Consider the following 57303-nt stretch of genomic DNA (forward strand, 5'->3'; position numbering starts at 1 on the left):
CAGACCCAGGAAGCTCAGGTCGGTGTCGTTGAGACCGGCCCAGGACAGCGCGCCTTCCTTCAGCAGATAGCTGTAGATCAGGTTGTTGGCCGGGACCGTCAGGGTCTGCACGATCATTACGGCGATGCCCAGCCCCAAGGCCGTGCCTATCTTCTTGGACACGGCGATGAAAGTGCACATCCCCAGGAAGAAGGAGAGCGCCAAGTTTTCGATGAAGATGGACTTGACGGCAAGACTGATCAAACCTTCCATTAGTGTGCCTCCCCGTGGGCTGCGTGGCTGATGGTGAAGTCGGCCTTCTCGATCTGCACCGGCTTCCAGGCGCGCACCGCCCAGATCAACAGGCCGATCAGGAAGAACGCGCTGGGCGGCAGAAGCAGCAGGCCGTTTGGCACATACCAGCCGCCATCCTTGACCAGGGGCATGATGTCGATCCCCAGCAGCTTGCCGGAACCGAACAGCTCACGCACGATGGCCACCGTGATCAGCACCAGGCTGTAGCCCAGTCCGTTGCCGACACCGTCCCAGAAGCTCTCCAGGGGCGGGTTCTTCATGGCGTAAGCTTCGGCGCGGCCCATCACGATGCAGTTGGTGATGATCAGGCCCACGAACACCGACAGCTTCTTACTGATGTCATAGGCGAAAGCCTTGAGCACCTGGTCCACCACAATCACCAGCGAGGCGATGATGACCATCTGCGCGATGATGCGGATGCTGCTCGGCACATGGTTGCGGATGAAGGCGATGCCCGCGCTGGAGCAGGCCGTCACCGCCGTCAAAGCCAGGCTCATGATCAGCGCCGTGGACAACTGGGAGGTCACCGCCAGTGCTGAGCAAATGCCCAGCACCTGCAAGGTGATCGGATTATTGTCGACCAGGGGGTCGAGCAGGACTTTCTTGGTTTCCGCTTGCATGGTGTTAACCTCTCTGCGACCTGAGTTTTGCCAGATAGGGCGCGAATCCCTCGCTACCCAGCCAGTACTTCACCAGATTGTTCACGCCGTTGCTGGTCAGGGTGGCGCCGGCCAGGCCGTCCACCTGATGCTGCGCACCGGGCTTGGAAGGATCCACGGAACCTTTAACCAAGGTCAGGACCGGCTCACCCACCTCGGTGTGGTGCTTCTTGGAGAATTCCTGGCCCGCCTCGCTGGCTTCCTTGTAGACCTTCTTGCCCTTCCAAATCGCCTTCCACTTGGGGTTCACCACCTCACCGCCCAGGCCGGGGGTTTCCGCCTGGTCGAACAGGTTCAGACCGATCACGGTCTGCCCGTCGCCTTCCAGGGCCATGAAGCCGTACATGGTGGACCACAGGCCGTAACCATTCACCGGCAGGATGACCGCCTTGACCTTGCCGTCCTCTTTCACCAGATAGACCTTGGCATACTTGGACTTGCGGCCGATCTTGGCGAGATCCTTGTCGGAAGGGATTTCCACGCCCAGGGCCGGATCCTTGGCCGCCTTGCGCTGGTCGAAAGTGGCCGGATCGAAGCCGGTGGCGTACTCGCCGGTCTCCAGGTCGACGATCTTGGCTTCGAATTTCTTGAAGGCCTCTTCCACATTGGTCTTCTCGTCCAGCATGCCGACCACTTCGAGGATGTTGGTCTTCTCGTCCGCCGCCTTGTTGCTCACCTGCAATGGTTTGAGAATGACCGCGGAACCGGACACCAGCACCGCGCCCACCAGACACAGGGCGAAGGCTACGGCCAGGGTCTTCTCGAAGCTGTCGTTGGGCAGCGCCAGGACGCGCTGCGCATAGGCATTCGCCTTCTCCATCAAGCCGGCGAATTTGTCGGACAGTGCCTGTCCGCTGCTATTGCTGTTAGGCATGTCGTTTCACCCTTCTCTTGATGTTGGCCTGCACCACGAAGTAGTCGATCAAAGGTGCGAAGATGTTGCTGAACAGGATCGCCAGCATGATGCCCTCGGGGAACGCCGGGTTGACCACGCGGATCAGCACCGTCATTAAGCCGATGAGGAAGCCGAAGATCCAGCGCCCGGTCTGCGTCTGCGCCGCGCTGACCGGATCGGTGGCCATGTAGGTCATGCCGAAGGCAAAGCCGCCCAGGGTCAGGTGCCAGTACCAGGGCATGGCGAACATCAGGTTGTCCTTGCTGCCGATAATGTTGAACAGGGTGGAGGTGACCACCATCCCTAGGAACACGCCGGCGATGATGCGCCAGGAAGCGATGCGGGTGTACACCAGGAAGGCGGCGCCCAAGAGGCATGCCAGGGTCGAGGTTTCACCCATGGAGCCCTGCTCGATGCCGAAGAAGGTGCTGAACCAGCCGATGCCGGCATTGTTGATGGCGTCGACGCCGCCCAGGGCCGCGAGCCCCAGGGAGGTGGCTCCGCTGAAGCCGTCCACCGCGGTCCACACGGAATCGCCGGACATGCTGGCCGGATAGGCGAAATACAGGAAGGCACGGCCGGTCAAAGCGGGGTTCATGAAGTTCTTGCCGGTCCCGCCGAACACTTCCTTGCCGATCACCACGCCGAAGGAAATGCCCAGGGCCACCTGCCACAAGGGCACGTTGGGCGGCATGGTCAGGGCGAACAGGATGGACGAGACGAAGAAGCCTTCGTTGACGTCATGCTTGCGCACCGTGGCGAACAGGACTTCCCAGATGCCGCCCGCCACCAGGGTAACGATGTAAACTGGGAAAAAGTAGAGCGCGCCGTGGATGAAATCCGAAATGGGGTTGGCCGGATTGAAGCCGAACACGCTCATGATGGCGCCGCGCCAGCCCGGAGCCTCGGTCAGCCCCATGGCTTCCATGGCGTGATTGGCCTGGTAGCCGGTGTTGAACAGGGCCATCAACATGCACGGCAGCGCGGCGATCCAGACATAGGTCATGACCCGCTTCAGGTCCACCGCATCACGCACATGGGTATTGCCGGCGGTGACATCCGGCGGCGCGTAGAGGAACGTATCGACCATTTCATAGACCGGATACAGCCTCTCGAAACGCCCGCCCTTCTCGAAGAGCGGGTGAATCTTGTCAAGGAATTCTCTGGTTTTGGACATTAGCCTTCCTTCTCGATTTGGGTAAGATTCTGCCGAAGCGCGATGCCGAAATCGTGCTTGCCCGGATCGACGAAGGTGCACAAGGCCAGATCTTCCTCGTCCAACTCCAGCGCCCCCAAGGACTGGGCCTGGTCGGTATCGCCGATGACCAGGGACTTGAGCAGCTGCGTGGGCAGGATGTCCAAGGGCATCACGTCTTCATAGGCCCCCACCGGCACGATGGCGCGCGGGCTGCCGTACTTGTTGGTGTGCATGGGGAACTTGCGGCCCCGCTCCTTGGGCAGGCTGGACAGCAGCACGTTGAGGAAAGAGAACTTCTCGCGGCTCGGCACGATCCAACCGAAGAAATCGCGCTCGCGGCCTTCTTCCAGCACCGAAACCTGGTTGTGATAGCAACCCAGGTAAGCCGCCCAACCCTCCGCCTTGCGACCGTTGAGCACGGAGCCGGAAATCACCCGGGCTTCCTTGCCGGATACCAGTTGACCTTCCACCAGATCACACAAGTTGGCGCCGACGCGGGTGCGCACCAGGCGCGGCTTTTCCACCAGGGGTCCGGCCAGGGAGACGACGCGCTCCACGCTCAGGCGGCCGCTGGTAAACAGGGCGCCGATGGCGATCACCGACTGGTAATCCAGATGCCACACGGTGCGGGCGGCGCCGACCGGATCGATCATGTGGATGTGGGTGCCCGGCAGGCCCGCGGGGTGCGGCCCATCGAAATCGGCGGCCTGGAGCTTGGCATCACTCAGATTCAGGCTGAATGCAGGCGACTTGCAGACATAGACCTTGCCCTCGGTCAGCCGTCCCAGGACGGTCAGGCCGTTGCTGAAATCCTGGGCGCGCTGCTCGATGACCTTCTCCGGATTGGCGGCCAGCGGGTTGGTGTCGATGGCGGTGACGAAGATGGAGCGCGGCGACGTTTCGGGATTGGGCACCTTGCTGTAAGGCCGGGTGCGCAGGGTGGTCCAAAGCCCGGATGCCAGGAGGTTCTCCTTGACCTGCTCGGCGCTCAAGCTGGCCAGTTCGCCCTCGGCATAGGACTTGAAGCTCACCTCATCGCTGCCGTCCAGTTCGATGACCACAGACTGCAACACGCGCTTGTGGCCGCGGTTGATCTGTTTGACCACACCGCAACCGGGGGAGGTGAAGACCACACTGGGGTGCTGCTTGTCGGCGAACAGCACGTCGCCCAACTTCACGCGGTCACCTTCGGCCACGCTCATGCTGGGCTTGAGACCCACGTAGTCCATCCCGATGAGGGCCACGGACTTGGCGACTCCCGCGTCACTGTGCACTACCTGCTCGGGTTCCCCCGTGATGGGCAGGTCTAAGCCTTTCTTTATAGTAAATTGCATAATCCAGCCTGTTGCTCAGACAAATTATTAATCCGGTCCGAAACACCCTCCCGGCATCTCGGGCGTGTGCCTTGCGCAGATCGCCCCGCTCACGAACTTCGCGGCCTGCGGGCCGCGCCTGCGTCTCCCTGTGCCGGAAAATCCGGCTTCTGCGGCCTGACCACGACCCAACGGCCACTCCCGAACCAGCGTGGTCGATGACGCAGTAGGCCTGGTAAATCGCCGCCAGATTGTAACGCCCTCACCGGAACCAGGCAGCGGCTACCGATGGGCGGGCCACTTCCGGCCACGATTTAAGCTCCGGAAAACAATGATAAACCGGTCGGGCATTACACCATAAATGGGCGGTCGTCACAACGAAGCGCCACCCCGCGCCGCCGCCCAGGCCAGCCGTTTGAGCCATTCGGAACGGGTAAATTTGGGAGCTGTCCGGGCTAAAGCCGGAAGAAAACAGTGCCTTTGCGTCGACCGCCCGGCAATAGGGCACCGGGAGTGAATGCAGTATCCACCAGATGCGGCCAAGCGTGCGCCCTGCCCACGTTGCCGGGTCCTTGCGTCAACCGGCCGGTTCGAAGCGGGCGGACACCTTGCGGGCCTTCGACAGCTTCACCCGGCACACGCCCTTGCCGCTGCAGGCGCCGCGCCAGCCGAGGAAGCGGGAGCCGGGCTCCGGCACCGCGCTGAGTCTGACCGTGCTCCCGAGGAGGAAGCGCGCATTGCACTGCGCGCCGCAGTCAATGCCGGTCGGGTTGGAAGACACGGTGCCGGTTCCGGTGCCGGTCTTGCTCACCACCAGTTCGCGGAATTTCTGGATCTGGAACACCGCGCGAACCGTGCGCGCCTGACCCATCTTCAGCGTGCAGGCCCGATTTCCCCTACAGGCACCCCGCCACCCGGCAAACTTCGACCCCAGATCCGGGCTGGCGGTCAGCCTGAGCCGCGCTCCCTTGGGATACAGCCCCACGCAACTGTTTCCGCAATCGATGCCGCTGGGCTGGCTGAGCACACGACCCGCCCCGCCCCCCGAGGTCTTGACCGTCAACTTGAAGCGCGCGGAGCGTCGGTACACCGCGCCGAAATCCGCATTGGCGAGCCACAGCTCGGCGGCCCCCGCCGGCGTGACGCGGTTGCTGCCCAGCGCCTGGCGATACAAGGAACGCAGCCCATCGGCGCTCGCCCCTGCCGAATACACGATGGCGCTGTCGTCGCCACTGAAAACGGGGCTGGCGGTTCCAATGGTTTCGGCGATGGTGCCGGTTTCTCCAGTACTCAGCCGGGTGGCCAGCACCGTGGTCGTGCCGGTCTCCGCATCCCGGGCTTCGAAGGTGAGCAGATCATCGTTGAGACTGCCGACCGCCGGGTTGCCAATATCCCGGCCGAGCACCGGGGGAACCAGGATGAGAGTCTGGCCCGTGGCCAGGTCGATGGCGTACACGCTCCAGGCCCGCACTTCCGTGCCGTCGTCCTGTGCGATGGCGTTGAGCGCATCGTAGATCAGGAACCGGTCGTTGCTGGTGAAGGCCATGACGTCCGCCTGCACCACGGAACTGATGTTCACCCCTTCCGTACCGGGCGCCACCAGCTTGTAGCTGACGCGGGTATTCTTGCGCGTGTCGATGGTCAGGATCTCGTTGCTGGGACTGCCATCCGGATTCAGCATGACGAAAGCGAAATTCTCACCGTCAGGCGCCATCGCCACGGAATGCACATTGAACAGACCCAGGCACTCCTCGCCGTTGATGGGCACCTTGGTGTCGATCAGGCAGGCATCCTGCAGACCGTCCACGTAGATCCCCAGCTTGCCATTGGCCGATACCGAAGGCCGCGCCGGTTGCACCGAGCCGGGACTCATGACGGTTCCGGAGGCATCGTCGCCCTGGGCCAGCTCACGCCGGCCCAACATGTAACCGCCGCGCGAGCTGTCGAAGTAGACGAACAGCACGGCATCGTTGCCACTCACCGTCGGCGCGGTGCCGGAATCACCGGAGGGCGTCGTGGGGTTGGGAATTTCCACCACATCGAACGCCTCGGCCACCCGCTGCGCCTGCACCGATCCCGCGCCGAACAGTTCCTCCGCGGATTGGATGCAGGCCAGGCGCGCATCGGCGAACTGGGCATTCTGCGTGAGATGAAACGCCAGGGCGCGGTAGAAGATGCGCTCGGCGTCGGCCCGGCCGATGGCCTGATCCAGGCCTTCGGCCAGCAGGTAGTAGGCCCGGTTGATGATGCCCGAGTTGATGTGAACGCCGCCGTTGTCCTGGGTGGTCCTGATGTAATCGCTCATTTTCGAGGGGTATGGCACTCCGGACGACAGCAGCAGCGCCGACGGGTCCTTCATGTTGCGCACGGGTTCACTCAGGCGCGAGCCCATCAGCCAGTCATTGCTGCCCTCAGCGTAATACTCCACCATTTCCCCGAAGATATCGGAAAACGCCTCGTTCAGCGCCCCCGACTGCCCCTGATAAACCAGGTTCGCCGTATACGAGGTGACGCCGTGGGTGAGTTCGTGGGCAACCACGTCCAGGGCGCCAGCGAAAGGCTGAGCGTCGCCGAAGAACATGGTGCCCAGATCAGAGGCCCAGAAGGCGTTGTCGAATCCGCGGCCCAGGCGCACTACCCCCAGAATGTTGCCCCCGGCGCCGTCGATGGAGTTGCGTCCGTGCCGGGTCTGATAGTAGTCGTAGGTCTGCGAGAAGCCGGACGCCGCGCTGACCCCGTCAGCCAGCCAGACGCGGTTGGCATTGCCGCTGGACACCACGACGGTGCTGGGCAGGGTCTGCGGGTTGGACGTGGGCGGCTGGTTGCGGGCGTCCTGCACGATGATGGCGCCGCGGGTGGTGCGAGCCTGGGGTGGATTGGAGCGGGCGGCATCGAACATGGCCTTGCTGGTGTCGGTCAGGTAATAGGTTCCACCCTCCAGCCACAGGTTCAAGGCCCTGGACGCACCGAACAGGTCCACGCCGGAACCTGCCGCGGCCACCTCCTCGACCTCGTTGAAGCGGCTCAGGACGGTGCCGTCCTGAGCGTCCACCACTACCGTCCAGCGCTCCCGCAGCGAGCGCACCAGCTTGAGCTTCCAGGCCAGGCGCGGCACCCCATCCACCGCCCCGTAGACAATCAGGTCAGGCCCGTCCAGGCGGCCGAACCCATCAGGCCAAAGCCCACGCGTGATCGCCTTGGCCCGCTCCGGGGCCAACCTGGGCTTAGGGTCGAGGGTACGCGGCGTCGGAACGAACGCGCCGGACACCGAGGCGATCTGGCCGTCGCCCTCCATGTGAACCGTCAGTCCCGCGGGCCAGACCGGCAGATTTCGGTACTTCTGCCGGAAGCGCAGGTGCCGGTAACCCAATTCGTCGGAGATTTCGCGGGCGAACTCCAGTTCCTGGTCGGGGTCGTCGAGTCGCAGGTAGTCGCGGAACGCCGCAAGAAACCGGCGGGCCGTGGCGGCGTCATCCTGGGACGAAGCGGCTCGCAGGGCACTGATCGCCGCCTGCAGCGGCAGCCGCCGGCCATCCGGCTGCAATGCACCCTGGATCAGCCGCGGTGTGCCGATGCCGCGCATGTGCACCTCCAGTCGGCGGCCAGGCCCTTGCGAGGCAACCGGCGCCGGCCGCGTGGCGGGCGCTGTGGCGGCGCCGAGCAGGACTCGCAGCGTGCCCGCCGTTGACGCGGCGGAACCCGGTGGCACCGGCGCCAGCCGTCGGGCTCGCAATGTATTGAGCGTCTGCTGCAAGTGCTCCGCCACCACCCCACTGGCAGCGTTCTCGGGCGCCAAAGGTGCAACATTCGTGGCGACCGGCGCGGCCTCTCCAGCAGTCAAAGGGATCACGCGGATTTCCTCGGGCGCCGCCACGGCCGCCAGTCCCGTTGCCAGCAGAATGGCCGCCAGGAAGGCGGCTCGAAATCCCTTGCCGCTTCCCGCCCGGCGATCGAAGCCGTCACCGACGCAAGCCGCAAGGTAAACAAAGCCGCATCGCATGACCGTACTCCAGGTTATGGCGCCTTCAGCGGGGCGCCGAAAGTTGTTCCAGGACATCACCGTTGCCCGCGTCCATGACGAGGGTAATGGCCTTGTCGATGCCCTGCACCACGCGCAGTCGGTAGGCCAGCTTCGGGCCGGCGCTGGTTCCACGCCAAATGCCCAGTTCCGGACGGCAGCCCGCGCACGACTGGCCGAGGATACGTCCGGCCTGCTTGAGGGCAGCCGGCTCATCCAGCCTGGGCCGCGCATTCAGTGCAGTGGGCGTGGGAATGTAGTCGCCTTCCACCAGGTACACGGCATGCTGCGCATTCCAATGTACGTTCAGGCTGCTGCCCCAAACCGGCAATCCGCGGTATTGCTGCCCCAGGCGCGCGTGCCTGAAACCCAGTTCATCGCCCGCCACCGATTGTACGACCAATTCCTGCCGGGGATCCTTAAGGCACGTTCGCGGCCCCAGGGCCGCCATGAAATAGAGGGATGCGGGCCCCCAATCGCCGGCCTTGAGCATAGCCTGAAAGGCTGCGTCCTGGGCCAGGAAATCCGACAAGCCGGCGCCCTTCAGCCGTTTCAAAGTACCCGTCGCCTCATTCAACAGAACCTCTGACGCCACCGGCCAGCCCGCTCCCTGCTGGCGCGCCGCCCCGCTGGCAAGCGCGACCAGGGACAGACAGGCCGGCAGCAACCACAACCACCTCATGGCCCGGACACCTCAGCCTTCCCCGGCGGTCACCGGCACCCTGCCTCCGGGAAAAACCCAAAAGCGCAGCAACAGGGTGGCCGCAAGGGCGCAGCCGGCGGAAAACGCGAAGGCGGGCAGTGCGCCCACGGCTTGATAAAGCGTGCCGAACAGCAGCGAAGCAGGCAGAAGCAGAAGACCCAGCACCAGATTGAACCAGCCGAAGGCGGTGCCGCGCAACGCGGCGGGCGCAAGATCGGCCACCAGTGCCCTTTCCACGCCCTCGGTGGCCGCCAGCACCACGCCGTACGACGCGAACAGCGTGAGCAGCGCAATACCGTCCGACGCCAAAAGCCCCAAGCCCAGATATAAGGCGGCATAAGCGGACCAGCCGATAAGCATGAAGCGGACCCGCCCGAGGCGGTCGGACCAGCCGGACAGATGGGTCGACAGCAGCGCCGCCGTCAGCGAGACGAGCGCCCACAAGAGCGGAATTTGCGCCTGCGCCACCCCCAATTCGGAGGCCCGCAGCAGCAGGAACATATTGGAGGAGTTGCCCAGGGTGAACAAGGCCACGGCGCACAGATAGCGCTTGAACGCGGGCGGCAGGCCTTCCAGGCTCCAGCTGAATTCGGGCGGCTTTGCGGGCCGCGTGCCTGGAGGCTCGCGGATCGCCAGTGCCAGCACCAGGGTCAACAGCCCTGGAGCCAGCGACCAGAGAAAGATGTCGCGCAGTGGAACGTCCTGAGCCAGCAGCAGCGCCGCTGCGACAGGGCCTATCACGGCTCCGGCGTTATCCATGGCGCGGTGCAGTCCAAAGGCCACACCCCGGCGCCCGGCGGGTACGCTGTTGGCAAGCAGGGCATCCCGCGGCGAGGTGCGCAGGCCCTTGCCGATGCGGTCGACGAAACGGATCACCAGTACCCACAGCCAGCTTCCCGCCACTGCGATCAATGGCCGGCCCAAACCCGCCAGGGCATAGCCGACCACGATCCAGGGCTTGGCGGAGCGGGTGCGGTCCATCATGACGCCGGAGAACAATTTCAGCAGGCTCGCCGTGGCCTCGGCGATACCCTCGATCAAGCCCAGGGCTCGCGGCCCCGCCATCAGCACCGAGGACAGGTAAAGGGGCATCAGCGGGTAGAGCAGGTCGCTGGCGGCATCGTTGCACAGGCTAACCAGACCGATCAGCCAGACATTGGCGGGCAGCCCCCTCAGCACGCCGGCCTCGCCCGGCACGTCCGATTGTCAACCCAGCGAAGTTGCAGCATCGTCACAGAGATTTCTCCTATCAGGAAAACTCACTCGTATAATGGCTGGAACACCCACGTCCCCAAGACCAGGCAGCGGCTGATCGCGGTCTCTGGGCATTAGCGTATCACCATGTATCGGTAGCGAGTGAACATGATCGATCAGGACAGCTTTCGACGCTTCATCTTCGAGGACATCGGCGTGCGCGGTGAACTGGTGCACCTTGACGCCAGCTGGCACAACGTGCTCGCCCGGCACGCCTACCCCGCGTCGGTAAGCACCCATCTGGGGCAGGCGCTAGCGGCGGTGCTTCTGCTTTCGGGGACCATCAAGTTCCAGGGTTCCCTGATCCTGCAGGCGCAGAGCGAAGGCCCGCTGCACACCCTGGTCGCCCACGCGACCCACACCCGCACCATCCGTGGCCTGGCGCAGTGGCACGAGCCCGTTCCCGCTGGAACTTTACCGGCGGTGTTCGGCCAGGGCCGCCTGGTCATGACCATCCAGAACCAGGGCTCGGAGCCTTACCAGGGCATCGTCGCCCTCGAAGGCAGCAACCTGGCCGGAGCCATACAGAACTATTTCGCCATCTCCGAGCAATTGCCCACGCGCCTGTGGCTGGCCGCCGATGGTGAGCGCGCCGCCGGACTGTTCATCCAGGAAATGCCGACCCATCACGGCACCCGCGATGACTGGGAGCGGGTGACCCTGCTGGCGGATACCCTCACCGAGCGGGAACTGCTGCACTTGCCCGATGAGGAACTCCTGTTCCGGCTATTCAACGAGGAGAAGGTGCGGATGTTCGAACCCGAGCCGGTCTCCTTCCGCTGCAGTTGCTCGCGCGAACGTATCGAACAGGTGCTGCTTGGACTGGGGCTGGAGGAGGCGGAAAAGCTGCTGGAGGAGCAAGGCCAGGTCGAGGCGACCTGCGAGTTCTGCAACCGCCGCTATACGCTTGACACAGTGGACGTGCATGCCCTGTTCGCCCATTCGACCGCAGTCAAGCCCAGCACGCGGCATTGATTCAGCGGCCCCGAGCCAGCACGGCGAGGGACGACAACCCCCTACTCTCCCATCCAACCCAGCCAGCCCCCGTAAACCGCCAGATTCACCAAGCTCAGGGGAATGCCAGCGGCGGCAAAGGTCCCGAAATTCAGACTGGCGTGATGCCGCTCTGCATGCTGGATGATGATCACATTGCTGGCCGCCCCCAGAATCAGGAAATTCCCCGCCAGGGTGCTGCCCGCGGCCAGCGCCATCAAAGCCACCGTGTCCGCGCCGCCCGACTGCAACACAGGAAGATACAGCGCCACCAGCGGGACGTTGGACACAAGTTGGCTCAGCCCGGCGCTCACAGCCAGGATCGCCGGCACCTGAGTCAGATCGACAGCTGCGCCTAGGATCAGATGCTGAAAAATCCCGGTTTTCCAGACGCTGGCCATGAGCACGAACATGGAGGCGAAGAAAATCAGGGTCGGCCAGTCCAACTGACGCAACAACTGCCAGCGCCGTCGCGCGAGCAGCAGCACCGGCGCCGCAGCGACGAGCGCGATCACACTGAGACTGAAATCCGCCGCCTGCCCCACCAGCACCAAGGCAATCTTGGCCACTACCAACAGTAACACCAGCAGCAACGAAATCAGGGCCAGTCGCGCCAGATGGGGATCGAGCAGGCTCACTGGCGCGTGCACCAACTGCCCCGCATGGATGCCACGACGGAATCGCCAGCGCAGCCAGCCATAGGCCAGCGCGAGATTCACCAGCGTCGGCGGGCCCAGATAGGCCAGGAACGTCAGGAACGGCGAAGGGAGATCACTGCCGGTGGCGATGAGCAGATTCTGCGGACTGCCGATGGGGCTGAGCACGCTGCCCAGGGTCACGCCGAAAGCCAGGGCCAACAGCAGCAAGGTTTCGTCCAGTTCATGCTCCCTTGCGAGACGCAGCACCAGCGGCGTACCCACGATCGCCAGGGTGTCGTTCATCAGCAGAGCCGAAGCCAGCGCCGCCCCGAAAAGAACAGCGAGCAACAACCCGCGGCCCGAGCGGATACCGCGCACGCCGCGGTACGCCAGGGAGTAGAGATACCCGCTGGCGACCAGGGCATGCCCCACCACGAACATGCCGAACAGGAACAGCATGACCTCCGGGTCAATGGCGCGCAACGCCTCTTCTGGCGCGATGGCGCCCGCCGCCAGTACAACCAGGGCGCCGGCTCCCATGATCTGCCAGATAGGCAGGCGCAGGCGACCGATGCGGCGCACCGCGATCAGCAGGAAGACAAGGGCAAGGACCAGCAGTGGAATGTTCATGGGCGAGGAGGCGCGGGCAAGGCGCCATCATAGAGCCTGGGCATGCGCTTTCCCAGTCAGCCGATATTAACCCGGCCCTTAAACCGGCCGGGTTAATGCGGGGCACGGATGCCCCGGCGCGACCACAGGCCGCGTCAGCCAAGGTCGGGCGCGTACCGACCTTGGCGTCGGCCCGAAATACCAGGCGGGTATTTTGGGGCCTGGTCAATAGTTTCGGATCAAAATCGAAAAGTCATGGTCCAACGAAGGAAGCCGGATGCACGGCATCAACCAAGGCACCGCCGAACGACGCGGCGATGCCCCAAGACAACCAAGGAGAATCATCATGAAAGCCATCAAAGCGTTTACAGCCCTGACCCTTGCCGCACTGATCGGCGCATGCGCCACCAGCAAGGAAATAAAACCTCACGACTGGGCGCTGGATGTCCAGAATGCGGATACCCGCAAGGCACATTTACTGCTGGCGGACCACTATGAAGACGTGGCCAAGACCATGGACGCCGATGCTGCGGAGGAGCGGCGCATGCTGTCCAAATATCAGGCCAACCCGCACAAATATGGAAAGCAGATTCTGGACCTCAAGGCCCGCGCCGAGGCGATGATCAGGGACTTCGAGAATGCAGCCCTGGAAAGTCGCAAAATGGCCAATTATCACCGGCAGTTCGCGAGCGAAAGCCGGTGAGTATGCAAAGTCTTACCACGTTGAACGCCTCGCCGTGGGCAGTCGCCGGCAAGGCCCTCAGCGATGACCGCACACGGCGGGTTCAACGCCACAAGCGCAGCTGGGTGCCACACACCTCAAGCAACGCGCCGGTCAGCTTGCGAATTTCAACCGCACAAGCTCGCGCGGCACCCGGCGAACTGAAAAATGCGCTGAGCACGCCCGCGGTTTCGTGAGCATAGCCACGGAATTCGCGGATCTTGGAATGAATCGACGGGTGCATGACAGGAATCCTCTTGTTTTGATTGAGTGCGTGGCGCGGTACGGACGCCGCCTTGTCTGCTTGGAATCAAACTACGTGCCAGCCCCAAAAACTCAACACATGTCCTTGGCTGTCAATCAGTTAAAATCAGGCCCTGTTCCCACCCGAAGTTGGCGCCGGGAAAGTGGAAAATTTTTTGACGCTCTCCCGTGCTCCCCATGACAGGCTGAGGCCTGTTGCAAGGCGGTGGGCCGCACCGACGCGCCGGCGCGCCTGACACGGCATCAGCCAAACAGATCGTGGTTTTGCCCTGCCGCCTTACGCTCGCGCCCGGGTTTGGCGGGCCGAGGATCGGGCCGCGCGCTGAATTCGGAAACCGGTAGGAGCACCAGAAAGTACTGTGCTTCGGAAGGCCCCGCCCTCAGCCAGGCCTCCCGGTGCTCCGGCGGCACTACCACAAGGGAGCGCTTTTCATCGCCCGGTGCGTGAAATCGGCCCATCACCGGGTGACCGTCGGCGTTGATGGTGAGCAGGGAAAAGCTGGTCACTGGCTCACCTTGCGGGTCATGCCAGCGGTCCCAGATGGCGGCGACGGTGAATGCCCGCTGGTCTGCCCGCTCGATGCGCCAGCGCAGCGCCTTTCCGGTTGCGTAATCAGGTTCGAAAAAGCCTCGCATGGGCACCAGGGCATAGCGCCCCCGCTTCCAGGGCTCCCGGTAGCTGGGCTTGCTGGCGACGGTCTCGCTGCGGGCGTTATAGGTGTGGCGCGCTATCTTCGTGTCCTTGGCCCAAAACGGCAGCAAGCCGAACTGAGCCTCCCGCCATTCGTCATCACCGGCATCAGACGCCGCGATGCGGATGGGCGCGCGGTAACCCACATAGGCTTCCGTCGGGTAATCGAAGGTCGGCACGGGCCAGCCGAGATCGGTTTCGCAATCGGGCCGCGATGCCGGAATGAAGTTGGTGCACATGAATCGGTTCTCGAATTATGGATCGGCAAGCTTCCGAACCTTTGACCAACTTACCCAGTTCGAACCGTTGGAATCAAGCCCGGTGAAGGTGACCGAACGGGAAAAACCCCCATCGCAGCGTTTACAGGAATCTGGGATATTCACGGGCTCGACACAGGACATGCCCCCCTTCACTGGGTTCCATGCCCCACCAACCGGAGACCAATCCATGAAAGCCGCATCACACTTTTTATACGTCGCCATTGCCGCAACCCTGTGCAGTCCAGCCATGGCTGGCTCGGAAATACCGAAGAACAAGGCCGGCATGGAGACCTGCCTGACGGCGGCCCTCGCAAAGCACGCGGGCGAGGTCATCAAGCTGGAGTACAAGGATGAGAAGGGCGTGCCCACCTACGAGTTCGAGATCCTCGACCAGGCCGGCAAGACCTGGGAACTGGAGTGCGACGCCAACAAGGGCAAGATCACCGAGGAAGAGCAGGAAGTCGAGAATGGCGACGACCCGCGGTTCAAGACCAAGGCCAAGATCAGCCTGGAACAGGCGAAGGAAATCGCCCTGAAAGCCCATCCAGGCGAGGTGGTGGAGACCGAGTTCGAAATCGAGTCCAACGGCGACGCCTCCTACGAGTTCGACATCAAGACCGACAAGGGCGAAGTGAAGCTGGAGGTGGACGCCGCAACGGGCAAGATCATCGAGGACAAGCAGAAGGAGTACTACCAGATCGGCAAGGAATGAGCGGCTGGCTGAAGCACCGTCACAGCGGGCCCGCGTGGGCCCGTTGCGACTCAAGCCCGTACAGGCCGCTCAACCGGGCTGCTCAAGTTGCTTCTTCAACCGGTCGAGGCCGCTGCGGAAAAAGCCCTGCATGGCCTTGACCGCCGCTTCATCGTTGAGTTCGTCCGGCGGCATGTTGCCGGTATCGCCCCGGTAAAGGCGGCTTTTCCATTCGAGCTTGCTGCCGGCGCCCGCGGAGGTCAGCTTGAGCACCGCGGAATAGGAACTGGCGGGAATCGCCTTGACGTTCTCCTTGCTTAGACGGTAGCTGTATTCATGGGCGGCGGCATCGTAGGCATCCAGTTCCTCCACCAGTTGTTCGCCATTGGGAAAGCTTAGGGTGCGCTTCTCGCCGGGCTGATTGACCCCGGTGCCCTCGCTCTTGGCAAGGGCCGGATTCCAGTGCGCAATGCCGCCGAAATCCTTGATGGCCTCCCAGACCTTGTCCACCGGCGCGTTGATCTCCACAGACTCCACCACTTTCTGCGGCGTGGGGCCGTGGGCCAAAACGAGGGGCGAAAGCAGCAGGCTTGCAGTCAGTAGCAACAGTCTCATGGGTTCTCCTTGGGTTGAAAACGGCGGATCAGGACATGGAACCGGTGAAGAACCGGCCCACCGCCCGCCAGGGGTATGACGAGGTACACGACCGCCAGCGCGATCAGGGCAAGCAGGGCCGGTATCCAGCGCAAGTCCGTCTGCACCGCCTGGGACCTGGACCAGCGCGGGTCGGCCAGGGCCTGCCCCAGGTCCTGCACGTGCTCCAGGCGCAGGTAGTCCAATCCGCTAGCCGCTGCGAGTCCCTTCAAATAGTCTTCCTTGAGGGAAGACAAGTGCTCGCTGCCGCTCGTCGGGGCATTGCCGAATGGCGCATTGCGCGCGTGGTAACCCTCGATCTGTTCGGGCGCCATTTCCGACAGGCCGAAGGTCGACCGTTGCGGCACCTCGTCCATGCTGTACACCCCCTGGCGCCGCCCCCCCTCGTCGAACTTGGGTATGGGCGACAGAGCCAGCCCGCCCAGGCCGAGGATCATGCCGCTGGCGGCGTGCTGGAGGTCGTCGTAGGTGGTGCGGTAGCGCGGATTGACGGGAGGCGCCTCCTGTCCATCGGTGAAGAACAGCAGCGTCTGTCCCGCCGCATGTTCCAGGGCGTCATGCAGCCCGGCGGCAACCCGGCTGTCGGCGGCCCAGGCCATGCGCCAGTCGAGTTGCTCGATGGCAGCGGCGATGGGCTCGAAACCGGAACACACCTCGATGGGCTCAAAAAGCAGGCTGGCGCGGCGCTCGGTGAACACCCCCAGGCCGAGCCGCGAGCCGCAGGGCAATTCCGCCAGGGCCCGTCGCAAAGCCGCCTTGAAGAATTCCAGCCGACTGGCCGGCCGGCCGTTGAGGCGCATGTCTTCCACGTTCATGCTGCGGGTGATATCGACCACGGCGATGTAGGTAAACACCGGGCGCACGGATTCACGCGAAAGCGGCAGACAGGCCAGCAGGCAAAACAGAAAAGCCAGGGCCAACGCGCTGAAATCCGGGTCGCGTAAACGCTGCGGCAGGTTCACGGCAGGCCCCTGGGAAAGCCCGGAACCCCGGCCCATATCTTCTTCTGCGCTTCCGGCGGCAGTTCGTCCTCGCCGTTGGAGACCCGGTCAATCTCCGGCAGCAGGCGCATGGCCAGCTCTAGATTGTATTTGGCATCCCAGTAGTCGGGATTCAGGACCAGGGCCTCGCGGTAGGACGACTTGGCCATGTCCACCAGGGGCGTGGCCTGATCCGGCGCGCCGGCCTCCAGCTTGGCCAGGGCCTGGCGCAGACGCAGGTTGCCGAGGTTGAAAGTCGCGAGGTGACGGACCTCGTTTTCGCCGTGGGTGGCCAGGTAGTCCAGCAAATCCTCGGCGTCCTTTTCCTGTCCGGACCGCGCCAGGTAGAGCGCGCGGCCCAGGCGCACTTCAGGCGGCGCGTCGCCGCGCTCGACCGTCGCCAGGTCGCGGCCCGCCGCCAGTTGCGCCAATTCGTCCGCGGCGCGATCCATGGCCCGCCACTGCAGCGCCGCCCATCCGGCCCAGACCAGGCCCAAGGTCACTGCCAGGGCCAGCAGGCGCTCGATCCAGAGGGCGCGCATCACCCCGTCACCTCCACACCCTTGGCGCCCAGGAGCACGGCCACGGCGAACGCGGCGATGGCATAGCAATAGGCTTGCAGGTCGTGGCGCGGCACCCGCTCCAGGTACAGCATGGGGCCTTGCTCCTCGTGTCCGATGGCATCCAGAATCTGCTGCAGCGCATTGGCGTCCGCCGCCTCGAAGGCTTGATAGGGGACGCCCAGACCGGTGAAGAACAGGTGCAAGTAGCGCTCGGGGCGGGACTGGGGATTGTCCTCGTCGGGATTTTCCGGCACTTCGAACAGGCCATGACTGCCTGCGGTCCGCAGATAGATCCAGTACAGCTTCACACCCTGCTCGCGAAACCAGCGGCGCAGCAGCGCCTCGCTATCGGCATCCACCGCCGCGGCGCCATCGGATACCAACAGGACGCTGCGCGCCCCCTGCAGTTCCTGGCCCTGAAAATGCGTCAGCGCCATGGCCAGGCCCTTGGCCACATGGGTCTGGGCCAGGGCCGGCCAACGCATGGCGCCCACCGCGGCCAGCACCGCTTCGCGGTTCTCGGTGAGGGGAAGGACGAACAGGGCGGAGGTGCTGAAAGCCGCCACGCCCACCAGACCCTGCCGGCGACCGGCGACGAACCCGGACAAAATGCGCTGCGCGGCCTGCGACTTGGATTCCTCGTCCCCTGTAGGCGTGCGTCCGGCAAAGCTGTCATCCATGCTTCGGCTGCGGTCCAGCAGCAGGACGGTATGGGCGCCCTGTCCGCTTCGCTCCACCGCGTATTCGCCACGATGCAGACCGGCCAGGCCCAGGGTCAGCGCCGCCACGGCGAGCGCGCCGGCAAGGCGCAAACCCGCATCGATCCAGCGCGACCAGGCATCCGCCGGCAGCAGAGGACCCCAAGGTGTCGCCGACAGGCGCAGGGGCAGGCGGAACAAGGGCGGCAGCGCCAGCAGCAGCCCGAGCAGCACGCCGGGCGTGTCGACCGCGAGATTCATCGACTCATCCTTTCCAAATGCAGGCAGGCGCGGCAGAGAGTTTTAAGCCGGCTCACCGTGAGCATCTCGCCCTCGCCATCCGCGAAGAACAGCCGGTAGGAACTGTCGAAAAAGGCCTCGATCTCCGAGCGCAGGTCACCATACCGGGGACGCATTTCGATGAATCGGTCGAGGTCTTGCTGGAACAGGGTTTCCCCCAAGGTCCGGTTGAAAGCCTCGTGCACCGCGCTGTAGGCCTGCCGCAGGGTAGCCTGGTCGGCGCTCCCATCGGGAAGTGGACGCAAGGCCTTGAGCGCCGATGCAAAGAAGCGCCCGCGCGAACCCAGCCCGAGCCAGCCGCGGAGGTAGCCAATGCCGCCCATGCCCAGCAACGCCAGCAACGTCGCGGCAAGAAAGTGCCAGCGGTAATCCCCCGCCTCCGGTGCTCTGGGCCAGGCATCCGGGCGCATGGGCTCCAGCCCCTCCGAACGCTGGACCGATAGTTCCCGAATCGGCGCCATGGTGAACGGCCAGGCTGGGGTCCTGGCGGATACAGGCCCCCCAGGCCCCTTGAACTGCAGGGCCAGGCCAGGAACCGTAAGGTTCTTGACCTCCAGTGGGGCGTAGAAGGTCTGGTATTGCAGATGCAACCGATAATGCGGGGCCTCGCCCTGCACAGCCATCTGACGCAGATTGAGCCAGCGATTCACGGGGCCTGCTTCCGGCAGTTCGGTGGGGTCCAGGGTCACGCCGGAGGCCACTTCGACATCCAGATTCAGCTCGATGAGATCGCCGATGACATAGCCATAAGGACGCGTGGCTTCCAGGTCCATGCGCAGTATTCCGGGTGGCACTTCAACGGCCAGCGCCGGGCACAGCCATAGCAGACAGGCCGCCCAGGCCCAGCGGCTCAGGAAATCGCAGCTCATGCCGTGCCAGCGAAATAGCGCGACACCTGCTCCGGATCGAAGCGGCCGTCGAGAAACAAGGGCTCGCGCCCGAAGCGGCGCAGCAGGGTGGTCAAACGCGACCGCCGCTCGCGGTAGGCCAGGGTCAGGCGCTCGCGCAATTCCGGCCTCAGCCACAGCATCCGTTCGGCGCCATTCTCCAGATCGGTCAGGCGGGCCAGTCCCGCACCCGGAGGGCTTTGTTCGTCTGGGTCCCACAACACCACCGGCACCGTGTCGTGGCGCACCAGCGAACTCATGATGGACTTGAGCAGGCTCAGGGGAAAATGAAAGTCGGACAGGAGAAACACCAACCCCCGGCGCGCCGGCAGGTAGCGAGCCGCCTGCAGCAGACCGCGCGCGTTGGTGCCGTGCAGTCGCAGATCCCGCAGCCGCTCGTTGAGTTCCTTGCACGCTCCCAGTTGGCGCGTGGGAGGCAGCAGAAATTCCGGCTGACCGGACTCGGAGAAGGCCGCCACGCCCAGCAGATCACCGGTGCGGTGACAGGAAAGCGCAAGACTGTCCATGAAATCGGCCAGGACGTTGAGTTTGCGGCTGGCGCCTTCATAACCCATGGAGGCCGACAAATCGATCACCGCGTGCACTTCGATACGGCTGCGCTGCTCGTAGAGACGCACGTTGAAATGCTCGAACGGGTCGCACAGGCTGGAACGCAGGTCCAGGCGGCGCGGGTCGGGCTGGGCCATGAAGGGAGCAAGGCGCAGGAACCACTGCCCTGCCCCGGCCTGGCTGCCGTGATGGGCGCCGGGATGCACGCCACTGGCGCGCCACCTGATGCGGTAATCGAATTCCCGGGAGCTCATGGCGCGGCGACATGGCGCAGCAGCTTGCTCACCAGTTCGGCCACCAGTTCGCTGCGGCGGTATTCGTATACCGGTTTGAGGAAGACCCGATGACCCACAGCGGCAGAAAAAACGCCCTGAATGTCCACCGGCTGCACATGGTCGCGGCCCTGCAGCCAGGCATGCACCCTGGCCGCGCGGATCAAGTGGCTCATGCCACGGGGGCTGGCGCCGGCCTCGATCACTTCGCCCACATCGGCATCGTCCAGATGCACGCCGAATGCCTCCGGCTTGTGCGTGGCTCGCCACAAGTCGAGCACATAACGCCGCAGGCGTTCGCTCACCTGGATCTGGGACTGAATCAGCTCGGCGGCCTCATTGAGTTGCTCGTGGGGCAGCACGCCCTGCGGCGCCGATTCCAACAGCCGGTCCGGGTCATGGAATCGCGGTTCGAACAGGATGCGGTCCAGGTCGACGGCATCCTGCGGCGGCTCGACCGAGATCTCCAACATGAAGCGGTCGCGGGCCGCAGCGGGCAGTTCGAAGGTTTCTTCCTTTTCCACCCGGTTGCGGTCGGCAAACACTTGCAGGTGGGGGAAGCTGAATTCGCGGTTGAAGGCCGACAGCGTCCGCTCGGCCATGGCGCGCAGCAGCAGGGAATGCACCTGCGGGCGGGCGCGGTTGATCTCGTTGAAGAAGAAGATGGACAGGCGTTCGCCATGCTTCAGCAAGGGCCCCGGAGACACGCCCGGTTTTCCTTTGTCGTTCAGATAGGTGTAATAGATCAGGTCGTTGGGCATCAAATCAATGGTGCCCTCGATACGCTCGTATTCACCTCCGATGCCGCGCGCCGTGGCCCGCAACAGGGTGGTCTTGCCGACACCGACGCCGCCTTCCAGCAACACGTGTCCGCGGGCGAACACGGCCACCGTCAGCAGCCTGACTGGACGCGCCTGTCCGAGCACGATCTGGTTCAGGCCCCGTTCCAACTGCAAGGCCTGGTTACGGAATTCCTCGAGACTGTGTTCTGAATTCATGGGAAACGCGATTGCGTTCAAGCAAAATGCGAGGACCGGGACGGGCTCTGGCCCGTCCCGCTCACGCTCGAGCGGCCGTCAGAGCAGAGGCTCAGGGCTATTTGATATCTTCAACCTTGTAGACAAATACGCCGGTCTTGGCGTAGTTCTCCACGCGCTTCTTGTTACGGGCTTCCATCGCCTTGATGGATTCCTGCTGCTTGTTCAACTCGACCGGGTCGTGCTTCGGGTCATACTTGCTGCCGGCAACCTTGTCCGGGTAGCCCGGTTTCGCTTCCCAGCAGTTGCCGGGCGCCTTGCAGTTGGTGCCGTCATACGCGTGGGCGCTCAGGGCGAACAGAGCGGTGGCGGCGAAGCAGAGTGTCTTTTTCATAGAAGCGTCCTCGTGGTTGTGTGGTCTCATTTCAGCCATTCGGCCTTGGCCGGATCGCCTTTGTAGGCGGAGCGAATCCAGGCCATGATCTGCAGCATCTCGTCGGTATTCAGATTCACGTACTGCGGCCCCATGGAGCCGTTGGCGCCGCCGTACAGGATTTCAAACAGACCGACGTCCATGGTGCCGCGCGGATAGGTCCAGTAATCGTCCGCCAGCCCCGGCCCGATCTTGCCCTCCGCCTCGTGGCCATGACAGCCGGAGCAGGCAGAGAGATAAAGGCTATGCCCCTTCTCGATGACGGCCTTGTCACCGTTGTAAGGATTCTTTCCAGTCTCCTTGAATTTCTTGAAGGCCTCCGTATCGCCGCCCGCCTTGGCATACTCGAAGTCCAGGGTTTCGCCGGTCACGGCGTGACGGAAGGTGATTTCGGCCTGGGCCAGCAAAGGCAGCCCGGCAGCCAGGGCCAGTACCAGAACTGACCGTCGTTTTGATTTCATGAGGTCTCCTTAATGGGCTAGTGAAGCGGTCTTGCTGGGCTCGTCCAGCGGCAGCAGGGGAATCCCCTCTGCGCTCAACAACGCCTGGACATCGGCCTGGCGTTTCGCCAAGGCCTGGTTGATAGCCTTGAGCAACTTGCCTTCATCCTTGCGCACACCGATGGAGGTGGAATAGTGGTGCGGCAGGGGCTGGCCGTCGCTGCGGGTGTTGTTGTCGGGGATCACCGCCATGGCCAAAGGCTTGCTGGCGCTCTTGACGTAGCGGGCAGCGGCGGGGCCCCAGACGGCGGCCACGTCGGCCTTGCCCGATGACACTTCGCCCACAAGACGCGCGGGATCGAAACGCACGTATTGGTTGCGCTTGGATTTGTAATCCACCAGCGAGTGCATGTAGTTGAACATGTCGTTGAACCGTCCGATCTTTTTCAGCATGAGATCGGGCGGGGTATCCGGGATGAAGGCAATGCGCTGCGCCGACTTCAAGGCCGGGCTGTCCCAGTTCTGGAATTCGCCGGCCTTGTCCGCCGGATAGACGAAGACATAACCAGAGCGGTAATAGGGCGCGCTGGTCAACATGCGCGGATCGCCCGTGTCGACGCCCATGACCAGGTCGCAGAGCTCCTTGTCCAACAGGTCGCGCACGAAGTAACGGGCATCGGTCCACCAGACATTCTCGATGGGACGGCCCAGTTCCTGGCCGATCAGTTCGGCCAGCTTGTTTTCAAAGCCTTTTCCTTCCTTGTCGGAATAAGGCAGTTCGTTCTCGGCGGCACAGACCTTGAGCGGCTCGGCCTTTTTCGGGGCCGGGGCGCCGAAGGCCGGGGCAGCGCCCACCAGCGCGGCAAGCGCGGCAAGCGCGAGAGGGATCAATCGCATGACAATTCCTCAACTATTCAATGTAGGCTGGGTGAGGTGCACGGGGTGCGAACCGTTCCGTCCGCGCCCCGCGACCCACCACCCTCTGCTCGCATCCGGGACGCGGCGCGTCGCCGGTATTCGTTCCCGCGCGGAGCACGGGAACCGTGGCATCAAAGGGAGAACACGAACACCGAGCCGCCCATCTGGGTGTAATGAGCCAGTTCCTTGAACGCGCCCACCGCGCCCAGACCCGCTGTGGGGTCCTTCAGGTCGAACACCAGACCCACACCCGGCCAGCCGCCCACGCCGCTGTAGATGGCGAGGTACTGCTTGCCGTTGTGCTCGTAGGTCATGGGGTGGCCGATGACGCCGGAAGGCAGTTGGAACTGCCACTTCAACTCGCCGGTGCGAGAGTCGCGGGCCTTGATGTAGCCATCCAGGGTGCCGTAGAAGACCAGGTTGCCCGCCGTGGCCAGGGTGCCGCCCCAGACCGCGAACTTCTCAGGCACTTCCCAGGCCATCTTGCCGGTAACCGAGTTCATGGCCTTCACCTGACCCAGGGTTCCTTTGGGTCCCGGATACATGTTCAGGGTCGCGCCCACGAAGAACTGGCCGGCCCGGTAGGGCAGCATGAAGGGTTCCCAGTCCATGCAGATGTGGTTCACCCCCATGAAGAAAAGCTTTTTGTCGGCGTCGTAGGACTCGATGCCCTGGTTGTGATAACCCATGGCCGAGGGGCAGATGCCCTTGGCTTCGTGATCCATGCGCGTGCTGAATTCCGGATCGCGAATGGGCAGACCGGTCTTCAGATCCACCTTCTTGACCCAGTTGACGGTGTCATCGATCTTGAAGGCGTTGACCATGGCGCCGGTCTCGCGGTTCAGGGTGTAGACCAGGCCGTTGCGGTCAGGGTGGGTCAACAGCGGCGTCATCTTGCCATCGACTTCCTGCTCGGACAGGCCCATGTAGTTGATGCCCGCGTAATCCCACTCGTCGTGCGGCGTCTTCTGGTAGCCGAACTTGGCCTTGCCGGTGTCGACGTCGCGGCCCCAGATGGTCATGGTCCACTTGTTGTCGCCGGGACGCATGGTCTCATTCCACGGCGCCGGGTTCCCGGAGCCGTAATAGATCATGTCCAGCTTGGGATCATAGGCATACCAGCCCCAGTTGGTGCCGCCGCCGATCTTCCAGGCGTCGCCTTCCCAGGTCTGCAGACCCAGACCGAACTGGCCGTAGTGGGGGTTGTTGCTGTTGAAGTTCTTGTCCAGCAGCAGATCCTCGTCGGGACCCGTGGCATAGGCGCGCCATTCCTGCTTGCCGTCCTTGATGTTGTAGGCCGTCACATAGCCGCGCACGCCCAGCTCGGCGCCGGCGGAACCCACCAGCACCTTGTCCTTCACCACGAAGGGTGCGCCGGTGAGGGTGGACCCCATGGCGATGTCGGAGTTCTCCATCTTCCAGATCTCTTCGCCGGTCTTGGCGTTGAGAGCGACGATGTTGCCGTCCAACTGGGCCAGGAAAATCTTGGCGGGACCGTGGTCACCAGCGGGCACATAAGCGACGCCGCGATTCACCACATCGCAGCAGGCCACGGCGCGTGCAGCCGGATTCTGCTTGGGCTTATACTGCCAAAGGATCTTGCGGGTATCGTTAAGGTCCACCGCGTAGACGTTGTTCGGAAACGGCGTGTGGATGTACATGATGCCGTCCACCACCAGGGGTGCACCTTCGTGGCCGTGCAGGGTGCCGGTGGACATGGTCCAGGCCACCTTCAGGTTCTTCACCGTATCCACGTTGATCTGGGTCATCTTGCTGAAGTGGGTGGCGCTGTAGTCCTTGGTCTGCATGACCCAGTTCTTGTCGTCCTTGGAGAGCCGGTCCAGATCGGCATTTGCAGAAACGCCGTCCGCAGCCAGCATGGCGCCTGCCGCCAGTACCGAGCCGCCGACGCCGACGGCCAGTTTGGAAATACGCATGGATTCCTCCTTTGGGATTGTGCTCGCGCCCTGCCGGGCTTGTTGTCTTGCGAAAGCGGCGGAATTTTGCGCGTTGGCACGCCAAGCTAGCTACGGAATTCCGCCTTATAAGCGCTTGAATTGTTCAGGAGAAACGGGAGGAAATTATCCCGAGCGCAGCGCAGGGAAAGAGCATCGGCCCGGCTAGCAGCATCACAGGATGAACGCCGGGAATTTATCCTCTATGACCCCGGCTTGCGGCATCGCATAATTGCGCGTTTTATAAAAGAGTTTTAGCTTGAGCCTGCGTTTCCGCCTAAACCTCATGATCAGCCTCTCGGTGCTGGCAATTTTCGGCATCGGGACCTTGTTCATGGTCCACGACGCTCGCCGTTCCGTCCGCGCGGAAGTCCAGTCCTCGGCCAAGATGGCCCTGCAGTTGATCGACGCCGGACTGGTGCAGGTGCAAAGCGGCGAGCCTTCCCTGCCGCAATGGCTGAAACAGCTGGCGCTGCTGGAAAAGACCCGCCACTTGAAGATTCAGGTGCGGCAGCTTCCGGAGAAGATCATCCGGATGGAGGGCCAGGCGCCGCCCACCACCGCCGAGCAGACGCCTTCCTGGTTCGCCTGGGCCGTGATGCCGGACCGCCTGGTGGGGGAACGCCGCCTGCAAGGACCGGACGGTACCGAGCTGAGCGTGCTGATCGAGGCCAACCCGGAGGACGAGATCCGCGAGGCCTGGAACGAGGCGCGCAGCTTTTTGTTCATGATGGCCGTCCTGGTCATCACCATCTACGCGCTGGTGCATGTGACCCTGGGCCGGGCCTTCAAGTCCGTATCCATCGTCCTGCAAGGCCTGGAAGATATCGAGCAGGGCAACTACGGCAAGCCCATGCCGCGCTTCTCCTTGCCCGAGTTCGATCGTATTTCCGGCGCGTTCAATCACACCTTCGCCTCCCTGTCCAAAGCCCGCAGCGAGAACCGCGCCCTGACCCAGAGATCCCTGGCGATCCAGGAAGAAGAGCGGCGCCACATCGCGCAGGAACTGCATGACGAACTCGGTCAATCGCTGAGCGCGGTCAAGGTCATGGCCGCATCGCTTAGGGATTCATCCGCCGGCCCGCAAAACAACGAGGCAGTGGATGCCATCATGGGCATCTGCGACCATCTGTTCGACGTGGTGAAGGGCATGATGCGCAGCCTCCGCCCCATGATGCTGGAGGACCTGGGATTGCTGGCGTCCCTGGAGGACATGCTGAAGAATTGGCGCTGCCGCAACCCTGGAATACGCGTGGAGTGCGACTTCGATGAGCGGGTGGAGGAACTCGCAGGTTCAGCGAAGATCCATCTGTTCCGCATCGTGCAGGAATGTCTGACCAATGTCGTGAAGCATGCCGAAGCCCGCTCCGTGCGGATTCGCATGGGCCTCGAGCCGGCAGGTTCGGAGCCGCACTGTGTCCTGTTGTCGATCGAGGACGATGGACGCGGATTCGATCCGGCTCAGCCCAGCACCGGCTTTGGACTGCTTGGCATGCGCGAGCGAGTCGCCAGCCTGGATGGGGATTTCAGGATCGAGACCGGACCCGGACAAGGCGTTCGCGTCGGCGTCACGGTCCCATGCGGAGGGATTCATCATGGCTGAGAAAATTTCCGTCATGCTGGTGGACGACCATGCGGTGGTACGCACCGGCTATCGCCTGCTGCTGGCGCGTTCGGGAAACATCGAGGTCACCTGCGAGGCGGAACGGGGCGAGGAAGCGTGTCAGTTGTATGCGGAGAAGTCGCCGGACGTCACGGTGATGGACCTGAGCCTGCCCGGCATCGGCGGTCTGGCGACCATCCGGCGTATCTGCAGCCGCGATCCACTAGCGAAGATACTCACCTTCACCATGCATGACGAACCGGTGTATGTGGTAAGGGCCTTGGAAGCCGGCGCCAACGGCTTCATCACCAAGAGTTGCGCGCCGGAAATGCTGGTGGAAGCGGTGGAACGGATAGCCCGCGGCGAGAAGTACATCGAACCGCACATCGCCCAGCGCCTGGCCTTGCAGACCATCGCCTGCGAGGACGTGGCGGCGCTCAACAATCTATCGGCCCGGGAGTTCGACGTGTTCTGCCTGCTGGCGCAGGGCTACACCACCCGGGAGGTGGCCGATGAACTGAGCCTTGGCTACAAGACCGTAGCCAACTACAGCACCATCATCAAGAGCAAGCTCAACGTCAACACCTCGGCGGACATGGCGCGCATCGCTTACCAGTACGGTATCTTCAAAACCTGAGGCAACCCGAGCAGGGCTTTGTGGCCCTACCCGGATCGCATGTGAGCCTGGGGCCTAGAACTCGGTCCAGTCATCGGCCTCCGGTCCGTTCACGAGCAAGGCGCGCTTGGCAGACGGCCCCTTGGCCTTGGCGGGCGCCTTTGGAGGATTGGGGAGCTGGCGAGCCGGCTTGGGCCTTGCGCCTGGTGCGACGGCTTGCTGATCCAGGCGGAACTGCGCCACCGTATGCGCCAGATTGCCGGCCTGCTCTTCCAGGGATTCGGCGGCGGCAGCCGCCTCCTCAACCAGCGCGGCGTTCTGCTGGGTGGTTTCATCCATCTGGGTTACGGCCTGATTGACCTGCTCGATACCGCTGCTCTGCTCCACCGAGGCGGCGGCGATTTCGGACATGATGTCGGTCACCCGTTTCACCGCCGAGACGATCTCGTCCATGGTGCGGCCGGCCTGCGAGACCAGCTTGGCCCCGTCTTCCACCTTTTCCACCGAATCGCCAATCAGCGTCTTGATCTCCTTGGCCGCCGCCGCCGAACGTTGCGCCAGGTTGCGCACCTCGCCCGCCACCACCGCGAAGCCGCGGCCTTGCTCGCCGGCGCGTGCCGCTTCCACCGCAGCGTTGAGCGCCAGGATGTTGGTCTGGAAGGCAATGCCGTCGATGACGCTGATGATGTCCACGATCTTGCGCGAGCTTTCGTTGATGGCATTCATGGTGCCCACCACCTGCTGCACCACGTCGCCGCCGCGCACCGCCACATCGGAGGCCGCCACCGCCATTTGGTTGGCCTGGCGAGCGTTGTCGGCGTTCTGTTTTACCGTGGACGCCAACTCCTCCATGCTGGAGGCGGTTTCTTCCAGGCTTGAGGCCTGCTCCTCCGTGCGCTGCGAAAGATCGGCATTGCCCATGGCAATTTCCCGCGAGGCCGTATTGATGGCATCCGTGGCTTCGCGGATCGACTCCACGCTCCTTGAAAGGTTCTCAACGGTGACATTGGCATCATCGCGTAAAGCCGCAAAGGTGCCCTTGTAGTCCGCCGTGATCCTTTCGGTGAGGTCGCCTCGAGCCAGGGCCCCGAGCACCCGCACCACTTCGACAATCGGTGCGGCCACCGCGCTCAATGTATCGTTCATTCCCTGCACGATCCTACGATAGTCGCCCTGATGGCGCGCTTCCTCGGCCCTCGCCTGCAGATTGCCCTGCAGCGTGGCATTCGAGAGCATGGTGGAGTCCTCGATAAGGCTGCCGACGCTGGCGACGACTTTTTCTATGGAGTCGGCAATCATCCTGCAGCCCGCGGCCGCTTCCTCGGTGTCTTTGTCGCTGGAAGCAACCGCCACCTGGATGTCGAGATCGCCCACAGCCAGCTTGCGCAGCGCCGCACCGGCCCTCTCGGCTTCAACCGACTGAAAATCGGCAATTTTCTTGGCCAGCCGCTGCGCTTTCTTGATGTCCGTCTCGTCCATGACCACTTCGAAGGCGCCGGTAATCTCGCCACGAAGGTTGCGGACCGGCATCCCGATATATTTGATGTCCAGCTCCAGGTTGCCAGGCCTGGCCACGGTCTCCGAACTGACCTGGTTGTTGCTCGCCATGGCCTTGAGGCAGGCGCATCCCCCGCTATGACAATCACCGGTATTGAAGTGATCGAAGCACTTTTGTCCCAACAGTCGGGACTTGCTGGAAGCGCCCAGTTCAGCCCCCCGTTTGTTCATGTACAGCACTTCACGTTCCTTGCTGATGACCATGGCGGGCAGGGGCATGTTATCCAGATACCCGACCACATAGTCCATGGTCCGATTCACACCTTCCACGATCTTTCGGTACTCACCCTGCAAGCTGCCGAGCTCCGCGCGGGTATCCAAGCGCCCGGCCACTGCCGCCTGTACCAGGCTGTCGGCGGCAGCCACCAGGGCTGCGATGGATTCCACGATTTTCTGCTGCGCCATCACGAGACTCCGCGCTGGCTTGCCCTGGGTGTCAAGGCGTGCGCTCAAGTCGCCCGCAGCCAGACGCTCGGCGAACTCCGCCGCTTCCGACGGCTCGCAGCCCAGTTGGTCATAGATCCGGCAAGCCAGTCGCTTGCTGACCCAAAATGCAGCAAGGAGCGCAACCACACTGATTACCACCATGACGCCGATGGCCATGCGGAAGGCGCCTTTTGCCTCGCCGTAAACCTGATTGGTCAATTCCATCTGCTGATTGCGGAATGCATCGAGGGTCAGCAACCAGTTCCGGTTCGGCAATCGACCCTTCTCGTAGAAGAAGGCGCTGGCTTCCGCCAGCTTGCCCCGCTGCAGCAACTCCAGGGTCTGGTCATTCAAGGCCAGGGCTTCTACCTTAAAGCCGTCTAGCTTGTGCAGAAACGACTTGCCCTCCGCACTGACCACGGTCTCCCGCAGGAATCGCTCGTTCTTCGCATATTCGTCCCGCTGCTTGGGAACCCGGGCTTTCATTTCGGACTGAATTTCCGGATCGGTCATCAGCATCAGGTTGCGGATGGCCATGCCTTCCTCGCGTATGGCCTCGCGTAATGCATTGATCGCTTGAAGCTTGGTGAAATCGTCGTCGACGATATCCTCAAGCCGGTTTTCAATCTGGCTCATTTGGAACGAGCCAAATCCGATGCTTCCCAGCATGATCAAAAGCACTGCCAGGAAACCGGCCTGAATCTGTTGTTTGATTTTCATGAGGTCCTCGCTTTGCCCTACGCATGGATGCGGCAATGGCGATCTATTGAAATGGATACCTTGCGGGAACCGGGACGTCGAGGAATGACACCCGGTTCGCCGGGTGTAGGAATAAGCCTAGCAGAGCATCTGAAATTGACCCGAAATCAGATGCCTAATTGATGAAATTGACTGAAAAATGAAAAATGCGCCACGAGGGCGCATTTTCCGGGTACAGGCCGTTGCCGCACGGCTGTCAGAACATGAGCACCACGTCGGTGGATACCAGCACCTGATCCTGACGGTTGCCGGCATAGCCCACGTTGGCGCCGCCGTTGTTGAAGGCCTCGGCCTTGTCGGACCAGTCATAGCGCACATTGGGACGCACGGTCAGCCATTTCAGCGGCTTCCAGTTCACGCCGGCGGTGATCGCATAGTAGCTGGCCGCAGGCAAGGCACCCAGTTGGCGCGCCGGAGAGAACACGCGGACGCCGTCGTCATCGCGGAACCACTCGGCACGGATACCGACGCCCAGGTCTTCCTGAATGTCATAGGTCAGGTACTGGTTCACGCCGTACCATTCCGCGTCGCCGCCGTCCGTTCCGATCTTTCCCGCCCAACCATGGTCGTGCTGAATGGTGTAGTGCAAGCCTTCGATGATGTCATGCTTGCCGACCAGGCTGTAGAGGCTCCAGTTGTTGTTGTCATGCTCGGAAATCGAGCCGCTGGTGGCGGTCGCCGCTACGGACGAACCCTTGTCGTCGCTGGTCCAGGTTACGCCGCCGAGGAATGCCCAGTTGCCAAGGCCCTTGTCCCAGGCACCGTCCCAACCGGCAAAATCGCTGGCGGTCGTGCCACCGCCCATGACGGTGATGTTCGGCGTTACGGGGTAGCTCAACAACACACCGGTATGGGTGAATGGCTCGCCGTACTGCATGGTGTAGGCATGGGAGTAGAAGAAGTTATCCGGAGCGGTCACCACTTCGTTACCGATGATGGTGTAGAAGTGACCGATCTTCATGGTGATGCCGTTGCCGATGGGCGCGAAGATCTCCGCATAGGCCTGCGGCAAGGCGATGTTGTAGAAGCGCTCATTGGTCAGGTTCAAGTCCCAATGGCCACTCGGCGAACCGTAGGCCTGGGTGAACACCGCGTCGGTACCATACATGAAATCGAAGCGGCCTCCGATATCCCAGCTGTCGCCTTCCGTATTGACCGCGCGCTGCACATATAGATAAATCTGGTTGACCTGCGGTTCCGCGGTGCGGTCGCCGAAGGTCACGGGGCCGTTGTAGTTGCCCGGCGAAGAATTGAAGTTGGTGCTGATACCGGCGTTGATCCAGCCGCCGATCTTCAAACCCACATCTTTCATGAACTGACTCTCGTTTGGATCGCCTACCGTCTCCAGCAAGCCACTGGCCTCAGTCAGGTTCTTTGCATGGGCCAGTCCGCCAAACACGGCCATTGCGATTCCGAATGCAAGGGGCTGAGCCAGCAATCGGCCATGCGCTGTTACTTGTTTCATTTTTGCTGTCCTCTTGGTTAAACCAACTTAGAAGGCATTGCCTCTAGTCCATGTGACAAGCATAGTGCATGCCATTGGCATTTTTGCTAAAAAAGTTTGATTTTTTGCAACAAAACCACAGCTTGTCGCCTGTGCCGGTATGGGCCAGTCACACAACAATGCACCATAAATGTGCGTTTTGTGCAAAACACCCAGCATAACGCACCACATTTGAGCAATCCCGGTCAAGGCGAGCACGACTGAAAACGAACCGGGAGGCCGCGCTTCCGATGACGAGGGCGGCGACATCCAGGATGGACTTATTGCGCGTTTCCAGAGGTGGAGGAGAAACGATGCGCCGCCAGCATCAAGTCGCCAGGCGTTCCGATATCCAGATAACTGCCGGCTTCAAATAATTCAGCCTCGACCGCCATGCCGCGCTCGATGGCGGCCTGAATCACGTCGCCGATGGGCAGTTCCGGGGCCGCCGGCAGATCGGGCTGGCGGAGCAGATCCTGCACATGCTCGTGCAGAAACGCGGAGAAGCAAGGGGTCCACGCGGCGATCGCCCACATGTGGCGCAGAGTCGAGGCCGTGGGTTTCTCGATCACCTGTTTCACGCGCCCCTGATCATCCACGTCGACCATACCGGCCTTGTGTGGCTGATCCGTCGGGAACAGCCCCAGGACCACATCGGCGCGGCCCTGGTCAAGCCGTGAAAGAATGCGGCAATAGGCATCCTCTGGAGTGAAAAGGATATCGGGGAACCCAAGCACGACTGCCGCGTCCTGCACGAAGGGATAGGCCTGATCGAGGGTAAAGGGAACGCCGTAGGGTACCCCGAGAACCAGGTAGCCCAGTTTCATGGACACGGCGGAGCCATCGCCGAAATAGGCGGGAATGTCCCATTTGCCGGGACGCAGGATGAAAAAGGCCCGCTCGACGCCGGCCAGACGCATCCTCTCCAGCAGGAACTCGCTCACCACTTTGGGACGCACCGCGCCCCCCGCATCCGGTGCCGTTAGACCCAGGGGATACAGTTCCTTGCTCATGGGCAGCGGCGCAATGCGCGATCCCACGCCCCCAGCTGGAATCAGCCCGATCACAGGTCGTCGCATCACGTACCAGGCGACCGCTTCGATATCCCTAGGATCGCGGCGCTCACAAATCACGTCTCCACGTCATTGCGCACCCAGGCCCCCGATTTACCGCCGGATTTTTCCAGAAGGCGGACCGATTCGATGCTCATACCACGGTCCACCGCCTTGCACATGTCATAGATGGTCAACAGGCCCACCTGCACGGCTGTCAGGGCCTCCATTTCCACGCCGGTCGCACCGGCAGTCTTCACCGTCGCCTCGCAGCGTACCCGGCTGCAGTTCGGCTCCGGTTCCAGATCCACACCCACGTAGCTGATGGCGATTGGGTGACAGAGTGGAATCAGATCGGCGGTGCGCTTGCTGGCCATGATCGCGGCGATGCGCGCAATGCCGAGCACATCGCCTTTGCTATGGCTCCCTCCCATGATCAGGGACAAGGTTTCCGGCCGCATGCTGATATAGCCTTCCGCCACGGCGACCCGCTGGGTCGCGGGCTTGTCCCCCACATCCACCATGTGGGCGGCGCCGGACTCGTTGAAATGGGTCAGTTTGTTCATTCCAGTCGCACGCTCGCGAAGAAATAAGTGATCGGACCGCCGGTTCGCTGGCGCTCGACCCTGTCATTATATAATGCCGTCCAGCCACAACGGCGCCCAAGCGCAAGAAGGCCTCATTATCCTGGATCCTCTCATGAGCAAAGCCACGCACCTGCTGTTCCAAAACATCACCCACGGCGTTTACGTGGTGGGCGCCGCTTGCGCCGGGCGCCGCAACGCCTTCACAGCAGCCTGGGTGATGCAAACGTCCTTCGACCCGCCCATGCTGGCATTGAGCATCAGCCCCGCACACTCCTCCTATGGACTGATCCAGGAAAACGGGGCCTTCACCGTCAACGTGCTCGCCCAAGGGCAACTCGAATTGGCGCGGCATTTCGGGCAGTCTTCCCGCGTGGACAAGCTGGCGGGCATCCCCTGGCGCGCCAGCCCCTGCGGCGCCCCCATCCTCGAAGACGCCCCGGCCTGGTTCGAATGCCGTCTGGCGGGTGAATGCGAGGCGGGCGACCACAGGATCATCCTGGGGCGGGTCACGGATGGCGGCATCGTCGACCCGGACGCACAACCCATGAATTACCGGGAAACCGGTGACATGGACGGCAGCCGCGCCCTCTATCCGCAATCCCTGACACCCTGATGGACTTCTTTCCCCGCGACTTTATCGAGACCCACGAGGGCCTGGTTTTCGCCGTGGTCGACCCACAGGTCGAGGGCGACCGCGTGCTCGGCTTTCTCCGTTATGCGCCGCGCGCCGGAAGACTCGCCAAAATCGGGACCGACGCGGCGAACCGCCTGCTGCAGTCACACTTTCCCCGCTATCTTCACCGTTCGGCGCGCCTGCAGGCACAGTTGCATGGGGTTCCCCTGGACTCCATTCACCGCCATCATCGACCACGGGACCGCGTGCAAGACCTGCTGCGGCACGGGCCTGCCGATCCGTTGGAAACCAAACTGCTTCGACTGGTGGGCCTGTTGGCGAAAGCCGGGGTGAGCACCGAGACCCTGGGCGTCACCGGCTCATTACTCATCGGCCGGCAAACCGCTACCTCCGATCTGGATCTTGTGGTGTATGGGCGAGACGCCTTTTTCCGCGCACGCGCGGCGGTCATGCAATCTCAGGCGGAAGGTACGCTGGATGAATTGGATGAGGCCGGCTGGTGCGACGCCTACCAGCGCCGCGGCTGCTCGCTGGATTTTGAAGACTTCGTGCGGCATGAGCGCCGCAAGGGCAACAAGGGCGCCTTGGAAGGAACCAAGTTCGATCTGGCCTTGGTGGAAGAATGTAGAACTCCGGATACCGAGCGCTGGAACAAGCGGGGGGCATTGACTCTATCGGCGAGTGTACTGGATGCGGCCGAGGCCTTCGGCCACCCTGCCCGCTACCGGATCGAGCACAGCGACATCAGCGAAATCCTGAGCTTCACCCACACCTATGTCGGCCAAGCCTGGGCCGGGGAACGGGTTGAGGCCGCCGGAATCGTGGAAGAGTCGGAGTCAGGCATGAAACGCCTCATCATCGGCTCCAGCCGCGAAGCTCCTGGGGAGTTTCTGCGCGTGCGCTGGCCGGACTAGGCCTCAAGCCCCCTGTGGACTCAAGCGCCGTGAGCGGAAGATGAGCAGCGCACCCACCGCGATGGCGGGCAGGCTCAGCCACTGACCCATGCTAAGCAGCCACCCGCTTTCGAAGGCAGACTGGCCTTCCTTGAAGAATTCCAGGCAGAACCTTGCGCCGAACACCAGCACGAAAAAGCGGCCGAACAGGTAGCCTGGAGGCGTGTTTTCCTTGTGCGCCAGATAGTAGCGAAACTGCAGCAGGAAAATCACGAGATAGCTGAGCGCCTCGTAAAGCTGCACCGGATGGCGCGGCACGGCATCGACCCGCGCGAACACCACGGCCCAGGGAACCTCGGCAGGTCGACCCAGTATCTCGGAATTGAAGAAGTTACCGATGCGGATCAGGCAACCCGACAAGGGGACCGCCATCCCGATGCGGTCGCAGACCCATAGAAAGGGCTGGCGCGGAAAACGCCTCGAATACAGCCATATGCCGGTCAATATGCCGACCACCGCGCCATGGCTAGCGAGACCGCCTTCCCAGACGTAAAGAATCTTCCAAGGCTGGTGGAGATAGTGCCCTGGGTCATAGAACAGGACATGCCCGAGCCGCGCCCCGATTACTGTTCCGCCGATCACGTAGAGGACCAGATCGTAGACCTGATCGAGCGGCCGCCCTTCCTGCCGGAAGATATAGCGGAATATGATAAGGCCATAGACGAAGGTGGACGCGAAGAACAGGCCATACCAGTAAATCGGCCAATGCCGGCCCGCCAGCGAAAGTTCGAAGGCGACTGGTGAAAAATCCCAGATCATCGACGAAGCTTATCCCAACTCACACCCGCCTCGCTCTCTCCCCACAAAAGAAATCAGCCCTTGCAGTCTTCCATGCAGGCCTGATAGGTCCTTTGCGCGTTCTCCTGGCAGTCGCTGAGGTTGTCCGGATCCTTGGCATAATTGACCTGGCAGGCGCGTAGGGCCGCCTCCAGATCCCCCTTACAGTCGTCCTGGCAACTGGCCGCGGCCCACGCTGCTGTCGCTATGACGGCGCTGGCCGCAAGCAGCCCCATCGGCATACGCATGGTTCGACTCTTCATCCCAACCTCCCCCGGTGTATGGTCACGCAAATCAGGCTTTCAGGCGGCAATGCCGTTGTGCCGCAGCAAGGCGTCGATCTCGGGCTCCCGGCCGCGGAAGTCCACGAACAAGTCCATGGCCTTGCGACTGCCACCGCGCTCCAGCACCTTCTCCATGAACGCATGGCCGGTTTCCTGATCGAAGATGCCCCTCTCCTCAAACAGCGAGAAGGCGTCGCTGGACAGTACCTCCGCCCACTTGTAGCTGTAATAGCCCGCGGCATAGCCGCCGGCGAAGATGTGCGAAAAGCTGTGCGGGAAGCGGTTGAACGGCGGCGGAATCATCACCGCCGTCTGCTTGCGCACTTCGTCGAGAATCGCGTAGACGCGCCCTCCCAGCGCCGGATCGTATTCGCGGTGCAGCCGGAAATCGAACAGGCTGAATTCCAGTTGCCGCACCATCTGCATGCCGGACTGGAAATTGCGGGCGGCGATCATCTTGCGATAAAGCTCCTCCGGCAGAGATTCACCGGTCTGGTAGTGGCCGGAAATCAAGGCCAGGGCCTCCCGCTCCCAGCAGAAGTTCTCCATGAACTGGCTGGGCAGTTCCACTGCATCCCACTCAACCCCGTGAATCCCGGAGACGCCCAGGTAATCGATGCGGGTCAGCATGTGGTGCAGGCCGTGACCGAACTCGTGGAACAGGGTCAGCACCTCGTCGTGTCTCAGCAGCGCCGGGTCGGAGCCTGCCGGCGGGGTAAAGTTGCAAGTCAGAAAGGCCACCGGCACCTGCACCTGCCCGCCCCGCTTGCGGCGGGTGACGCATTCGTCCATCCAGGCCCCGCCCCGCTTCTTGGGCCGGGCGTACAAGTCCAGGTAAAACCGGCCGCGTACCTCGTCCAGGCGGTCGCGAATCTCGTAGAAGCGCACATCCGGATGCCACACGTCCACGCCTTCCACCTCTCGGATCTGAAGGCCGTAAAGGGTCTCCACCACCTTGAACATGCCCGGCACCACTTGGGTCGCCGGAAAGTAAGGCTTGATTTCCTCTTCCGAGATGGCGAAGGCATGCTGGCGCAGCTTCTCCGAGTAATAGCCCACATCCCAGGATTGCAGGTCCTCCAGACCATGCTGCTCGCGCGCGAAGGCCCTGAGATCGTCCAGGTCCTTGCGGGCGAATGGCAGAGAACGCTCCGAAAGGTCGGTGAGGAAATGCGTCACCTCATCCGCCGAGCGCGCCATCTTGGTTGCCAGGGAGAGTTCGGCGAAATTGGCAAACCCCAGCAACTGCGCTTCCTCGTGGCGCAAGGCGAGGATCTGCTCCATGATCTGGGTGTTATCCCAGCGCCCGGCATTGGGGCCCTGATCCGATGCGCGCGTGCTGTAGGCCGTGTAGAACTCACGGCGCAGTTCGCGGTCGTCGGCATAGGTCATCACGGCAAAATAGGACGGGAACTCCAGGTTGAACACCCAGCCGCTCTTGCCAGCCTGCTCGGCGGTCTGCCGGGCGATGGCCACCGCCGACTCGGGAATTCCCGCCAGCAGGGCCGGATCCTCGATGTGGCGGCTCCAGCCATTGGTGGCATCGAGCAGGTTGTCCTGGAACTGACTGGTGAGTCGCGACAGTTCCTGGGCGATTTCCTTGTAGCGCGCCTTCTGCGCGGGTGGCAAGGCGACGCCGGACAGCTTGAAGTCGCGCAAGGCGTCCTCGATGATCTTCTGCTGCGCCGGATCCAGCGACGCGAACTCACGGCTCTCGCTCAGACCCCGGTAGGCTTCGAACAAGGCCTCGTTCTGGCCCAATTCGGTGTGGTACTCGCTGAGCTTGGGCAGGCAGGCGTTATAGGCTTCACGCAGCTCATCGGTGTTCACCACGGAATTCATATGTCCTACCGGCGACCAGGCCTTGTTCAGGCGATCATCCAGGTCCTCCAGTGGCTGCACCAGGTTTTCCCAGGTGTAGACTTTGCCTGGCGCAAGCAGGGCTTCGATCGCCGAGCGGCTTTCCGCGAGGATCTGATCGATGGCCGGCACCACGTGCTGCGGCTGAATCTTGGAAAAAGCGGGAAGTTCCGGGGTCTCCAATAACGGATTGCTCATGGTCAACGGGATGATGGGTTCAAGGTTAATGGGCCGCTCAAGGCGCTATCCTGAGAGGCTGTGAAAATATCTACTACGCGTCCCGATTGCTGCGATTTTTCACAGACTCTGAGGGGCGATCAGGTTTCAAAAAACTTCATGGCCTGGCTGATCTTGTCCTTTGCGTCATGCAACACTTTGAGGGAATGGGCAGGCGAAAGTTCGCCGTTCTGCAGTTTGCCGCAGGCCGGGATTGAATTGATGGAGGGCAGTTCCACCATACGCGGGGACCCAATGTAAGAATGCAGGCGCGACAGCACGACGATGTCGCTCAGGCGCAGCCCGTGTCCGCTGTCATGGAACCAGTCTTCGGCGCGCTGGGGAATCTCCATCAACTGCGGGGTGAAATCCCAACGATTCAGTACAAACGTACCCACGGGCCCGCGAATCCAGGGCAGCGCATCGGCCACGTCGATGGGCGACCAGTACTCACGGGGGAAGTTCTCCACGAAATAGAGGAAGGGCACCACACCGATGTCGGCAATCAACCCGGCCAACAGGGCCTCTTCCGCATCCATTCCCCGGTTTTCCGAAGCCAGCACGTAGCACAGGCAGGACAGGTAAATGCTCTTCTTCCACTCCTCGTGCAGCAGTTCATTGAGGAACGGTTCCTTGCACTGAAATATCTGACGCAAGCTGTAGCTGATCACCAGATTGCGTGTCGCCGCAAGGCCCAGGCGCAGCACCGCGTCGCGCAGGTTGTGAATCTGGTTGGCGGATAGGTAAAGCGGACTGTTGGCTACGTGCACCAGCTTGGCGGCGATGGCCGGATCGAGCTGCACGATGGCGACCACTTCCGACACGTCCGCCTGAAGCTCCATGGCTTTGCGCAGTTTGATGGCCACATCCGGCAGAGACGGGATCGTCAGTTCCTCGTCGCGATAGAACTGGCAGAACGCCTGAAACAGCCGGGTGCCGCGCACGTTGTCGGGGATGGATGGATCCTGCGGGTCCAAAGCCTGCAGCAAGGCGGGATCCCGGTGCGAATGGCGCCACATGAGCTTGGGCGAAACTCGCAGCACCTGCACATCGGTTTGCGCGGTCGCGGTGGCGCTGTAACGCTTGCCGCTGCACAATGGGAAACGCGCCTTGGCCGTTCCGGACTGAACCGCGTAGTTGTTGTTTTCGCCCAGTTCCATCAGCACGGTTCCGTCCAGCAGGTAGAAAATCGATTCGGCCTCCGTATCCCGCGTAAACAGGATGGTACCGGCCGGAAAAGCCTCGGCCGTGCGATCCATGGCGAAGGTACTGACTTCTTCCTCGCTCAGATTGCGGATCGGGAACAGTTCCCTAAGGATATCCAGGGTGATAGACAGCGAACCACCGCCACCCTTGCGTTGCGCCGGGGCCTGCGCAGGCGTGACTTGGGCTTCGGTGCCCTCACCTACTGCACTCTTGTCTTTTCCGCCCAGTATGCGAGTCAGCCAACCCATCTATTGATTTCCATGGTTAGTGCATTTCCACACGTCCGGGAACTCCGGACCCTCAACACAGCGGGCCGTGCTGCCGGGACCCAAAAGAATGTTCTCCGAGCTCGGCCAAGTGCCGCTTCCTGCCGGCTGGCAACAACGGCCCGGCCACAGGCGTCGCCGTCCATAACCCCGCCGCAGCCCCCATGACCGATGGCATGATACCGAGACCGCCCGCGCGCGAAAAGGGGAGCGCGGCGGGCGGGAGCGCCGCCGCTTGAGGGCTAAGCCGCATTCATCGGATCGCATCAATCCCCTCCACCAGCGACTGACCGAGCTTGACAAAACACGGCTTGACCACCGTCGCCTCGCGCCAAGTCTCACGCACCTGCACCTGACAGTGCGCGTAGGCGCCGGGCGGCAATCGCGCAAGGGCAATGCCGCGGCCCAGGGTGGGAGAAAATCCGCCGCTGGTGACCGTGCCTTCGCCCAAGCCTTCGATCCTGACCTTCTGGTGTTGGCGCAGGACTCCGGGACCCTCCAGAACCAGGCCTGCAAAGCGAACCGACTCCCCCTCAAGCCGGCGCTTGCTTAGCGCGTCGCGGCCGACGAAGTGCCTATCCTCGGGCTGCCAGGCGACGGTCCAGAGCAAGCCGGCATCGAGCGGGGTCAGTGTTTCGTCCATATCCGTGCCGTAAAGCCGCATTCCGGCCTCCAGCCGCAAGGTGTCACGCGCGCCGAGACCGCAGGGTCGAACGCCCGCGCCTTCGAGGCATTGCCAGAAAACCTGAACATCGGTGCGCGGCAGCATCACCTCGTAACCGTCTTCCCCGGTGTAACCGGTGCAGGCCACCTGCCAATCCCCGAAACTGACGCTCTCGAAAGAAGCAAGGCCGGCCGCGTCCCGGCGCAGGGCCGGCGGCAGGCAACTTGCTGCCTTGGCCCGCGCCGCAGGCCCTTGCACCGCGACCATCGCGAGATCGTCCCGCGGAGCGAGCGTCACCGCGCACCCCTGTGCATGCCAGTGCAACCAGGCGCGGACACGCTCCCGCGTCGCGGCGTTAGAGACCAGCCGATAGCTGTCCGAATCGACCCGATAGATGATGGCATCGTCCACGATGCCGGCCCTTTCATTGAGCAGACAGCCATAAGCGGCCTGACCGGGACGCAGACGCCCGACGTCGTTGGCCAGAACGCGGCCCAGCAGATCCCAGGCGCCTGCGCCGGCCAGGTCGGTCAGGGTCATGTGGGACACGTCGAACATGCCGGCATCCCGCCGCACAGCGTGATGTTCCTCGATTTGCGAGCCGAAGTGCAAAGGCAGCTCCCAGCCGCAGAAGGCGGCCATGCGCCCGTGGGCATCCAGGTGCTGCTGATGAAGCGGGGTCTTATGAAGCATCGGCCAGCCGGGAAAAGCGATAGTGTTTAATGGTAGCACGGCCCGCGGGCGGAACCTGCCTTGGCCAGTCATCCTGCGCGCGTAAAAAAGCCGGCCACATGGGCCGGCTTTTTTGGCTCAGGCAGCGCCGCTCAACTGATCAGCGGCACGATCAGCAACGCTACGATGTTGATGATCTTGATCATGGGATTGATGGCGGGACCCGCGGTGTCCTTGTAAGGATCACCGACGGTGTCGCCAGTCACGGCCGCCTTGTGGGCCTCGGACCCTTTGCCGCCGAACTGACCATCCTCGATGTACTTCTTGGCGTTATCCCAGGCGCCACCGCCGGTGGTCATGGAGATGGCCACGAACAATCCGGTGATAATGGAACCGATCAACACGCCGCCGAGTGCCTCCTTGCCCAGCAACAGGCCGACGATCAACGGCACCGCGATGGGCAACAGCGAGGGCACGATCATTTCGCGGATGGCCGCCTTGGTGAGCATGTCCACGGCGCGGGAGTAGTCCGGCTTGGCCTTGTGTTCCATGATTCCCGGGATTTCCCGGAACTGCCGGCGCACCTCGTTGACAATACCGCCCGCGGCGCGCCCCACGGCTTCCATGGCCAAAGCGCCAAACAAATAAGGCACCAGACCGCCGATGAACAGGCCAATGATGACCATGTGGTTGGACAGGTCGAACAGTACCTCGCCGCCCAGGTTATGGGTGTAATCGGCGAACAGCACCAGGGCCGCCAGGCCTGCCGATCCGATGGCGTAGCCCTTGGTCACGGCCTTGGTGGTGTTGCCCACGGCGTCCAGGGGATCGGTGATGTTGCGGATGGCTTCCGGCAGTTCCGCCATCTCGGCGATGCCGCCGGCGTTGTCGGTAATGGGGCCGTAGGCGTCCAGGGCCACGATCATGCCGGTCATGGACAACATGGCTGTGGCGGCGATCGCGATGCCATAGAGGCCTGCCATGGCATAGGCGCCCCAGATGCTGGCACAGACTGCGATCACCGGCAACGCCGTGGCCTTCATGGAAACGCCCAGGCCAGCGATGATGTTGGTGGCATGGCCGGTGGTGGAGGCTTCGGCGATGTGGCGCACGGGATTGAACTCGGTAGCCGTGTAATACTCGGTGATGACCACCATCAAGGCAGTGAGCACCAGACCGATCAGGGCCGCGAAGAACAGGCTGTGGCCGGTCACTTCGACCCCGCCCATGAAGGTGCTGCCGCCGAACATCATCAGGGTGATGGGATAGAAAGCCACTGCGGCCAAGCCACCGGACACGATCACCCCCTTGTAGAGGGCGCTCATGATTTTCTTGCCGGGGGTGATCTTGACGTAGAAGGTGCCGATGATGGACGTGATAATGGAAATGGCGCCCAGGATCAGCGGGTACACCACGGCGCGGTCCGCGCCTTCAGACAGGATGCTTCCCAGCAGCATGGTCGCAACCAAGGTCACGGCATAGGTCTCGAAGAGATCCGCCGCCATGCCGGCGCAGTCGCCTACATTGTCACCCACGTTGTCCGCGATGACCGCCGGGTTGCGCGGGTCGTCCTCCGGAATGCCGGCCTCGACCTTACCCACCAGGTCAGCGCCCACGTCGGCACCTTTGGTGAAGATTCCACCGCCGAGACGGGCGAAGATGGAGATCAGCGATCCGCCGAAGGCCAGGCCGACCAGAGCATGCAAGGGGTCCGAAGCGCCCACGAACTTGAGCACCGCGTAGTAGCCGGCGACCCCCATGAGGCCCAGGCCGACCACCAGCAGGCCGGTGATGGCGCCGCCACGGAAGGCCACGCCGAAAGCCGCGTCCATGCCGTTACTGGCGGCCTGAGCGGTACGGCAATTGGAGCGCACCGAGATGTTCATGCCGATGAACCCGGTGGCACCGGAGAGGATGGCGCCCACGGCGAAACCGAAAGCCACAGGCCAACCCAAGGCGAAACCGATGATCAGGAAAAGGCCGACGCCCACGTAGCCGATGGTCTTGTACTGCCGATTAAGATAGGCGCTGGCTCCCTGCTGGATTGCGGAAGCGATCTCGACCATGCGCGCATTGCCGGGCGGTTGCGCATTGATCCAGGCGATGGATTGGATGCCATAGACCACGGCGGCCAGCGCCGCGACGAAAGCCAGCGCCGTACCGAAATCCACGAACAGACCGATGAGCACGAATTCGGCCAGGCCGACAAACGTGATGTTTCGGGAGCGGCGGTCGCTCAGGACTTGGGCCGCGCATGCACTGGCGCAACCGATCAGGGAGTTCGACATGGATGGGCTCCTCGTTAGTTATGATTATTGAAGGTCGGTCGTCTTGTTGCGATTTGGGATTCAGACTTTGAAGTCCTGGGCCAACTTCTTCTCCACGCCCTGGTTCTTAAGCGTCACGTAATCCGGCAGGCCATCCCTGTAGGGCGGATAATCCTCACCCTCGATGAGGGGCTGCAGATAGGCGCGGCAGGCTGGTGTAATACCAAACCCGTCCTCGCTGATGAACTCGCGCGGCATCTTCTTCTCCACATTGGCCACGTCCTCGAGATTAGCGAAGCCGATCTTCCATTGATAGGGTTCGGCAGCGACCCGCACGATGGTCGGCATCACCGAATTCATGCCATCCAGAGCCAGGTCCAGGGCTGCTTTTCCCAGGGCATAGGCATGCTCCACATCGGTCTTGGAAGCGATGTGGCGCGCCGCGCGCTGCAAGTAGTCCGCCACCGCCCAGTGGTACTTGAACCCCAGGGAGTCCTTGATCAGCCGTGCGATGACGGGAGCAGCGCCGCCGAGCTGGGAGTGGCCGAAGGCGTCCTTGGTGCCGGAATCGGCCAGGAACTTCCCGTCCGCGCCCTTGACACCTTCGGATACCACCACCGAGCAATAGCCATAGGCCTTGACCTTGGCGGCCACGGTCGCCAGAAATCGCTCCGGATCAAAAGTGACCTCGGGAAACAGGATCACCAATGGGATATCGTGCCCCGCATCGGCCGCCAGCCCGCCGGCAGCGGCGATCCAGCCGGCATGGCGGCCCATGACCTCGATCACGAAGATGTTGGTGGACGACGCGCACATGGAACGCACGTCGAAGCTGGCTTCGCGAGTGGAAATGGCGATGTACTTGGCCACCGACCCGAAGCCGGGACAGCAGTCGGTAATGGGCAGGTCGTTGTCGACGGTCTTGGGGATGTGGATGGCCTGGATCGGGTAGCCCAACCTGTCGGCCAACTGCGACACCTTCAGGCAGGTGTCGGCGGAATCGCCGCCGCCGTTATAAAAGAAGTAGCCGATGTCATGGGCCTTGAACACATCGATGAGGCGCTCGTACTGGGCCTGGTTTTCGTCCAGGCCCTTCAGCTTGTAGCGGCAGGAACCAAACGCGCCGGACGGCGTGTAGCGCAGGGCGGCTATGGCCTCAGGGCTCTCCGCTCCGGTGTCGATCAGATCCTCGGTGAGCGCGCCTATGATGCCATTGCGCCCGGCCAGTAAGGTGCCAATGCGGTCCGGGGCTTGCCGGGCCGCTTCAATCAATCCGCAGGCCGAGGCATTGATGACGGCGGTGACGCCGCCAGACTGGGCATAAAACGCGTTCCTTTTGCTCATCGCCACGCTGAAGCTCAATTTTTGGAAGGCTAACATTAGAACAAATGGCATGCCAGCACAAGCAATGACGCATGCCGCCAGCGCCTTGCCGGTTGAAGCTTCGGCTATCGGCTTCTAACCTTACAGATGTTCAAGGACGAACGAGACTTCCGGCGACAGCCCGCAAGAGGAACCCCAACGGCGGCCGGCCTCCCCGAGCAACAGGAAACGCCCATGGCAGAACGCAGGCAACACCCCCGAAAGAAGGTCACCCAACCTGTCGCCGTGATGGACCATGACCGCGAAGTTCTGCTGGGTTATTTGGTGGACATCAGCCTCAGCGGTTTCATGCTGCTGTGCTCGACGCCTCTGGAAATCAACCGCGTGTTTCAACTGGGACTGGAACTCCCGCCCGCCTGCGGCGGCCAGTCGGTCCGGCTGGGAGCCGAGAGCCTCTGGCGAGAGAACAGCAACGATCCCGGCAAATACTGGGCCGGCTTCCAGATCATAGATATATCCCCGGAGAACCTGGAACGCATCAAGCGTCTCATGGACGATTACCTTTAAGAGTCGCGACCGGCTCGCGGCGCAGTCACATGCCGACGGGCATGAATCTGCCTTCGCGAGCCGCGGAGACCTGCGCAACTGACGCCTCAACACGACACTCGCGGGCCGCGAGGCGACCCACACGAGGCACAGATGACAATGACTCCGCATCGTGCCCGCGACGCAAAGCCGCATAGCCCGTGACGAACGACTCTCCGTCTTGACTGCGGGCACGTTGATTGCTGATATGGTGCGAAACGCAAGCCATACGCAGCATCGCCCATGCCCAGTCTTCCCAGCAGCCGCATTCTTCCCTTCCTCTCCTTCCTTCTGGTGTTAGGCACCGTGATCATGGGCGCCACCCGCGCCGACGACCCCACCACGCCGAAGCTGCTGAGCACCCTGGTCAAGGAGTGGAACGCCGTGCTCGAGCGCACCGAGAAGAACCTGCTTAAGCCGGACCTGGCCGACGACCGCCTGGATGAGTTACGCGCCGAGATGACGGACCTTCGCCTGGAGGCCATCGCCGCCACCGAGGCGGCGCGGCCCGAGGCCAAGCAGATTCAGAGCGAACTGGATACGCTGGGTCCTCCACCCGGAGAGGGCGCGCCCGCCGAGTCACCCTCGGTGGCGGCCAAACGCAAGGCCATCAGCGACCGCCTCACCGCTTCGGAAGGAACCATCAAGGAAGCGGAACTGGTGATCGCCCATGCCGACCGTATCCTCGACAAGCTGGCCAGCCTGCGCCGCACGCGATTCACGGAACGCCTGCTGACGCGAGGCCCTTCTCCCCTCTCGCCCTCCGTCTGGCAGAAGGCCCTGGGCGAACTGAGTGACTCCTTGGCGGCGGCGTCTCAGGAATTCGACTCCTGGCGAGCGGGACAGCTTTCGAACGGTTCCGCTCCCCGCTTCGCCCTGCAACTGTCCCTGGGCATCGTGGCCGCTTTTGTGCTGGTCTGGCCCCTGCGCCTCTGGCTCCTGCGGCGATTCGGCTACATCACCCTGGAGGGGGAGCCCAGCCACGCCCAGCGTCTGCGCACCGCGCTTTTCACCGGCTTCATCCGCATCCTGCTGCCGTCCGCCGCCGCCATCGCGGTGTATCTAGCACTCACCGTATCCGGAATGCTCTCCGATGCCGGCCAGGTGATTGCGCAAACGGCGCTGCTGGCCTTCATCTTCGTCTTCTTCGTCGCCGCCTTCTGCCGCGCCGCCCTCGCGCCGTTTGAACCGGAATGGCGCATCGTGCAAATCGGCGACGCGGCGGCGCGTTCAGTCAGCGGAACTCTGACCCTGATTGCACTAGTCTTCGCCCTGGATCGCATTGCCGACGAATTCAGCAACCAGAACGGCGCAAGCCTGGAAATGACGGTGGTGCACAAGTTCATCTCGGGGCTGATCATCGCCGGCCTGTTGCTGATACTGCTGCGGCGCCAGAACTGGAATCTGGACAGCGACGAAACGGCCGCCCACCCGCAGCAACCCCGGCCCTGGCAACGGCTGCGCTTTTTCCTCGCTCTTCTGGTTCTGGCCATTCCTGCTTCGGCATTGCTCGGCTACGTCGCCCTCTCGCGGGTGCTGGCGACCCAGTTCGTATTGACAGCCGGCCTCTACGTGGCGGTGATATTGACCAGAGCACTCCTGTCGGAAGCGGTGGAGCAGAGCTTGAGTGCGAACACCCACCTCGGGCAGAAAATAAGGGCCTCGCTCAGCCTTAACGACGAGAGCAGCGAGATGCTGCGCTTCTGGGTGACGGAAACAATGGGGGTGATTGTCGTGCTCATCGGCATCATCGCGCTGATGGTGCTGTGGGGTGCCGGCGAGCACGATATTTCCGGCTGGCTTGCGGAGGCGATTCTCGGATTCAAGCTGGGCAACCTCACCATCTCCCTGGCGGACATCTTCCTCGCCATCTTGCTCTTTGTATCCCTGCTCACCCTGACGCGCCTGATACAGCGCACCCTCGAGCAGCGCATCTTTCCGCGAACCCGCATCGACATGGGCGTCCGCAACTCGATCCGCGCCTCGGTGGGCTACGTGGGCTTCATCATCGCCGGCACCACGGCGGTTTCCGTCATCGGCGTGGACCTCTCCAGCCTGGCCCTCATCGCCGGCGCGCTCTCGGTGGGCATCGGCCTCGGCCTGCAGAATATCGTCAACAATTTCGTATCCGGCCTTATCCTGTTGGTGGAACGCCCCATCAAGGTGGGCGACTGGGTAGTGGTCGGCGACCATCAAGGCTACGTCAAGAAGATCAGCGTCCGGGCCACCGAGGTCAGCACCTTCGATCAGGCCTCGGTCTTCATCCCCAACTCCAGCCTGATTGCCAACGCGGTCATGAACCGCACCTACGCCGACAAATTGGGGCGAGTGCAAATCCCCGTGGGCGTGGCTTATGGCACCGACGCCAAGTATGTGCGCGAGCAGTTGATGGCCATCGCGAACGCACACCATGAGGTCAGGCGCACGCCTTCCCCGATCGTATTCTTCAAGGGCTTCGGCGACAGTGCGCTGAATTTCGAATTGGTCGCCATCATTAATGACGTGGACAAGGTCAAGTCGGTCACGAGTGATCTGTGTTTCGAAATCGATGAAGTATTCCGCAAGGAGGGCATCCACATCCCGTTTCCCAAACGGGACGTAACGCTGGAATTCAGGAGCGACCAGCTCGATGCCCTGGTCTCCGCCCTCGGCAGGACGCCGGGGCAGCCAGCCGATGGAAAGGGCGAGGCGTCGATTGCACCGGACAAGAGGCCCGATGCGCCCGGGCCCACGCCTGGCAGACCTTACGTATAATTCCCCATAGGCGGCCCAAAATACCGTCAGTACCATCCGCCATTAACCCGGCCCTTAAATTTGCGGGGTTAATGCGGGGCACGGATGCCCCGGCGCGGCCACAGGCCGCGTCAGCCAAGGTCGGGCGCGTACCGACCTTGGCGTCGGCCCGAAATACCAGGAGGGTACTTTTGGGCCTAATTGATACGATACAACCGCCCCGGTTCGGGCGGAGTACGCAGGCCATAGGGATGACCTGAATCCCAGCCGCAGCGCTCAGTCCGAATCCGCGTCCTCGTAATTCCGGCTGCTTACCCGCGCTGCTCCCGACACGCAACGCATGAGTGTTTTATGGGCTTGCCAGACCGCGACAATCCGAAAATCGCATCCATCCACCTGACCGTGCGCTTCGAAGACATGCCGGCTGAATTTCCGGGTGGCCGGGTTTACGTTCTTGGCCCCGCGGGCGAAGTGCTGACGAGCCAACCGATCGCTGGTTGCCATGTCGAACTGAGGCTCCCGCTCGACGTTCTGCCCCGGATCACCCTCGCCGTCGCCCCGTCCCAACTGGATCCCGGCGTAGGCGCATGGCACACCCTGTACGAGACCGACTGGCAGTTCGAACCGGGGATCACCCAGTACGCGTTGCGCCGCGTGCCCGAAAATGTGTGGCGCTGGTGGCTGGTCAGCAACCTGCGCGGCATCCTATGGCCTACACGGAGCCGAGAGCGGCGTTTAATGGCATTTCGGGAGCACCAGTCCACGGCCGATCTCACCCACGGCTGATTGGCCCGTTAGCAGTGTCCGGCCACGGGCAAGCCTATACGACCCCACCGCCTTAAGCGCGAAGCTGCCATGAACCCGCATGTAACACACCCCGCACACGCTTCGCTCTGGCCTGTGCCCCGCGCCTCCCGCACCAGCGGTGGTCGCAAAACCTAGCGACGATCGACGCTTAGTGGTTAAAATGAAAAGATTAGTGGCCGCCGAGTAGCCTGCGGCCCGATCAAACCATTCAGCCCAAGCACTCCATGAAGAAATCATCCGAGCCCACTGTCATGGGAAATGCGTTCAACACCGATGACCTTCGCATCTGCGAGATCAAGGAGGTCATTCCCCCGGTGGCCGTGCATGACGAATATCCCATCTGCGAACAGGCCGCACTGACGACCCTGCAAGCCCGACGCGAGATCCACGAAATCCTCGGCGGGCGCGATGATCGTCTGCTGGTCATCATCGGTCCCTGCTCGATCCACGACCCTCAGGCAGCCTTGGAATACGCCGAGCGCTTGCGCCCGCTGCGCGAGGAACTGGGCCAGGACCTCGCCATCGTGATGCGGGTGTACTTCGAGAAGCCGCGCACCACCGTGGGCTGGAAAGGCCTGATCAATGATCCGGAGCTGAACGAAAGCTACAATATCAATAAGGGCCTGCGCCTGGCGCGGAAACTGCTGTTGGAACTCAACCAGATGGGCATGCCCGCCGCCACCGAGTACCTGGACTTGATTACGCCGCAGTACGTGTCCGACCTGATCGCCTGGGGCGCCATCGGTGCGCGCACCACGGAAAGCCAGGTGCACCGGGAACTGGCTTCCGGACTCTCCTGCCCCGTGGGTTTCAAGAACGCCACCGACGGCACCATCAAGGTGGCCATCGATGCCATCGATGCGGCCCGCCGCCCCCATCACTTCCTGTCCGTCACCAAGGCCGGGCATTCGGCCATTTTCTCCACCACCGGCAACGAGGACAGCCACATCATCCTGCGGGGGGGAAAAAAGCCCAATTACGACGCGGAAAGCGTCGACAGCGTGGCGCGCCAACTGGAAAAAGCCGGCCTGCCACCCAATGTCATGATCGATTTCAGCCACGCCAACAGCCTGAAGGACCCGCAAAGGCAAATGCTGGTATCCGAGGATGTCTGTGCGCAGATTGCCGCCGGCGATCTGCGCATCTTCGGCGTCATGGTGGAAAGTCACCTGCTGGCAGGACGCCAGGACATCACCAGCGAACCTCTGGTTTATGGTCAGAGCGTGACCGACGCCTGCATCGACTGGAACGATAGCGTCACGGTGCTGCAGCAATTGGCGCAGGCTGTCGGCGTGCGGCGACGCCAGCATCAGCAACGTCGCAGGAGCCTTTGAAGCCATGCAGATCATCATCAACGGCGAACCGCGCGAGGTTCGCGAACATTCCACCCTGGCGGAGCTCACCAGCGAACTCGGGCTGACGGGAAAACGCATCGCCGTGGAACTCAACCGTGAAATCGTGCCGCAGGACAGTTACGGCCAGCACCAACTCCGTGACGGCGACCGGCTGGAAATCGTGCATGCCATCGGCGGCGGGCAGGATGATGCGCTGGTGATCGCTGGCAAGGCCTACCAGTCCCGCCTGCTGGTGGGCACGGGCAAATACAAGGACATGGATGAGACCCGCCGCGCCATCGAGGCCAGCGGGGCGCAGATCGTCACCGTCGCCATTCGCCGCACCAATATCGGCCAGGACCCGAGCCAGCCCAATCTGCTGGATATTCTGCCGCCTGAGCGCTACACCATCCTGCCCAACACCGCCGGCTGCTATACGGCCGAAGACGCCGTGCGCACCTGCAAGCTCGCCCGTGAGCTGCTGGGCGGCCACCGCCTGGTGAAACTGGAAGTGCTGGGCGATGCGAAGACGCTGTTCCCCGACATCACAGCTACCCTGGAAGCCGCCAGAACACTGGTCGCCGACGGTTTCGAGGTGATGGTCTACACCAATGACGATCCCATCGTGGCCAAACGGCTGGAGGAGATCGGCTGCGTCGCCGTAATGCCCCTTGCGGCGCCCATCGGTTCCGGGCTGGGCATACGTAACCCTTACAATATACTGACCATATTGGAGAATGCTAAGGTTCCCATACTGGTCGATGCGGGCGTCGGAACGGCGTCGGATGCCGCCATCGCCATGGAACTGGGCTGCCATGGTGTCCTCATGAACACGGCCATTGCGGAAGCCAAGAATCCCGTGCTCATGGCCTCAGCCATGAGGAAAGCCATCGAGGCCGGCCGCGAGGCGTTCCTGGCAGGGCGTATGCCGCGCAAGCGCTATGCCTCCGCATCGTCGCCGCTGGAAGGACTGTCCCTTTGATTCACGTCCTTGTCGCGGCCTCAGGCACCAGTATGGAGCGCGGTTAGCGCCATTTCGGCGCCGCTTCTCGACACAGCGGGAAAATAAGGGCAGGGTCGAACGGAGTTTCGATGCCAACCGGCCATGTCAATCCACACAGGACGACCGGCAAATGGCGCATTGGGAAGCACAGATCGGCGCGGTTTGCTGAAGCGCGTGCCGGCCAGCCTGACGTGGCGGCCGATCCAGGTAATGGCCTGTAATTTGCAGAGACTTAGGGGATTGCGGACTTCTGCCGTCTCGACGCCCAACATGGGCCGTCAGGGGTCCGAAACGCGTGATCTGGGAGCAAACGCCCTGAGGCGTTCATCACGCGCTTTGAAAATGGGCGCATCGCCACTGCGCGATGCGCGTTCAACGCATCAGGAGGTAACACATGGAAAGACAGGAATGGCCAGACCGTGACGCTCTGTCTGCCAATGGTTCAGGGGTCCCGGTTACCACGTACTTCTCTCAGTCGGAACGCTTGCTGCGTCGGCGCAACGATACCGCGGCAAGCCCTTTGCCCTCCACATCCTTGAGCGATGAGGCCAGCGAGCGCATCACCCGGCTTTCCCTGCACGAGTTCTGCGAACGCATTTCCCTGCTGGCGGAACTGGAACTGCCGTGTTCCGTGCACATCGCCAATCCGAGCGCGGAACAGATCAGCCGCGGCGTAGTGCGACGCATCGAACGCGATGCGGACCGCCTGTATCTCTTAGGGGATGGTTTCTCGCTGCATCTGCACCGTGACAACATCGATTCCATCTGGCTCGTGACAGGCTCTGGCGGCGATGAACAGGGCATGGCCATCGAGATCCACAACCGCACCGGCAGCCTCATCGCGCGCCTGTTCGGGATGCAGGATAGCGTCGGCGCCGCAGTCTGGCAGGATGTCATGGGCAACCCGTCTTTTGCCGTTGCCTGAGCCCAACACCTCAGACGCTGCACGTTCCGCGGTGAGCACCCTCCCGGGCATTGGCCGGAAACACTGAATCTATCGGCTGCGGGGAACTTCCACAGGTCCCCGCACGCCCCCGTGAAAACACTGACAAATCAGTCACTCTGGCACCGTCATGGCAGCAGAGCAAACCCTGCCTCAGCCCTCGAGTTTGCTTTCCTTTGACCGAGTGTTTCTGTGTACAATTGGGCGCTGTTTATTTGTGACAGGGCGTCGACCCTACACCTCGGCAGGGCAGCACCCTGCCACGCGAATCAAATGATCCAGTTTCTTGGAACAAACTATAAGGAGACACTATGAGCGTTTTAGTTGGCAAAGCGGCACCGGATTTCAAGGCGGCAGCCGTGATGGGCGATGGCTCCATCTGCGACAGCTATTGGTTTTCCAAGGAAACCAAGGGCAAATATGTGGCGGTGGTTTTTTATCCGCTGGATTTCACCTTCGTGTGCCCGACGGAGCTGATCGCCCTTGATCACCGCGTCGCTGAACTGAAGTCCCGTGGCGTGGAAGTGCTGGCCGTCTCCGTGGACTCCCAGTTCACCCACGCAGCCTGGCGCAACACCCCGGTGGACAAGGGCGGCATCGGCGCGGTCAAGTACGTCATGATCGCCGACGTCAGCCACGAAATCGCCAAAGCCTACGACGTGGAAGTCGCTGGCGCCGCTGTGGCCTACCGTGGAACCTTCCTGATCGACAAAAACGGTGTCGTCCGCCACCAGGTGGTCAACGACCTGCCCCTGGGACGCAACATGGACGAACTGATCCGCATGGTGGATGCCCTGCAGTTCTTCGAAGAACACGGCGAAGTCTGTCCGGCCGGCTGGAACAAGGGCCAGAAAGGCATGACGGCCGACGCGGATGGCGTTGCCTCCTACCTGAGCCAGAACGCCGACAAGCTGTAATTTCAGTCGGGCGAGTGCATCGCACTGGCCCGATTGCAACCGCCCGCTGGCGCATCGTCGCGGAGGGCAGGTGCAAATCTACGCGCTGCCGCCCATTGTCGGGCCGCAGCGCGTTTTTGTTTCCGTGATGCCGTTTACTGCGCCTCGGGGCTCTTGAGCTTACGCAGCACCTGCAGCCAGATCAGCCCAGCACAGACCAGTCCCAGCAGGATTCCGGAGTGCCCGATCAGGGTCGCGGACAGACCGGCATTCTGTGCATGCAACTTGATCACCGTAGGCTTAGCGACCCAGAAAGTCCAGATCAGGTTGGGCAAGTAGTAGGTAATGAAGCCGACGAAGGCCCATTGAAAAGCCGGCGCCTTCTTGGACTCGGCTTCACGGTAAAACCAAATCGCGATAAGGATGGAGATGATGCCACCAAACATTATGCACTCCTCTTCTTATTGTTTAATTCTTATTGCCTGACTGCGCAGGACGCGGAACCGCATACGATACAAGACAAAGGGGTTAAGATCACCCCACATGCCCGAAAGACAGGCCATCCATCGGCCACGCACGGCAACTCAGCCACGCTGCACACCTGAAAGGGCAAGCCCGATCGCCGGCCCGTCCCGAAACACAATCACTTCAAGAACCGATTTCCGGCCATGTCGATGCAGACGTCGGCCGAATAATCGTAATCGAAGACGCAGGCAGCGCACTGTCCCTGGCATCCGTAAAACTCCTGGTTGCAGACTCCGGCAGGCTGCTGGCCGGAATAGATGTCGACGTGCCCGACCTCGACCGGCTCGTGCGCATAATCGGATGGATTGGCCCGGTAACACTCCACTTCCGTTGAAACCTGGTCATCATCGTCGAAGATGGCCACTGCAGACCCCGACATCAATGCCAAGCTCAAGACGACCGCAGCGGACTTGAGCCAGGCGGCGGTGCAACGCAGACTAAACATATGCTGGTTCATGGATGATGCCCCGCGCCTTTAACCGACTGAAAAGAATCAACCTTTGCTGCGCGCTGGCTCAAGGCGACACGCGCAACTGCGCTGCGCAGGCCGGGGAAAGCTCGGCCCGGTGCTCCAGCAGGCACCTCACCACGCGCCCCTGACCTGGCTGCAAATGGCCACAGTGCTTTCCCGCATCGGCCGCGCATAATTGCCTTACAGCCTGGCGCCTCGCCTCCAACTGCTTCAGCTTGGACGCGCAGGCAGACGAGAGTTCGGCGCGATGCTCATCGAGACAGCGGTGCAGCTTTCCCTGTCCAGTCTCGATATGGCCGCAGAATTGCTGAATTTCAGCCGAGCAGGCCGGCGCTTTCGGGCCGGCGGCTGCGCCAGCGCTCCCCAGCAATATACAGCCCGCGACGAGCCGCAAAACGAAAATCCTGGCAATTCCGGGCACGGGTCCTCCTCGCATCAGTCTGGCGGTGCCGGCAGCGCCGCCCTGGATGATATGCCGACTCTATAGCGTTACGGCCCTGGGCACAATTGCCTGTGATGTTGCCGAGCATCGCAACAGCTGTCATTCAGATTTCCACCCGCTCCATGAGATAACACAGGCAATCCTGCCGAATCACGCGCTCATCCAGGGTCAACATGGACGGCATTACCCGTTTCCTCGCAAGTAGACGGGCTCCACGAACCTCAAAATACTCCCGGGTCACGTCCCGTCCCGCCTCGTCCCTGGCCAACACGGGGCAGGTGCCCAGCCCTTCGAGCATGTGTCCCCAGACGAAGCCGACTGGCATCTCCGTGAAATTCTGGTGGTCCAGTTCACGCAACAACCTGAGCTCGCAGTCGGCCGAATCGAAGCTGAAAGGAATTTCCTCGCGCACGGTCACCTGGGCAACGCTGCGGAACAGATCGATGTCATGCGCCGGGACCGCGTGATCCGGCAGTTCCGTCAGGTGCAAGCAGGCATCCAGAAACTGAGCCGCGTGCTCCACCCCGTAAGGATGCCCCGGCTTGCCGCACTCCAGCGTGACGGCAGGGCAGAAACTGGCGAACGCTGCCGCCTGAGTTCCCGTGGGCCGGGTAAAGTGAATCACCAAGCGGCCGAACAGGGTGGCAAGCCGCAGTGAACGGTGATCGAGGCGATTGACGCAGGCGTAATGCGGATTGGTGCCCGTATTATTGTGCACATCAACGCTGGCAAAGACGCCGCGCCGCTGCATTTCCTGAAGCACCGATTCCGCCATGCGGCCCTCTGCCGAAGCCGTGCCTTCCCCGCCCGGCCAGATCCGGTTGTAGTCCAGCTGTCCGTCGAGCCGGCGGGCGGCCAAGCGCGCCGCCGCAACATTGCCGACAAACAGCGAGAGCGCCCTGGGAAGCAGCGTGTCCCGGTACTTGGCCAGCACCTGCCTCACCGCGTCCCAGCCGGTGGTTTCGTTTCCGTGCAGCAGCACGCTAACGAAGAGCGGCGGCGCATGCCTGCCGGGCAGGTGAATCAAGGTGGGGCCGCCGAGGACCTCCTCAAGTTCGTGGGCAGCCGCCGGCAGGAGTCCCGCGGGCAGCGCCTCCACCTGCCTGAGGCCAAGTCCCATGCTCACATCACCCATTCGCTCACCGGGCGCGCCTCGCGCTGCTGCTCCAGGTAGACGCGCGTCATGTCGGCGAAACAGCCGGGCCTCTTTGCCAGGAAACGCCGTTGCCATTCGCTGCCGGTGCGGCCCGATTCCACTCTGCGCTCCAGTATCCCCAGGCAGGCTGCGATGTCCGCCCGATCCACCCCCAGCCGCTCCATGCCACGCCCCGCCTCGGGGATCAGGCGGTGCAACAGCAGGCCGCGCAAACCATGGCGTTCGCCATCCACCCAGGAGACGTGCGCCTTGAGGCCATGCTGCGCCGCCTGGTAGAAATTGTCCCTGACCGCTGCGAACGGCAAAGACGTTTTCTCATTTGTGCTGGCCGCCGCCGCGACTGCGCCAAAAAAGAAGGCGGCATTGGCCACCATGTCCGGAATGCTGGGGCCCGCTGGAAGTACACGATGCTCCAGCCTCAGATGCGGCGTGCCGTCAGTGTCGAACCCCAATAGCGGGCGGTTCCAGCGCCAGATGGTTCCATTGTGCAGGCGCAGGTGAGCAAAGCGTTGCGGCGGCAAATCAGAGCACAAGGGCAGTATCACCGGATGATGAGCCAGATTCTCCTCGAACAGCTCCGTCAGCGCGCGTTTCACGTAGCCGGAACCGAAACCCACACGTTTCACCGGGCCGCCACGCGCATCCTCATAGCCCCCGACGGCAACCGCCTGCTCGAACAGCGGAATGCGCGTCTCGGCCCAGAGATCGCAACCGAACAGGTACGGCGAATTGCCCCCCAGGGCCACAAGAGGCCCCGACATCAACAAAGCCGCGTTATAGACCTGGACCATCTCGGACACGGGTACCTGAAAATGGATCTGGAAGGACGTGGCCGCGGCCTCCAACATAACGTCAACGTGCTCACAATGAAGACGCTGCGCCCCGACGATGTCCAGCCTGATCGGGCGCTGACCGCGCGCCGCCAGCACCTGTTCGTTCAGGGCCCGATAGCGTTTCATGTCCGACAGATTGCGAAGGTTCAGAGCGGCTTCCGACAGCGTCGGCAGGATGCCAATGGCGATCACCTCCACGCCCAGGGCGGAGGCGGCCGTTTGCGCATCGCGCCAGGTTGCCTCCAGTTGTTGCCTGACCCGCGACAGAAAATCGCCTTGAACTCGCAGGGGCGGGGTGTTGAATTCGACATTGAATCGAGCCAACTCCGGGCTGGCCAAAGGACTGGAAAGGCCCTGCAGAAAGGCTTCATTGACCGCCGCCGGTTGCATGGCCTCATCCACCAGCCAGGCCTCCAGCTCGAAGCCGCCCACCGGGCCGGCGCCAGAAAGCCCTCCGCTTTGGCACACCGATTCAAGCAGCCGCGTCTCCGCCTCCAAGCGTTGGTGGAACTGCTCGAAATCCTCAGGCTCAAACGAAGATTTCTCGATCTCCTGCCCCATGCATCCCCCTTGCCGGCCGGGGATGCAGGCCGAGCACGCCCGTCATCATGCAACAATTCAACGGGGCTGACCATAGACGCGGACACAGGCGCGGAGCAACAAGACAGTTGCCTCGCTCTCCCCAATGATCTTAAAATTCAGGATACGCGGGTGTAGCTCAGTTGGTAGAGCGTCAGCTTCCCAAGCTGAATGTCGCGGGTTCGAATCCCGTCGCCCGCTCCACTACCCGATCTTTCACTGAGCTCGCTTCACTTACGCCGGATTCGCCTCAGGATTTTGGCGCTACTTCGAAGATCACCATTTCGGCGTCGCCGCCGCCGATGTTCTCCACGGTCATGGCGGCTCCAGTCTCCCAGAAGACATCCCCGGGTCCATAAACCTGCGTTTGTCCGTTATCCTCAACCTTCAAACGGCCCTTGAGCACATAGCGTGGACCGGGTCCCTGGTGGGTATGCAGCGGCGTCTTGTAGCCGGAGGGAAATTGCACCCGGATGACCCTGGCTTCCACCGAGTTTGAAGGCAGATCCAGCGCCTTCTTGAGCAAGAGCTGGCGCGGCACCATCGCTGCCGCTTCCTCGGAGTGACCGGCCAATGGCAACAGCAGCGCGGCACCAACGGCGATCCACCTCATAGCATTTTCAATCTGCATAGCACTCTCCTCGTAGCCTTCGGTACGGCCGCGTCCGACCGCCCAAAGCGCGAAAGCCGGGCGCCCGTGCACCCGGCGTGAATCGCGCCGATGGCGCGCCGATCAGACCGGTCGGCCGGCCTGCATGGCCTCCGGCACTTCCACCAGCTTGCCGGTCTTCACGTCGTAAATGAAGCCGTAAATCGGAATGTAATTCGGCACCAGACTGTGGTTGCGAATGCGCTTGACGTCTTCCAGCACGCTCAGCTCATTGTTCTTGAAGGTCAGCCAGTTGATGTACTTGCCGTCGCTTGAACCAGGATAGGTGCCGT

General features: G+C 62.5%; 54 protein-coding genes and 1 tRNA gene (2 of these 55 running past the window's edge). 15 read left to right on the forward strand and 40 right to left on the reverse strand.

The window, feature by feature from the left end; translation table 11 throughout:
- The 8 genes from nqrE to EK23_RS14200 form a co-directional block, all read right to left on the reverse strand.
- Positions 1-252 carry the 5' end (the start) of an NADH:ubiquinone reductase (Na(+)-transporting) subunit E gene (nqrE, locus tag EK23_RS14165; RefSeq protein ID WP_045226028.1) on the reverse strand. It extends 357 nt beyond the left edge of the window, so the window shows 252 of its 609 coding nt (coding positions 1-252); it begins with the start codon at positions 250-252; the stop codon falls past the left edge of the window.
- Positions 252-914, reverse strand: a complete 663-nt coding sequence (locus EK23_RS14170) for an NADH:ubiquinone reductase (Na(+)-transporting) subunit D (RefSeq protein ID WP_045226029.1) — start codon at positions 912-914, stop codon at positions 252-254. Before EK23_RS14170 ends, nqrE begins: the two co-directional genes overlap by 1 nt.
- Positions 915-918: 4 nt before the next feature.
- The gene (locus EK23_RS14175; RefSeq protein WP_082054194.1) at positions 919-1827 is read right to left on the reverse strand and encodes a Na(+)-translocating NADH-quinone reductase subunit C; all 909 of its coding nucleotides are present in this window, start codon (positions 1825-1827) and stop codon (positions 919-921) included.
- Complete coding sequence (locus tag EK23_RS14180; protein ID WP_045226030.1) at positions 1820-3025, reverse strand: NADH:ubiquinone reductase (Na(+)-transporting) subunit B; 1206 nt, start codon at positions 3023-3025, stop codon at positions 1820-1822. Before EK23_RS14180 ends, EK23_RS14175 begins: the two co-directional genes overlap by 8 nt.
- Positions 3025-4380, reverse strand: coding sequence for a Na(+)-translocating NADH-quinone reductase subunit A (locus EK23_RS14185; protein WP_045226031.1), 1356 nt, complete (start codon positions 4378-4380; stop codon positions 3025-3027). The genes EK23_RS14180 and EK23_RS14185 overlap by 1 nt, the downstream gene beginning before the upstream one ends.
- 556 nt (positions 4381-4936) lie before the next feature.
- The gene (locus tag EK23_RS14190; RefSeq protein WP_045226032.1) at positions 4937-8359 is read right to left on the reverse strand and encodes a M4 family metallopeptidase; all 3423 of its coding nucleotides are present in this window, start codon (positions 8357-8359) and stop codon (positions 4937-4939) included.
- Positions 8360-8384: 25 nt separating this feature from the next.
- Complete coding sequence (locus EK23_RS14195; protein ID WP_082054196.1) at positions 8385-9059, reverse strand: hypothetical protein; 675 nt, start codon at positions 9057-9059, stop codon at positions 8385-8387.
- 12 nt (positions 9060-9071) lie between these two features.
- A complete protein-coding gene (locus EK23_RS14200) occupies positions 9072-10277 on the reverse strand; it encodes an MFS transporter (protein ID WP_235282072.1) in 1206 nt (401 codons plus the stop codon).
- Positions 10278-10442: 165 nt separating this feature from the next.
- On the opposite strand from EK23_RS14200, the gene hslO reads away from it, so the two are divergent.
- Positions 10443-11309, forward strand: coding sequence for an Hsp33 family molecular chaperone HslO (hslO, locus tag EK23_RS14205; protein ID WP_045226034.1), 867 nt, complete (start codon positions 10443-10445; stop codon positions 11307-11309).
- A gap of 41 nt (positions 11310-11350) precedes the next feature.
- On the opposite strand, the gene EK23_RS14210 is transcribed toward hslO, so the two are convergent.
- A complete protein-coding gene (locus tag EK23_RS14210) occupies positions 11351-12595 on the reverse strand; it encodes an SLC13 family permease (protein ID WP_045226035.1) in 1245 nt (414 codons plus the stop codon).
- Positions 12596-12851: 256 nt separating this feature from the next.
- On the opposite strand from EK23_RS14210, the gene EK23_RS14215 reads away from it, so the two are divergent.
- Complete coding sequence (locus EK23_RS14215) at positions 12852-13277, forward strand: hypothetical protein (RefSeq protein WP_052808187.1); 426 nt, start codon at positions 12852-12854, stop codon at positions 13275-13277.
- A gap of 82 nt (positions 13278-13359) precedes the next feature.
- Here EK23_RS14215 and EK23_RS14220 read toward each other — a convergent pair whose 3' ends face one another.
- Positions 13360-13539 carry a hypothetical protein gene (locus EK23_RS14220; protein WP_045226036.1) on the reverse strand — a complete coding sequence of 60 codons (180 nt, stop codon included), beginning with the start codon at positions 13537-13539 and terminating at the stop codon, positions 13360-13362.
- 263 nt (positions 13540-13802) lie between these two features.
- The gene (locus EK23_RS14225) at positions 13803-14489 is read right to left on the reverse strand and encodes an SOS response-associated peptidase (protein ID WP_045226037.1); all 687 of its coding nucleotides are present in this window, start codon (positions 14487-14489) and stop codon (positions 13803-13805) included.
- 208 nt (positions 14490-14697) lie between these two features.
- On the opposite strand from EK23_RS14225, the gene EK23_RS14230 reads away from it, so the two are divergent.
- On the forward strand, positions 14698-15222 hold the full coding sequence (locus EK23_RS14230) for a PepSY domain-containing protein (protein ID WP_045226038.1): 525 nt from the start codon (positions 14698-14700) through the stop codon (positions 15220-15222).
- A gap of 69 nt (positions 15223-15291) precedes the next feature.
- Here the strand turns inward: EK23_RS14230 and EK23_RS14235 are convergent, their stop codons facing one another.
- From EK23_RS14235 to EK23_RS14285, 11 genes are all read right to left on the reverse strand, one after another.
- Positions 15292-15816, reverse strand: a complete 525-nt coding sequence (locus EK23_RS14235) for an SRPBCC family protein (protein ID WP_045226039.1) — start codon at positions 15814-15816, stop codon at positions 15292-15294.
- Complete coding sequence (locus EK23_RS14240; RefSeq protein ID WP_145998667.1) at positions 15813-16817, reverse strand: vWA domain-containing protein; 1005 nt, start codon at positions 16815-16817, stop codon at positions 15813-15815. The genes EK23_RS14235 and EK23_RS14240 overlap by 4 nt, the downstream gene beginning before the upstream one ends.
- Positions 16814-17377, reverse strand: a complete 564-nt coding sequence (locus tag EK23_RS14245) for a tetratricopeptide repeat protein (protein WP_045226040.1) — start codon at positions 17375-17377, stop codon at positions 16814-16816. The genes EK23_RS14240 and EK23_RS14245 overlap by 4 nt, the downstream gene beginning before the upstream one ends.
- Positions 17377-18357, reverse strand: coding sequence for a vWA domain-containing protein (locus EK23_RS14250; RefSeq protein ID WP_045226041.1), 981 nt, complete (start codon positions 18355-18357; stop codon positions 17377-17379). Before EK23_RS14250 ends, EK23_RS14245 begins: the two co-directional genes overlap by 1 nt.
- On the reverse strand, positions 18354-19265 hold the full coding sequence (locus tag EK23_RS14255) for a hypothetical protein (protein ID WP_052808188.1): 912 nt from the start codon (positions 19263-19265) through the stop codon (positions 18354-18356). Before EK23_RS14255 ends, EK23_RS14250 begins: the two co-directional genes overlap by 4 nt.
- Complete coding sequence (locus EK23_RS14260) at positions 19262-20107, reverse strand: DUF58 domain-containing protein (protein ID WP_045226042.1); 846 nt, start codon at positions 20105-20107, stop codon at positions 19262-19264. The genes EK23_RS14255 and EK23_RS14260 overlap by 4 nt, the downstream gene beginning before the upstream one ends.
- Complete coding sequence (locus EK23_RS14265) at positions 20104-21123, reverse strand: AAA family ATPase (RefSeq protein ID WP_045226043.1); 1020 nt, start codon at positions 21121-21123, stop codon at positions 20104-20106. Before EK23_RS14265 ends, EK23_RS14260 begins: the two co-directional genes overlap by 4 nt.
- Positions 21124-21220: 97 nt before the next feature.
- Positions 21221-21496 (reverse strand): methanol dehydrogenase [cytochrome c] subunit, encoded by a 276-nt coding sequence (locus tag EK23_RS14270; RefSeq protein WP_045226044.1) that lies wholly within the window; start codon positions 21494-21496, stop codon positions 21221-21223.
- A 26-nt stretch (positions 21497-21522) separates the two neighbouring features.
- Positions 21523-21996 (reverse strand): cytochrome c(L), periplasmic, encoded by a 474-nt coding sequence (moxG, locus tag EK23_RS23025; protein WP_045226045.1) that lies wholly within the window; start codon positions 21994-21996, stop codon positions 21523-21525.
- Positions 21997-22005: 9 nt separating this feature from the next.
- Positions 22006-22872 carry a methanol oxidation system protein MoxJ gene (moxJ, locus tag EK23_RS23030; RefSeq protein ID WP_052808189.1) on the reverse strand — a complete coding sequence of 289 codons (867 nt, stop codon included), beginning with the start codon at positions 22870-22872 and terminating at the stop codon, positions 22006-22008.
- A gap of 152 nt (positions 22873-23024) precedes the next feature.
- Positions 23025-24830, reverse strand: coding sequence for a methanol/ethanol family PQQ-dependent dehydrogenase (locus EK23_RS14285; RefSeq protein ID WP_045226046.1), 1806 nt, complete (start codon positions 24828-24830; stop codon positions 23025-23027).
- A gap of 277 nt (positions 24831-25107) precedes the next feature.
- On the opposite strand from EK23_RS14285, the gene EK23_RS14290 reads away from it, so the two are divergent.
- Together EK23_RS14290 and EK23_RS14295 are read left to right on the forward strand one after the other, a co-directional pair.
- Positions 25108-26451: a sensor histidine kinase gene (locus EK23_RS14290; RefSeq protein ID WP_045226047.1), complete on the forward strand. Its 1344-nt coding sequence runs from the start codon at positions 25108-25110 to the stop codon at positions 26449-26451.
- Positions 26444-27088, forward strand: a complete 645-nt coding sequence (locus EK23_RS14295) for a response regulator (RefSeq protein ID WP_045226048.1) — start codon at positions 26444-26446, stop codon at positions 27086-27088. The genes EK23_RS14290 and EK23_RS14295 overlap by 8 nt, the downstream gene beginning before the upstream one ends.
- A gap of 54 nt (positions 27089-27142) precedes the next feature.
- On the opposite strand, the gene EK23_RS22570 is transcribed toward EK23_RS14295, so the two are convergent.
- The 4 genes from EK23_RS22570 to moaC form a co-directional block, all read right to left on the reverse strand.
- Positions 27143-29770, reverse strand: a complete 2628-nt coding sequence (locus EK23_RS22570) for a methyl-accepting chemotaxis protein (RefSeq protein WP_082054197.1) — start codon at positions 29768-29770, stop codon at positions 27143-27145.
- Between the two features lie 235 nt (positions 29771-30005).
- On the reverse strand, positions 30006-31274 hold the full coding sequence (locus EK23_RS14305) for a porin (protein WP_045226049.1): 1269 nt from the start codon (positions 31272-31274) through the stop codon (positions 30006-30008).
- Between the two features lie 299 nt (positions 31275-31573).
- Positions 31574-32371: a nucleotidyltransferase family protein gene (locus tag EK23_RS14310; protein ID WP_268748185.1), complete on the reverse strand. Its 798-nt coding sequence runs from the start codon at positions 32369-32371 to the stop codon at positions 31574-31576.
- A gap of 50 nt (positions 32372-32421) precedes the next feature.
- Complete coding sequence (gene moaC / locus EK23_RS14315; protein WP_045226050.1) at positions 32422-32910, reverse strand: cyclic pyranopterin monophosphate synthase MoaC; 489 nt, start codon at positions 32908-32910, stop codon at positions 32422-32424.
- Between the two features lie 133 nt (positions 32911-33043).
- On the opposite strand from moaC, the gene EK23_RS14320 reads away from it, so the two are divergent.
- Positions 33044-33544, forward strand: coding sequence for a flavin reductase family protein (locus EK23_RS14320; protein WP_045226100.1), 501 nt, complete (start codon positions 33044-33046; stop codon positions 33542-33544).
- On the forward strand, positions 33544-34479 hold the full coding sequence (locus tag EK23_RS14325; protein ID WP_045226051.1) for a hypothetical protein: 936 nt from the start codon (positions 33544-33546) through the stop codon (positions 34477-34479). The genes EK23_RS14320 and EK23_RS14325 overlap by 1 nt, the downstream gene beginning before the upstream one ends.
- A gap of 3 nt (positions 34480-34482) precedes the next feature.
- On the opposite strand, the gene lgt is transcribed toward EK23_RS14325, so the two are convergent.
- The 7 genes from lgt to EK23_RS14365 form a co-directional block, all read right to left on the reverse strand.
- Complete coding sequence (gene lgt / locus EK23_RS14330; RefSeq protein ID WP_052808191.1) at positions 34483-35277, reverse strand: prolipoprotein diacylglyceryl transferase; 795 nt, start codon at positions 35275-35277, stop codon at positions 34483-34485.
- Positions 35278-35330: 53 nt separating this feature from the next.
- Positions 35331-35558, reverse strand: coding sequence for a hypothetical protein (locus EK23_RS14335; RefSeq protein WP_145998668.1), 228 nt, complete (start codon positions 35556-35558; stop codon positions 35331-35333).
- Between the two features lie 39 nt (positions 35559-35597).
- Complete coding sequence (prlC, locus tag EK23_RS14340; protein ID WP_045226053.1) at positions 35598-37637, reverse strand: oligopeptidase A; 2040 nt, start codon at positions 37635-37637, stop codon at positions 35598-35600.
- Positions 37638-37756: 119 nt separating this feature from the next.
- Entirely contained in the window at positions 37757-39109 is a 1353-nt protein-coding gene (locus EK23_RS14345) for an HDOD domain-containing protein (protein ID WP_052808192.1), read from the reverse strand.
- Between the two features lie 271 nt (positions 39110-39380).
- On the reverse strand, positions 39381-40484 hold the full coding sequence (gcvT, locus tag EK23_RS14355; RefSeq protein WP_045226055.1) for a glycine cleavage system aminomethyltransferase GcvT: 1104 nt from the start codon (positions 40482-40484) through the stop codon (positions 39381-39383).
- Positions 40485-40615: 131 nt separating this feature from the next.
- Positions 40616-42751 carry a sodium-translocating pyrophosphatase gene (locus EK23_RS14360; RefSeq protein ID WP_082054198.1) on the reverse strand — a complete coding sequence of 712 codons (2136 nt, stop codon included), beginning with the start codon at positions 42749-42751 and terminating at the stop codon, positions 40616-40618.
- Between the two features lie 60 nt (positions 42752-42811).
- Positions 42812-44074, reverse strand: a complete 1263-nt coding sequence (locus tag EK23_RS14365) for a 6-phosphofructokinase (protein WP_045226056.1) — start codon at positions 44072-44074, stop codon at positions 42812-42814.
- A 213-nt stretch (positions 44075-44287) separates the two neighbouring features.
- Here EK23_RS14365 and EK23_RS14370 point away from each other — a divergent pair, with 213 nt between their 5' ends.
- From EK23_RS14370 to EK23_RS14400, 7 genes are all read left to right on the forward strand, one after another.
- Complete coding sequence (locus EK23_RS14370; protein ID WP_045226057.1) at positions 44288-44620, forward strand: PilZ domain-containing protein; 333 nt, start codon at positions 44288-44290, stop codon at positions 44618-44620.
- Between the two features lie 261 nt (positions 44621-44881).
- Positions 44882-47392, forward strand: coding sequence for a DUF3772 domain-containing protein (locus tag EK23_RS14375; RefSeq protein WP_045226058.1), 2511 nt, complete (start codon positions 44882-44884; stop codon positions 47390-47392).
- Positions 47393-47722: 330 nt separating this feature from the next.
- Positions 47723-48157 (forward strand): hypothetical protein, encoded by a 435-nt coding sequence (locus tag EK23_RS14380; RefSeq protein ID WP_045226059.1) that lies wholly within the window; start codon positions 47723-47725, stop codon positions 48155-48157.
- Positions 48158-48429: 272 nt separating this feature from the next.
- Complete coding sequence (gene aroG, locus EK23_RS14385) at positions 48430-49512, forward strand: 3-deoxy-7-phosphoheptulonate synthase AroG (RefSeq protein WP_045226060.1); 1083 nt, start codon at positions 48430-48432, stop codon at positions 49510-49512.
- 4 nt (positions 49513-49516) lie between these two features.
- A complete protein-coding gene (gene thiS / locus EK23_RS14390) occupies positions 49517-50494 on the forward strand; it encodes a sulfur carrier protein ThiS (protein ID WP_045226061.1) in 978 nt (325 codons plus the stop codon).
- 415 nt (positions 50495-50909) lie between these two features.
- Positions 50910-51440 (forward strand): ChuX/HutX family heme-like substrate-binding protein, encoded by a 531-nt coding sequence (locus EK23_RS14395; protein ID WP_052808193.1) that lies wholly within the window; start codon positions 50910-50912, stop codon positions 51438-51440.
- A 329-nt stretch (positions 51441-51769) separates the two neighbouring features.
- Positions 51770-52375: a peroxiredoxin gene (locus EK23_RS14400; protein WP_045226062.1), complete on the forward strand. Its 606-nt coding sequence runs from the start codon at positions 51770-51772 to the stop codon at positions 52373-52375.
- A 134-nt stretch (positions 52376-52509) separates the two neighbouring features.
- Here EK23_RS14400 and EK23_RS14405 read toward each other — a convergent pair whose 3' ends face one another.
- From EK23_RS14405 to EK23_RS14425, 5 genes are all read right to left on the reverse strand, one after another.
- Positions 52510-52800, reverse strand: a complete 291-nt coding sequence (locus EK23_RS14405; protein WP_045226063.1) for a hypothetical protein — start codon at positions 52798-52800, stop codon at positions 52510-52512.
- A gap of 197 nt (positions 52801-52997) precedes the next feature.
- A complete protein-coding gene (locus tag EK23_RS14410) occupies positions 52998-53336 on the reverse strand; it encodes a hypothetical protein (protein ID WP_145998669.1) in 339 nt (112 codons plus the stop codon).
- A 58-nt stretch (positions 53337-53394) separates the two neighbouring features.
- Positions 53395-53772: a cysteine rich repeat-containing protein gene (locus tag EK23_RS22575; RefSeq protein WP_158002509.1), complete on the reverse strand. Its 378-nt coding sequence runs from the start codon at positions 53770-53772 to the stop codon at positions 53395-53397.
- A gap of 124 nt (positions 53773-53896) precedes the next feature.
- A complete protein-coding gene (locus EK23_RS14420; RefSeq protein ID WP_045226105.1) occupies positions 53897-54913 on the reverse strand; it encodes a M14 family metallopeptidase in 1017 nt (338 codons plus the stop codon).
- 2 nt (positions 54914-54915) lie between these two features.
- Entirely contained in the window at positions 54916-56343 is a 1428-nt protein-coding gene (locus tag EK23_RS14425; RefSeq protein WP_045226066.1) for a glutamate-cysteine ligase family protein, read from the reverse strand.
- A 146-nt stretch (positions 56344-56489) separates the two neighbouring features.
- Here EK23_RS14425 and EK23_RS14430 point away from each other — a divergent pair.
- A tRNA-Gly gene (locus EK23_RS14430) sits at positions 56490-56565 on the forward strand.
- A gap of 46 nt (positions 56566-56611) precedes the next feature.
- On the opposite strand, the gene EK23_RS14435 is transcribed toward EK23_RS14430, so the two are convergent.
- On the reverse strand, positions 56612-56992 hold the full coding sequence (locus EK23_RS14435; protein ID WP_045226067.1) for a cupin domain-containing protein: 381 nt from the start codon (positions 56990-56992) through the stop codon (positions 56612-56614).
- A gap of 102 nt (positions 56993-57094) precedes the next feature.
- Positions 57095-57303, reverse strand: the 3' end of a protein-coding gene (locus EK23_RS14440) for a beta-class carbonic anhydrase (RefSeq protein ID WP_045226068.1). 370 nt of this gene lie beyond the right edge of the window; only the last 209 of its 579 coding nucleotides appear in the window; its start codon lies beyond the right edge, outside the window — the gene reads right to left on this strand; the stop codon is at positions 57095-57097.

Source organism: Methyloterricola oryzae (genome assembly GCF_000934725.1).
Lineage (GTDB): Bacteria > Pseudomonadota > Gammaproteobacteria > Methylococcales > Methylococcaceae > Methyloterricola > Methyloterricola oryzae.

Coding starts and splice junctions, on each gene's coding strand:
- lgt (WP_052808191.1), bottom strand. CDS start 35,277: ATGATCTGGGATTTTTCACCAGTCGCCTTCGAACTTTCGCTGGCGGGC.
- EK23_RS14175 (WP_082054194.1), bottom strand. CDS start 1,827: ATGCCTAACAGCAATAGCAGCGGACAGGCACTGTCCGACAAATTCGCC.
- EK23_RS14375 (WP_045226058.1), top strand. CDS start 44,882: ATGCCCAGTCTTCCCAGCAGCCGCATTCTTCCCTTCCTCTCCTTCCTT.
- EK23_RS14190 (WP_045226032.1), bottom strand. CDS start 8,359: ATGCGATGCGGCTTTGTTTACCTTGCGGCTTGCGTCGGTGACGGCTTC.
- EK23_RS14185 (WP_045226031.1), bottom strand. CDS start 4,380: ATGCAATTTACTATAAAGAAAGGCTTAGACCTGCCCATCACGGGGGAA.
- EK23_RS14395 (WP_052808193.1), top strand. CDS start 50,910: ATGGAAAGACAGGAATGGCCAGACCGTGACGCTCTGTCTGCCAATGGT.
- thiS (WP_045226061.1), top strand. CDS start 49,517: ATGCAGATCATCATCAACGGCGAACCGCGCGAGGTTCGCGAACATTCC.
- EK23_RS14420 (WP_045226105.1), bottom strand. CDS start 54,913: ATGGGACTTGGCCTCAGGCAGGTGGAGGCGCTGCCCGCGGGACTCCTG.
- EK23_RS22570 (WP_082054197.1), bottom strand. CDS start 29,770: ATGAAAATCAAACAACAGATTCAGGCCGGTTTCCTGGCAGTGCTTTTG.
- EK23_RS14210 (WP_045226035.1), bottom strand. CDS start 12,595: ATGAACATTCCACTGCTGGTCCTTGCCCTTGTCTTCCTGCTGATCGCG.
- EK23_RS14265 (WP_045226043.1), bottom strand. CDS start 21,123: ATGAATTCAGAACACAGTCTCGAGGAATTCCGTAACCAGGCCTTGCAG.
- EK23_RS14295 (WP_045226048.1), top strand. CDS start 26,444: ATGGCTGAGAAAATTTCCGTCATGCTGGTGGACGACCATGCGGTGGTA.
- EK23_RS14255 (WP_052808188.1), bottom strand. CDS start 19,265: ATGAGCTGCGATTTCCTGAGCCGCTGGGCCTGGGCGGCCTGTCTGCTA.
- EK23_RS14370 (WP_045226057.1), top strand. CDS start 44,288: ATGGCAGAACGCAGGCAACACCCCCGAAAGAAGGTCACCCAACCTGTC.
- EK23_RS14230 (WP_045226038.1), top strand. CDS start 14,698: ATGAAAGCCGCATCACACTTTTTATACGTCGCCATTGCCGCAACCCTG.
- EK23_RS14245 (WP_045226040.1), bottom strand. CDS start 17,377: ATGCGCGCCCTCTGGATCGAGCGCCTGCTGGCCCTGGCAGTGACCTTG.
- EK23_RS14220 (WP_045226036.1), bottom strand. CDS start 13,539: ATGCACCCGTCGATTCATTCCAAGATCCGCGAATTCCGTGGCTATGCT.
- EK23_RS14380 (WP_045226059.1), top strand. CDS start 47,723: ATGGGCTTGCCAGACCGCGACAATCCGAAAATCGCATCCATCCACCTG.
- EK23_RS14225 (WP_045226037.1), bottom strand. CDS start 14,489: ATGTGCACCAACTTCATTCCGGCATCGCGGCCCGATTGCGAAACCGAT.
- EK23_RS14365 (WP_045226056.1), bottom strand. CDS start 44,074: ATGAGCAAAAGGAACGCGTTTTATGCCCAGTCTGGCGGCGTCACCGCC.
- EK23_RS14400 (WP_045226062.1), top strand. CDS start 51,770: ATGAGCGTTTTAGTTGGCAAAGCGGCACCGGATTTCAAGGCGGCAGCC.
- aroG (WP_045226060.1), top strand. CDS start 48,430: ATGGGAAATGCGTTCAACACCGATGACCTTCGCATCTGCGAGATCAAG.
- EK23_RS14170 (WP_045226029.1), bottom strand. CDS start 914: ATGCAAGCGGAAACCAAGAAAGTCCTGCTCGACCCCCTGGTCGACAAT.
- EK23_RS14260 (WP_045226042.1), bottom strand. CDS start 20,107: ATGAGCTCCCGGGAATTCGATTACCGCATCAGGTGGCGCGCCAGTGGC.
- EK23_RS14320 (WP_045226100.1), top strand. CDS start 33,044: ATGAGCAAAGCCACGCACCTGCTGTTCCAAAACATCACCCACGGCGTT.
- moxJ (WP_052808189.1), bottom strand. CDS start 22,872: ATGCGATTGATCCCTCTCGCGCTTGCCGCGCTTGCCGCGCTGGTGGGC.
- EK23_RS14180 (WP_045226030.1), bottom strand. CDS start 3,025: ATGTCCAAAACCAGAGAATTCCTTGACAAGATTCACCCGCTCTTCGAG.
- moxG (WP_045226045.1), bottom strand. CDS start 21,996: ATGAAATCAAAACGACGGTCAGTTCTGGTACTGGCCCTGGCTGCCGGG.
- EK23_RS14325 (WP_045226051.1), top strand. CDS start 33,544: ATGGACTTCTTTCCCCGCGACTTTATCGAGACCCACGAGGGCCTGGTT.
- EK23_RS14410 (WP_145998669.1), bottom strand. CDS start 53,336: ATGAACCAGCATATGTTTAGTCTGCGTTGCACCGCCGCCTGGCTCAAG.
- EK23_RS14270 (WP_045226044.1), bottom strand. CDS start 21,496: ATGAAAAAGACACTCTGCTTCGCCGCCACCGCTCTGTTCGCCCTGAGC.
- prlC (WP_045226053.1), bottom strand. CDS start 37,637: ATGAGCAATCCGTTATTGGAGACCCCGGAACTTCCCGCTTTTTCCAAG.
- EK23_RS14435 (WP_045226067.1), bottom strand. CDS start 56,992: ATGCAGATTGAAAATGCTATGAGGTGGATCGCCGTTGGTGCCGCGCTG.
- EK23_RS14235 (WP_045226039.1), bottom strand. CDS start 15,816: ATGAGACTGTTGCTACTGACTGCAAGCCTGCTGCTTTCGCCCCTCGTT.
- EK23_RS14285 (WP_045226046.1), bottom strand. CDS start 24,830: ATGCGTATTTCCAAACTGGCCGTCGGCGTCGGCGGCTCGGTACTGGCG.
- hslO (WP_045226034.1), top strand. CDS start 10,443: ATGATCGATCAGGACAGCTTTCGACGCTTCATCTTCGAGGACATCGGC.
- EK23_RS14305 (WP_045226049.1), bottom strand. CDS start 31,274: ATGAAACAAGTAACAGCGCATGGCCGATTGCTGGCTCAGCCCCTTGCA.
- EK23_RS14250 (WP_045226041.1), bottom strand. CDS start 18,357: ATGAATCTCGCGGTCGACACGCCCGGCGTGCTGCTCGGGCTGCTGCTG.
- gcvT (WP_045226055.1), bottom strand. CDS start 40,484: ATGCTTCATAAGACCCCGCTTCATCAGCAGCACCTGGATGCCCACGGG.
- moaC (WP_045226050.1), bottom strand. CDS start 32,910: ATGAACAAACTGACCCATTTCAACGAGTCCGGCGCCGCCCACATGGTG.
- EK23_RS14215 (WP_052808187.1), top strand. CDS start 12,852: ATGCACGGCATCAACCAAGGCACCGCCGAACGACGCGGCGATGCCCCA.
- EK23_RS14405 (WP_045226063.1), bottom strand. CDS start 52,800: ATGTTTGGTGGCATCATCTCCATCCTTATCGCGATTTGGTTTTACCGT.
- EK23_RS14360 (WP_082054198.1), bottom strand. CDS start 42,751: ATGTCGAACTCCCTGATCGGTTGCGCCAGTGCATGCGCGGCCCAAGTC.
- EK23_RS14345 (WP_052808192.1), bottom strand. CDS start 39,109: ATGGGTTGGCTGACTCGCATACTGGGCGGAAAAGACAAGAGTGCAGTA.
- EK23_RS14195 (WP_082054196.1), bottom strand. CDS start 9,059: ATGAGGTGGTTGTGGTTGCTGCCGGCCTGTCTGTCCCTGGTCGCGCTT.
- EK23_RS14425 (WP_045226066.1), bottom strand. CDS start 56,343: ATGGGGCAGGAGATCGAGAAATCTTCGTTTGAGCCTGAGGATTTCGAG.
- EK23_RS14335 (WP_145998668.1), bottom strand. CDS start 35,558: ATGAAGAGTCGAACCATGCGTATGCCGATGGGGCTGCTTGCGGCCAGC.
- EK23_RS14310 (WP_268748185.1), bottom strand. CDS start 32,371: ATGCGACGACCTGTGATCGGGCTGATTCCAGCTGGGGGCGTGGGATCG.